Source organism: Pseudomonas persica, from assembly GCF_900291015.1.
In the GTDB taxonomy this organism is placed as follows: Bacteria; Pseudomonadota; Gammaproteobacteria; order Pseudomonadales; family Pseudomonadaceae; genus Aquipseudomonas.
The window spans coordinates 57,067-113,895 of sequence record NZ_OLKL01000020.1; the positions used below are offsets into that span (position 1 = coordinate 57,067).

46 protein-coding genes, 1 tRNA gene and 1 pseudogene (1 of these 48 only partly in view) are annotated in these 56,829 nt (G+C 64.3%); 23 read left to right on the plus strand and 25 right to left on the minus strand.

Going from position 1 to position 56,829, the window contains the following annotated elements:
• From FQ664_RS10535 to FQ664_RS10550, 4 genes are all read right to left on the minus strand, one after another.
• A protein-coding gene (locus FQ664_RS10535; RefSeq protein ID WP_144171864.1) for a bifunctional protein-serine/threonine kinase/phosphatase crosses the window boundary here: on the minus strand, positions 1-1,278 show its 5' portion. It extends 393 nt beyond the left edge of the window; 1,278 of the gene's 1,671 nt are visible here — the first part of the coding sequence; its start codon is at positions 1,276-1,278; the stop codon falls past the left edge of the window.
• A 9-nt stretch (positions 1,279-1,287) separates the two neighbouring features.
• The gene (locus FQ664_RS10540; protein ID WP_144171865.1) at positions 1,288-2,499 is read right to left on the minus strand and encodes a nitrate/nitrite transporter; all 1,212 of its coding nucleotides are present in this window, start codon (positions 2,497-2,499) and stop codon (positions 1,288-1,290) included.
• A 183-nt stretch (positions 2,500-2,682) separates the two neighbouring features.
• Positions 2,683-3,258: an ANTAR domain-containing response regulator gene (locus FQ664_RS10545; RefSeq protein WP_144171866.1), complete on the minus strand. Its 576-nt coding sequence runs from the start codon at positions 3,256-3,258 to the stop codon at positions 2,683-2,685.
• 12 nt (positions 3,259-3,270) lie between these two features.
• Positions 3,271-4,485 (minus strand): CmpA/NrtA family ABC transporter substrate-binding protein, encoded by a 1,215-nt coding sequence (locus FQ664_RS10550; protein ID WP_144171867.1) that lies wholly within the window; start codon positions 4,483-4,485, stop codon positions 3,271-3,273.
• Between the two features lie 248 nt (positions 4,486-4,733).
• Here FQ664_RS10550 and FQ664_RS10560 point away from each other — a divergent pair, with 248 nt between their 5' ends.
• The gene (locus FQ664_RS10560; protein WP_144171868.1) at positions 4,734-5,756 is read left to right on the plus strand and encodes a quinone-dependent dihydroorotate dehydrogenase; all 1,023 of its coding nucleotides are present in this window, start codon (positions 4,734-4,736) and stop codon (positions 5,754-5,756) included.
• A 212-nt stretch (positions 5,757-5,968) separates the two neighbouring features.
• Here FQ664_RS10560 and rmf read toward each other — a convergent pair whose 3' ends face one another.
• Positions 5,969-6,184, minus strand: a complete 216-nt coding sequence (gene rmf / locus FQ664_RS10565; protein WP_003248687.1) for a ribosome modulation factor — start codon at positions 6,182-6,184, stop codon at positions 5,969-5,971.
• A gap of 560 nt (positions 6,185-6,744) precedes the next feature.
• Between rmf and rlmKL the strand changes: the two genes are divergently transcribed.
• Complete coding sequence (rlmKL, locus tag FQ664_RS10570) at positions 6,745-8,937, plus strand: bifunctional 23S rRNA (guanine(2069)-N(7))-methyltransferase RlmK/23S rRNA (guanine(2445)-N(2))-methyltransferase RlmL (protein ID WP_144171869.1); 2,193 nt, start codon at positions 6,745-6,747, stop codon at positions 8,935-8,937.
• A gap of 94 nt (positions 8,938-9,031) precedes the next feature.
• Positions 9,032-11,422, plus strand: coding sequence for a sensor domain-containing diguanylate cyclase (locus FQ664_RS10575; RefSeq protein WP_144171870.1), 2,391 nt, complete (start codon positions 9,032-9,034; stop codon positions 11,420-11,422).
• A 130-nt stretch (positions 11,423-11,552) separates the two neighbouring features.
• Here the strand turns inward: FQ664_RS10575 and dacB are convergent, their stop codons facing one another.
• The 8 genes from dacB to FQ664_RS10615 form a co-directional block, all read right to left on the minus strand.
• Entirely contained in the window at positions 11,553-13,010 is a 1,458-nt protein-coding gene (dacB, locus tag FQ664_RS10580) for a D-alanyl-D-alanine carboxypeptidase/D-alanyl-D-alanine endopeptidase (RefSeq protein ID WP_144171871.1), read from the minus strand.
• Positions 13,011-13,195: 185 nt separating this feature from the next.
• On the minus strand, positions 13,196-13,540 hold the full coding sequence (locus FQ664_RS10585) for a YggL family protein (RefSeq protein ID WP_004376110.1): 345 nt from the start codon (positions 13,538-13,540) through the stop codon (positions 13,196-13,198).
• Positions 13,541-13,581: 41 nt separating this feature from the next.
• Positions 13,582-17,214 carry an ATP-binding protein gene (locus FQ664_RS10590; protein WP_144171872.1) on the minus strand — a complete coding sequence of 1,211 codons (3,633 nt, stop codon included), beginning with the start codon at positions 17,212-17,214 and terminating at the stop codon, positions 13,582-13,584.
• An 8-nt stretch (positions 17,215-17,222) separates the two neighbouring features.
• Positions 17,223-17,840 carry a response regulator transcription factor gene (locus FQ664_RS10595; protein ID WP_144171873.1) on the minus strand — a complete coding sequence of 206 codons (618 nt, stop codon included), beginning with the start codon at positions 17,838-17,840 and terminating at the stop codon, positions 17,223-17,225.
• 284 nt (positions 17,841-18,124) lie between these two features.
• Positions 18,125-19,456: a deoxyguanosinetriphosphate triphosphohydrolase gene (locus tag FQ664_RS10600; RefSeq protein ID WP_144171874.1), complete on the minus strand. Its 1,332-nt coding sequence runs from the start codon at positions 19,454-19,456 to the stop codon at positions 18,125-18,127.
• Between the two features lie 189 nt (positions 19,457-19,645).
• Positions 19,646-19,972, minus strand: a complete 327-nt coding sequence (locus FQ664_RS10605; RefSeq protein ID WP_144171875.1) for a hypothetical protein — start codon at positions 19,970-19,972, stop codon at positions 19,646-19,648.
• Positions 19,969-20,343 carry a phage holin family protein gene (locus tag FQ664_RS10610; protein ID WP_144171876.1) on the minus strand — a complete coding sequence of 125 codons (375 nt, stop codon included), beginning with the start codon at positions 20,341-20,343 and terminating at the stop codon, positions 19,969-19,971. Before FQ664_RS10610 ends, FQ664_RS10605 begins: the two co-directional genes overlap by 4 nt.
• 9 nt (positions 20,344-20,352) lie before the next feature.
• Complete coding sequence (locus FQ664_RS10615; protein WP_144171877.1) at positions 20,353-20,667, minus strand: ElaB/YgaM/YqjD family protein; 315 nt, start codon at positions 20,665-20,667, stop codon at positions 20,353-20,355.
• 313 nt (positions 20,668-20,980) lie between these two features.
• On the opposite strand from FQ664_RS10615, the gene FQ664_RS10620 reads away from it, so the two are divergent.
• The 5 genes from FQ664_RS10620 to FQ664_RS10640 all read left to right on the plus strand — a co-directional run bounded on the left by FQ664_RS10620 (position 20,981) and on the right by FQ664_RS10640 (position 24,329).
• Entirely contained in the window at positions 20,981-22,189 is a 1,209-nt protein-coding gene (locus FQ664_RS10620; protein WP_144171878.1) for an ammonium transporter, read from the plus strand.
• A gap of 71 nt (positions 22,190-22,260) precedes the next feature.
• Positions 22,261-22,500 carry a glutaredoxin family protein gene (locus FQ664_RS10625; protein WP_144171879.1) on the plus strand — a complete coding sequence of 80 codons (240 nt, stop codon included), beginning with the start codon at positions 22,261-22,263 and terminating at the stop codon, positions 22,498-22,500.
• Between the two features lie 87 nt (positions 22,501-22,587).
• Entirely contained in the window at positions 22,588-23,019 is a 432-nt protein-coding gene (locus FQ664_RS10630) for a D-Ala-D-Ala carboxypeptidase family metallohydrolase (protein WP_144171880.1), read from the plus strand.
• 65 nt (positions 23,020-23,084) lie between these two features.
• On the plus strand, positions 23,085-23,393 hold the full coding sequence (locus FQ664_RS10635; RefSeq protein WP_144171881.1) for a transcriptional regulator: 309 nt from the start codon (positions 23,085-23,087) through the stop codon (positions 23,391-23,393).
• 51 nt (positions 23,394-23,444) lie between these two features.
• Complete coding sequence (locus FQ664_RS10640) at positions 23,445-24,329, plus strand: pseudouridine synthase (RefSeq protein ID WP_144171882.1); 885 nt, start codon at positions 23,445-23,447, stop codon at positions 24,327-24,329.
• A 240-nt stretch (positions 24,330-24,569) separates the two neighbouring features.
• On the opposite strand, the gene FQ664_RS10650 is transcribed toward FQ664_RS10640, so the two are convergent.
• The 3 genes from FQ664_RS10650 to acnA all read right to left on the minus strand — a co-directional run bounded on the left by FQ664_RS10650 (position 24,570) and on the right by acnA (position 30,010).
• On the minus strand, positions 24,570-26,135 hold the full coding sequence (locus tag FQ664_RS10650; RefSeq protein WP_144171883.1) for a methyl-accepting chemotaxis protein: 1,566 nt from the start codon (positions 26,133-26,135) through the stop codon (positions 24,570-24,572).
• Positions 26,136-26,333: 198 nt separating this feature from the next.
• A complete protein-coding gene (locus FQ664_RS10655) occupies positions 26,334-27,062 on the minus strand; it encodes a CPBP family intramembrane glutamic endopeptidase (RefSeq protein ID WP_144171996.1) in 729 nt (242 codons plus the stop codon).
• Positions 27,063-27,268: 206 nt separating this feature from the next.
• Positions 27,269-30,010 carry an aconitate hydratase AcnA gene (gene acnA / locus FQ664_RS10660; RefSeq protein ID WP_144171884.1) on the minus strand — a complete coding sequence of 914 codons (2,742 nt, stop codon included), beginning with the start codon at positions 30,008-30,010 and terminating at the stop codon, positions 27,269-27,271.
• 216 nt (positions 30,011-30,226) lie between these two features.
• Between acnA and rlmM the strand changes: the two genes are divergently transcribed.
• The 3 genes from rlmM (at position 30,227) to pdxB (ending at position 33,560) form a co-directional block, all read left to right on the plus strand.
• The gene (gene rlmM / locus FQ664_RS10665; protein WP_144171885.1) at positions 30,227-31,291 is read left to right on the plus strand and encodes a 23S rRNA (cytidine(2498)-2'-O)-methyltransferase RlmM; all 1,065 of its coding nucleotides are present in this window, start codon (positions 30,227-30,229) and stop codon (positions 31,289-31,291) included.
• Positions 31,292-32,114: 823 nt separating this feature from the next.
• On the plus strand, positions 32,115-32,357 hold the full coding sequence (gene tusA / locus FQ664_RS10680; RefSeq protein WP_016500764.1) for a sulfurtransferase TusA: 243 nt from the start codon (positions 32,115-32,117) through the stop codon (positions 32,355-32,357).
• Positions 32,358-32,417: 60 nt separating this feature from the next.
• Positions 32,418-33,560, plus strand: coding sequence for a 4-phosphoerythronate dehydrogenase PdxB (pdxB, locus tag FQ664_RS10685; protein WP_144171887.1), 1,143 nt, complete (start codon positions 32,418-32,420; stop codon positions 33,558-33,560).
• A gap of 158 nt (positions 33,561-33,718) precedes the next feature.
• Here pdxB and FQ664_RS27215 read toward each other — a convergent pair whose 3' ends face one another.
• Positions 33,719-33,892: a PA1571 family protein gene (locus FQ664_RS27215; RefSeq protein ID WP_170929323.1), complete on the minus strand. Its 174-nt coding sequence runs from the start codon at positions 33,890-33,892 to the stop codon at positions 33,719-33,721.
• A gap of 213 nt (positions 33,893-34,105) precedes the next feature.
• Between FQ664_RS27215 and FQ664_RS10690 the strand changes: the two genes are divergently transcribed.
• The 4 genes and pseudogenes from FQ664_RS10690 (at position 34,106) to mqo (ending at position 39,442) form a co-directional block, all read left to right on the plus strand.
• A complete protein-coding gene (locus FQ664_RS10690; RefSeq protein ID WP_144171888.1) occupies positions 34,106-35,869 on the plus strand; it encodes an ABC transporter transmembrane domain-containing protein in 1,764 nt (587 codons plus the stop codon).
• Between the two features lie 781 nt (positions 35,870-36,650).
• Positions 36,651-36,794: pseudogene (locus FQ664_RS28235) on the plus strand (HAMP domain-containing protein); the annotation flags it as partial.
• Positions 36,795-36,965: 171 nt separating this feature from the next.
• Positions 36,966-37,679, plus strand: a complete 714-nt coding sequence (locus FQ664_RS28240) for a methyl-accepting chemotaxis protein (protein WP_474707142.1) — start codon at positions 36,966-36,968, stop codon at positions 37,677-37,679.
• 188 nt (positions 37,680-37,867) lie between these two features.
• A complete protein-coding gene (gene mqo, locus FQ664_RS10700; RefSeq protein ID WP_144171890.1) occupies positions 37,868-39,442 on the plus strand; it encodes a malate dehydrogenase (quinone) in 1,575 nt (524 codons plus the stop codon).
• Between the two features lie 107 nt (positions 39,443-39,549).
• Here the strand turns inward: mqo and FQ664_RS10705 are convergent.
• Both FQ664_RS10705 and FQ664_RS10710 read right to left on the minus strand, forming a co-directional pair.
• Positions 39,550-39,626: transfer RNA gene (locus tag FQ664_RS10705), tRNA-Pro, on the minus strand.
• Between the two features lie 81 nt (positions 39,627-39,707).
• Entirely contained in the window at positions 39,708-39,929 is a 222-nt protein-coding gene (locus FQ664_RS10710; protein ID WP_013971697.1) for a YgdI/YgdR family lipoprotein, read from the minus strand.
• A gap of 188 nt (positions 39,930-40,117) precedes the next feature.
• Here FQ664_RS10710 and moaB point away from each other — a divergent pair, with 188 nt between their 5' ends.
• On the plus strand, positions 40,118-40,657 hold the full coding sequence (gene moaB, locus FQ664_RS10715; RefSeq protein ID WP_144171891.1) for a molybdenum cofactor biosynthesis protein B: 540 nt from the start codon (positions 40,118-40,120) through the stop codon (positions 40,655-40,657).
• Positions 40,641-41,867: a molybdopterin molybdotransferase MoeA gene (locus FQ664_RS10720; protein ID WP_144171892.1), complete on the plus strand. Its 1,227-nt coding sequence runs from the start codon at positions 40,641-40,643 to the stop codon at positions 41,865-41,867. Before moaB ends, FQ664_RS10720 begins: the two co-directional genes overlap by 17 nt.
• Here FQ664_RS10720 and FQ664_RS10725 read toward each other — a convergent pair.
• Positions 41,856-43,103 (minus strand): glycosyltransferase family 4 protein, encoded by a 1,248-nt coding sequence (locus tag FQ664_RS10725; protein ID WP_144171893.1) that lies wholly within the window; start codon positions 43,101-43,103, stop codon positions 41,856-41,858. The two genes, FQ664_RS10720 and FQ664_RS10725, sit on opposite strands and share 12 nt — an antisense overlap.
• 256 nt (positions 43,104-43,359) lie before the next feature.
• Here FQ664_RS10725 and yegS point away from each other — a divergent pair, with 256 nt between their 5' ends.
• A complete protein-coding gene (gene yegS, locus FQ664_RS10730; RefSeq protein WP_144171894.1) occupies positions 43,360-44,247 on the plus strand; it encodes a lipid kinase YegS in 888 nt (295 codons plus the stop codon).
• Here the strand turns inward: yegS and FQ664_RS10735 are convergent.
• The 3 genes from FQ664_RS10735 to FQ664_RS10745 form a co-directional block, all read right to left on the minus strand.
• Positions 44,231-44,890, minus strand: a complete 660-nt coding sequence (locus FQ664_RS10735; RefSeq protein WP_144171895.1) for a response regulator — start codon at positions 44,888-44,890, stop codon at positions 44,231-44,233. The genes yegS and FQ664_RS10735 overlap by 17 nt on opposite strands.
• Positions 44,880-45,776 carry a sensor histidine kinase gene (locus tag FQ664_RS10740; protein ID WP_144171896.1) on the minus strand — a complete coding sequence of 299 codons (897 nt, stop codon included), beginning with the start codon at positions 45,774-45,776 and terminating at the stop codon, positions 44,880-44,882. Before FQ664_RS10740 ends, FQ664_RS10735 begins: the two co-directional genes overlap by 11 nt.
• Before the next feature lie 376 nt (positions 45,777-46,152).
• Complete coding sequence (locus tag FQ664_RS10745) at positions 46,153-46,662, minus strand: histidine kinase (protein ID WP_144171897.1); 510 nt, start codon at positions 46,660-46,662, stop codon at positions 46,153-46,155.
• Between the two features lie 350 nt (positions 46,663-47,012).
• On the opposite strand from FQ664_RS10745, the gene FQ664_RS10750 reads away from it, so the two are divergent.
• Both FQ664_RS10750 and FQ664_RS10755 read left to right on the plus strand, forming a co-directional pair.
• The gene (locus FQ664_RS10750; protein WP_144171898.1) at positions 47,013-47,948 is read left to right on the plus strand and encodes a chemotaxis protein CheV; all 936 of its coding nucleotides are present in this window, start codon (positions 47,013-47,015) and stop codon (positions 47,946-47,948) included.
• Positions 47,949-48,004: 56 nt separating this feature from the next.
• Positions 48,005-48,808, plus strand: a complete 804-nt coding sequence (locus tag FQ664_RS10755; RefSeq protein ID WP_144171899.1) for an MOSC domain-containing protein — start codon at positions 48,005-48,007, stop codon at positions 48,806-48,808.
• 122 nt (positions 48,809-48,930) lie between these two features.
• Here the strand turns inward: FQ664_RS10755 and FQ664_RS10760 are convergent, their stop codons facing one another.
• Positions 48,931-50,856, minus strand: coding sequence for a transglycosylase SLT domain-containing protein (locus FQ664_RS10760; RefSeq protein WP_144171900.1), 1,926 nt, complete (start codon positions 50,854-50,856; stop codon positions 48,931-48,933).
• Positions 50,857-51,077: 221 nt separating this feature from the next.
• Between FQ664_RS10760 and FQ664_RS10765 the strand changes: the two genes are divergently transcribed.
• A complete protein-coding gene (locus FQ664_RS10765; protein WP_144171901.1) occupies positions 51,078-53,006 on the plus strand; it encodes an ATP-binding cassette domain-containing protein in 1,929 nt (642 codons plus the stop codon).
• Positions 53,007-53,131: 125 nt separating this feature from the next.
• Here FQ664_RS10765 and FQ664_RS10770 read toward each other — a convergent pair whose 3' ends face one another.
• Positions 53,132-53,572, minus strand: coding sequence for a universal stress protein (locus FQ664_RS10770; protein ID WP_144171902.1), 441 nt, complete (start codon positions 53,570-53,572; stop codon positions 53,132-53,134).
• 110 nt (positions 53,573-53,682) lie between these two features.
• Here FQ664_RS10770 and FQ664_RS10775 point away from each other — a divergent pair, with 110 nt between their 5' ends.
• Positions 53,683-54,120 carry a hypothetical protein gene (locus tag FQ664_RS10775; protein WP_144171903.1) on the plus strand — a complete coding sequence of 146 codons (438 nt, stop codon included), beginning with the start codon at positions 53,683-53,685 and terminating at the stop codon, positions 54,118-54,120.
• Between the two features lie 538 nt (positions 54,121-54,658).
• Positions 54,659-56,806, plus strand: a complete 2,148-nt coding sequence (gene fadB, locus FQ664_RS10780; protein ID WP_144171904.1) for a fatty acid oxidation complex subunit alpha FadB — start codon at positions 54,659-54,661, stop codon at positions 56,804-56,806.
• The last annotated feature ends 23 nt before the right edge of the window (positions 56,807-56,829 follow it).

Genomic DNA, 56,829 nt, shown 5'->3' on the forward strand with positions numbered 1-56,829 from the left:
CGGGGCAATGTATGACGGTGTGCCCGGCAACTCGTGCAGCGGGTCTTCGGACAGGCCCGGGCAGTAGGCCAGGCCAAAGTCCAGCAGGCGCAGCTGGCCATCGCTGCCCAGGTGCAGGTTCTCTGGCTTGATGTCGCGGTGCAGCAGGTTGCGCCGATGCAGTACACCGACCGCCTGCAGCAGTTGCCGGGCCAGCTCCAGCCACTGCGGCATGGGCAGCGGGCCGTGTTCGGCCAGCAGCGCCGCCAGGCTCTGGCCGGGGTATTCGCGCATCACGTAGTACAGGTGCTGGCGCTGGCTGGCGGCGTGCAGCTCGGGGAAGTGCCGGCCAGCGACCCGGCGCAGGAACCACTCTTCCAGCAACAGCCCTTGTGCTGCGCCGGGCTCCTGCTCGCGTGCGGCGGGCAGGGTCTTCAGCAGCCAGGCTTGGCCCTGAGCATCGCGCACCCGGTACAGCAGTGACTGGCGGCTGTGCGAAAGCAGCTTTTCGGCTTGCCAGCCATCGATGACCTGGCCCTCGCGCAGCGGGCCGGGCACCGGCCATTGCTGCAGCTGCGCCAGGGTGTCGCCCAGGTTGGCCGTGCCCAGTTGCTCGACCTGCACCAGCAAGGCACTGGCGTTGTCCTGGCTACCGTTGAGGTGCGCGCTGGCAACCAGGGTGTCGACGGCCAGTTGCAGGTCGGGTTGCTCGCGCAGCACCGCCTGGATGTGCTGGTCGCCCAGGCTGGCCCATACGCCATCGCTCAGCAGCAGGAAGCTCTCGCCCGGCTGCAGCTCGCCTTCCAGATAATCCACCAGCAGGTGCTGGTCCAGGCCCAGCGCGCGTTTCAGCACATGCTGCATGCCGGGCTGGTCCCATACATGGTCTTCGCTCAGGCACTGCAGGCACCCGGCGTGCCAGCGGTAGACGCGGCAGTCGCCTACGTGTGCCAGGGTAAAGCGCCGGCCACGCAGCACCAGCGCGCTGAGGGTGGTCAGCAATGGTTGGCCGCTGCCTTGGGCTCGCAGCCAGCGGTTCTGCGCCAGCAGCAGGCGGTCCAGGGCCTGGGCCACGCTCCAGGTCGCAGGGGTGGCGTAGTAGTCCAGGGCCAGCGCCTGCAGGCTGGCACGGGCTGCCAGGCCGCCATCGGCACATTGGCTGACGCCGTCGGCGAGGGCGAACAGGTAGCCCTTGCTGGCGGCCAGCTCCGGCGCTGGGGTAACCAGGCGCAGGGCGTCCTGGTTTTCCTCGCGCGGCCCGGTGGCGCTGGCCTGGGCAAAGCTCAGTTGCAGGCTCATGGCTGTGTCTCAGACCCGCGCCGCGGTAACCGCAGCCGAGCCCCAGGTGGTGCGCCAGCGCTGTTTCACGCCGTGCAGGCCAAACCAGGCCAGCAAGCCCAGGCTGGCGAACAGCCACAGCCCCAGCTGGTAGTCGCCGGTGTGCTGCTTGATGGTGCCAAGCCCGGCCGCCAGCAGGAAACCTCCGATACCGCCGGCCATGCCGATCAGCCCGGTCATAACGCCGATCTCCTGGCGGAAGCGTTGCGGCACCAGCTGGAACACCGCGCCGTTGCCGGCGCCCAGGCCGAGCATGGCGCTGACGAACAGTGCCAGTGCGGCGGTTGCGCTGGGCAGGTTGAAACCGACCGCAGCGATACAGATGGCCGCCACACTGTACATGCCCAGCAGGGTGCGGATACCGCCGAAGCGGTCGGCCAAGGCGCCGCCGAGTGGGCGCATCAGGCTACCGGCGAACACGCAGGCGGCGGTGTAGTAGCCGGCGGTGACCGGGCTCAGGCCATATTGGTCGCTGAAGTAGCCGGGCAGGGCGCTGGCCAGGCCGATGAAGCCGCCGAAGGTGACACTGTAGAAGAACATGAACCACCAGCTGTCACGGTCGCCCAGGGCCTTGAGGTAGTCGGCCATGGCTTTTGGCTTGGGCCGCTGCGGAGCATTGCGTGCCAGCAGGGCAAACACCACCAGCGTCAGCGACAGCGGGATCAGTGCGAAGCCGAACACATTGTTCCAGCCAAAACCCGCGGCCAGCGCCGGGGCCAGCAGGGCGGCGAACACCGTGCCGGAGTTGCCGGCACCGGCAATGCCCATGGCTTTGCCTTGGTGCTGCGGCGGGTACCATTGCGAGGCCAGCGGCAGCGATACGGCAAACGAGGCGCCGGCAAAGCCGAGGAACACTCCCAGCAGCAGCGCCTGCTCATAGCTGTGCACGCCCAGGTGCCAGGCGGCTGCGAGAGCAACGATCACCACCACTTGGCCGATCAGCCCGGCAGTCTTGGGTGACAGGCGGTCGACCAGCACGCCCATGGCGAAGCGCAGGATCGCCCCGGCCAGGATCGGTGTGGCCACCATCAGGCCCCGTTGTTGTGCACTCAGCTGCAGGTCGGCGGCAATTTGCACCGCCAGTGGGCCAAGCAGGTACCAGACCATGAAGCTGAGATCGAAGTACAGGAACGCGGCGAACAGCGTGGGCACATGCCCGGATTTCCAGAAGCTGGTACTCATCGAACACCTCACTCGGCAATGCAACGGAACGAAAAAGACGCCGCTACCCGCTCCATGGGGGTGGAGGGGAGAGCGACGTCTTTGTCGGGGATTAAGTGGGGCAACCGCCGTTGGCTACCGGTGATATTTGTTCAGCAAGAGATGGGCCAACTGGTGGCAGGGGTCATGAGATTTTCAGCCCCATCACCCCAACATCTCGTGCATGGCGATGATCTGCTCGGCCACCTGGATCAGCTTCTGCTGCCGGCTCATGGCCTGGCGGCGCATCAGCGTGTAGGCCTGTTCTTCGTTGCAGTCCTTCATCTTCATCAGCAAACCCTTGGCCTGCTCGATGCGCTTGCGCTCGGCCAGTTGCTGGTCGCGCGCAAGCAACTGCGCCTTCAGCGCCTGGTCACTTTCGAAACGGGCCATGGCCACGTCCATTATCGGCTGCAGCCGCGCGGCATGGATGCCTTCGACGATGTAGGCGCTTACCCCCGCCTGGATCGCCTGGCGCATCACCACGGGGTCGTGTTCGTCGGTAAACAGCACGATGGGCCGCGGCTGGTCACGGCTGACCAGCACCACCTGTTCCATCACATCGCGGTCCGGTGAGTCGGTATCGATCAGCACCACGTCCGGGCGCACCGTTTCGACGCAGGCCGGCAGGTCGATGGTCAGGCCTGGGGCTTCGATGACCTCGAAGCCGGCCTCGCTCAAGGCCGCCTTGAGGCGGCCGAGTTTGCTCTGGGTGTCGTCGATCAGCAGGATGCGCAACATGGTTGTCCCCCCTTACGCGCCGACACGGGCATCGGGCAGGTCGCCCAGGGCATGCAGGCTGAAACTGCGGGCATATCCGTAGGGGTCGCTGCCATCCCAGCGGCTGCCGTCGATCAACAGGCTGCTGCGCATCGGCTGCTCGGGGCAGGCCACGCCCAGGCTTTGTGCCGCCTCGCTATAGAGTGCCAGCTGCTGGACCTGGCGGGCCACGCCGAGGTAGTCGGGGTCTTCGCGCAGCAGGCCCCAGCGGCGAAACTGGGTCATGAACCACATGCCATCGGACAGGTACGGCAGGTTGGCCCGGCCATGGTCGTGCAGGCGCAGGGCGTGCGGGTCTTGCCAGTAGTTGCCCAAGCCATCGTGGTAGCTGCCGAGCAAGCGCGGTTCGACACTTGCCAGCGGGGTGTCCAGGTAGGCGCTGTTGCTGAGCAGTTGCGCAGTGCTGCGGCGGTTTTCCGGGCTTTGCTCAATGAAGCGGCTGGCTGCGAGGACCGCCTTGATCAGCGCACGGGCGCTGTTGGGGTATTGTTCGGCGAAGGCGCGGGCGCAGGCCAGGACCTTTTCCGGGTGGTCTGGCCAGATCGCCTGGCTGGTGGCCAGGGTGAAGCCTTGGCCCGTGGCCACTGCATCGGCAGACCAGGGTTCGCCCACACAGAAACCGTCGATACGCCCGGCCTGGATATGTGCGGCCATTTGCGCCGGCGGCACCACCACGCTGTCGACGTCGCGCAGCGGGTGGATGCCCTGGCTGGCCAGCCAGTAATACAGCCACATGGCGTGGGTGCCGGTGGGGAAGGTCTGGGCAAAGGTGAGGCGTGCGCCATGCTGGTGCACCAAGCGCGCCAATGCTTCAGGGTTGGTCACGCCTTTGCGTTGCAGGGCCGGGGACAGGTTTATGGCCTGGGCATTCTGGTTCAGCCCCATGAGCACGGCCATGGCACTGGCCGGTACACCGCCGATGCCCAGGTGCACGGCGTAGGCCAGGCCATACAGGCAGTGCGCGGCATCCAGCTCGCCGCTGACCAGCTTGTCGCGTAGCCCGGCCCAGGAGCCCTGGCGCTTGAGGTTGAGGGTAAGGCCGTGCTGCTGGGCGAAGCCCTGGGTGGCGGCGACTACCACCGAGGCGCAGTCGGTCAGGGCCATGTAGCCGATGTTCAGACTGGGCTTTTCCGGCGCGTCGCTGCCGTTGACCCAGGCCAGGGGCGTTGCTCGGGGTGCAGTGTTCACAAGGTTCCTCGCCCGTATTTATAAAGCTGTGGGCTGAACTGGTGCAACCGATGTGCCAAAGGGAATTGGCACCATTTTGCGGCCCTGTGGGAGCGGGTTCATCCGCGAAGCAGGCCGCGCGGTGGATGGCATCGGCTTCGCCGGTGTTCGCGGGTGAACCCGCTCCCACAGAACCCCACGATTTGCTGTCATGCCAGCCTTACGCTGGCTATAATCGCCCCCTCACTCACCCCGAGCCTTGCCCGCCCATGTATACCCTGGCCCGCCAGTTGCTGTTCAAGCTTTCCCCGGAAACCTCCCACGACCTGTCCCTGGACCTGATCGGCGCCGGTGGCCGTCTCGGCCTCAACGGTATGCTGTGCAAGCAGCCGGCGGCTTTGCCGGTTACGGTCATGGGCTTGAACTTCGCCAACCCGGTGGGCCTGGCGGCCGGCCTGGACAAGAACGGCGCTGCCATCGACGGTTTCGCCCAGCTGGGCTTCGGCTTCGTCGAAATCGGCACCGTCACCCCGCGCCCGCAGTCGGGCAACCCCAAGCCGCGGTTGTTCCGCCTGCCGGAGGCTACGGCCATCATCAACCGCATGGGTTTCAACAACCTGGGCGTCGATCACCTGCTCGGCCGGGTGCGGGCTGCGCGTTACAACGGCGTGCTGGGCATCAACATCGGCAAGAATTTCGACACCCCGGTGGAGCGCGCCGTCGATGACTACCTGATCTGCCTGGACAAGGTGTACGCCGACGCCAGTTACATCACGGTCAACGTCAGTTCGCCAAACACCCCGGGCCTGCGCAGCTTGCAGTTCGGCGATTCGCTCAAGCAACTGCTCGATGCCCTGGCCGAGCGCCGCGAGCAACTGGCCGGCACGCATGGCAAGCGCGTGCCGCTGGCAATCAAGATCGCCCCGGACATGAGCGACGAAGAAACCGCCCTGGTAGCCGCCGCGCTGATGGAGTCGGGCATGGATGCAGTGATCGCCACCAACACCACGCTGGGCCGTGAAGGTGTCGAAGGGCTGCCGTATGGTGGCGAGGCTGGCGGCCTGTCGGGTGCGCCGGTGCTGGAGAAGAGCACCCATATTGTCAAGGTGCTGGCGGGTGAGCTGGGTGGCAAGCTGCCGGTCATTGCCGCCGGTGGCATTACCGAAGGCCGCCATGCCGCCGAGAAGATCGCTGCCGGGGCGAGCCTGGTGCAGATCTACTCGGGCTTCATTTACAAGGGGCCGGCGCTGATTCGCGAAGCGGTTGACGCTATCGCTGCGATGCCGCGCTGACCTGACCGGCCTATTCGCGGGTAAACCCGCTCCCCCAGGTGCCCCACAGCTATCAACACCTGTGCGGTCCCTGTGGGAGCGGGTTTACCCGCGAAAAAGCCAGCGCGGATATGGATTCGAAGCCATAAAAAAGGGCCCCGTCAAGGGGCCCCTGGGCCTTCGCCCGCCGCCCGGATAGGGCGTGCATGGTGAATCGAATTCAGTGTCCTCGTTCAGCCAACGGCGTGATTTTCGTTGAGTCTATGGATGCCAGCGGTGCCAGTCATTCCGTCCCAGTTATCACCGCGACCTTCGCGCCAGCCGTTGATCCAGGCTTGGCGAACAGAAGGAAGATTGAAGGGGCAAAGTTCGCGGGATTTGCCGGTGACCCCGTATTGGTAGCCACGTGAATATGCTCTTTCCAACGGATCACGCTTAAGTCTTCTCATAGGGTGTTGCCCTCACTTGTTGACTGTAATGTCCCGTCGGCCTCTCCGAGGCCGGGCAGAGTCTTTCTGCCGGTGTGCGCTCGCTGCCGGCGTGGCGAGCTGAAAGTGCCACCTCGTTGCGAAGCGGCCTGAGACCAGTTCTATCGAATGCGAGTCACGCTGTGAATGATCGATTTGTCATAAGCACGTAACCTTTCCAAGGGTCAGGAGATAAGTAAGTAAATGCGACTCAACCTTGTTTGGCGTTGAGCCCGCTATGATCAGGGTTTGCCGATCATTGACGTCATTTCGCCAGCGTTGCTTGCGGATGACAGAAATAATTTGAAATGCGACGAAGGGTCACATCGGCCCTGGTATCGCCAGAATTTTTCGTACTGCCTGATGATCTAAGCTGTCTTTGCCACCGGGCCAAGCGCAGATCGGTCAGGCGGCCCGGCCTTTCATCGCACGCTGCGTGGCGGGAAAGGCCACCCGCACGCCTGCTGGAAAGGTATGCGGGCAAACATCGCGGGGCGATGCGTCGCCCCGTCAGTCAAATAGCCCAAGGCGCTGGATTACTCATGTCGGACCGTTTCGAACTTTATCTCACTTGCCCCAAAGGCCTGGAAGGCCTGCTTGCCGAAGAGGCCCGCAGCCTCGGCCTGGATGACGTGCGCGAGCACACCTCGGCCATTCGCGGCGCCGCCGACATGGAAACCGCCTACCGCCTGTGCCTGTGGTCACGCCTGGCCAATCGGGTGCTGCTGGTACTCAAGCGCTTCTCCATGAAGAACGCCGACGACCTCTACGACGGCGTGCACGCAGTTGACTGGGCCGATCATCTGGCAGCCGACGGCACCCTGGCGGTGGAGTTCAGCGGCCATGGCTCGGGCATCGACAACACCCACTTCGGTGCGCTGAAGGTCAAGGATGCGATTGTCGACAAGCTGCGCAACCGCGAAGGCCTGCGCCCGTCGGTGGAGAAGATCGACCCGGATGTGCGCGTGCACCTGCGCCTGGACCGTGGCGAAGCCATTCTCTCCCTCGACCTCTCCGGGCACAGCCTGCACCAGCGTGGCTACCGCCTGCAGCAAGGCGCCGCGCCACTGAAGGAAAACCTGGCGGCGGCGGTGCTGATCCGCGCCGGCTGGCCGCGCATTGCCGGCGAAGGCGGCGCGCTGGCCGACCCGATGTGCGGTGTGGGTACCTTCCTGGTCGAAGCGGCGATGATCGCCGCCGATATCGCGCCCAACCTCAAGCGTGAACGCTGGGGCTTCAGTGCCTGGCTCGGCCATGTGCCGGCGTTGTGGCGCAAGGTGCATGACGAGGCGCAGGCGCGGGCACAGGCCGGCCTGGCCAAGCCACCGCTGTGGATCCGTGGCTACGAGGCCGACCCGCGGCTGATCCAGCCAGGGCGCAACAACGTCGAGCGTGCCGGCCTGGGCGACTGGGTGAAGATCTACCAGGGTGAAGTCAGCACCTTCGAGCCGCGTCCGGACCAGAACCAGAAAGGCCTGGTCATCAGCAACCCGCCCTATGGCGAGCGCCTGGGTGACGAAGCCAGCCTGCTGTACCTCTACCAGAACCTCGGTGAGCGCCTGCGCCAGGCCTGCATGGGCTGGGAGGCAGCGGTGTTCACCGGCGCGCCGCAGCTGGGCAAGCGCATGGGCATTCGCAGCCACAAGCAGTACGCGTTCTGGAACGGCGCCTTGCCGTGCAAGCTGCTGCTGTTCAAGGTGCAGCCTGACCAGTTCGTCACCGGCGAGCGCCGCGAGGCGCAGCCTGAAGGCGCGGAAAGCCGCCAGCAGGCTGCGCTGGCCAGCGAGCCAGCGCGTCTGTCGGAAGGGGCGCAAATGTTCGCCAACCGCCTGCAGAAAAACCTCAAGCAACTGGGCAAGTGGGCGCGCCGCGAGCAGGTCGATTGCTACCGCCTGTACGATGCCGACATGCCTGAATATGCCTTGGCGGTCGACCTGTACCAGGATTGGGTGCACGTGCAGGAATACGCCGCGCCACGTTCGGTCGACCCGGACAAGGCCCAGGCGCGCCTGCTCGACGCGCTGGCAGCCATCCCGCAGGCCCTGGGCATTTCACCACAGCGGGTGGTGCTCAAGCGGCGCGAGCGGCAGAGCGGCACGCGCCAGTACGAGCGCCAGGCTACCGAAGGCCGCTTCCAGGAAGTGAACGAAGGTGGCGTCAAGCTGCTGGTCAACCTCACCGACTACCTCGACACCGGCCTGTTCCTTGACCATCGCCCGATGCGCATGCGCATCCAGCGCGAGGCCGCAGGCAAGCGCTTCCTCAACCTGTTCTGCTACACCGCCACGGCCACCGTGCATGCGGCCAAGGGCGGCGCCCGCAGCACCACCAGCGTCGACCTGTCGAAAACCTACCTGGACTGGGCGCGGCGCAACCTGGCGCTCAATGGCTTCTCCGAGCGCAACCGTCTGGAGCAGGGCGATGTGATGGCCTGGCTGGAAGGCAACCGCGACAGCTACGACCTGATCTTCATCGACCCACCGACCTTCTCCAACTCCAAGCGCATGGAAGGCGTGTTCGACGTGCAGCGTGACCACGTGCAACTGCTGGACCTGGCCATGGCCCGCCTGGCGCCGGGTGGCGTGCTGTACTTCTCCAACAACTTCCGCAAGTTCCAGCTGGACGAGCACCTGATGGCGCGTTACGCGGTGGAGGAAATCACGGCCCAGACCCTGGACCCGGACTTCGCCCGCAATAACCGTATCCATCGTGCCTGGCGTTTACAGCTTCGTTAAGGCGACGAGGTACGTTGCGCGGCTAATGGCCAATAGCTATAACTGAGGGCAGGGCAAGATAATCCGCAGGACGCTGACGTGACGAGATGGGTGTATGTCAAAGGGTGGCGTGCGTGCGCGGTTGCTTGGCCTGTGCACAGAGGCGGTGTCCGCCTGGGCGGTCGCGCTGGTCGCCCTGGTCGCGGGCGGCCTGCTGACGGCCTTTCTGGCGCTTGCCGCGCAAACCTTCTACAAGCAGCAGTTGCGCCAGCGCTTCGAGCTGCTGGCCAGCGAGCGTTTCAGCCGTATCGCCGAGCGATTTGACGAACAGCAGCAGCGCCTGGACGGGCTGCGGCGGTTTTTCAGCTTTTCCAACGAAATCACCCCCCACGAGTTCGACGGCTACGCCCGGCCATTGCTGCAGCGGACCCTGGCCTACGCCTGGGCGCCGCGTGTCGAAGCCGCGCAACGCGCCGAGTTCGAGCGCCAGGCCAGTGCACATTCTGGCCCGGGCTATGTGATCCGCGACCAGAATGCGCAAGGCCAGTGGCGCCCATCCCCCCAGCGCGACCATTACTTCCCGGTACTCTATACCCAGTCGGGTGAATTGCCCGGGCTGCCCTATGGGCTGGACCTCGCCGGCCAGGATGTGCCCCTGGCGGCCTTGGCGCGGGCGCTGGGGCCGGGCAGCATGGCGGTGTCCGAGCCACTGGCCATGTTCGATACCAGCTCGGATGCGCGTGGCCTGCTGATGGTGGCGCCGGTGTTTTCCGATGCCAACCCCCGCGGCGCGGCAGTGGGCTATGTGATGGCCTTGCTGAGCATGCGTGAGCTGGTCAGTGACGGACAACCGGTGGCGGCAGACGACAATCTGGTCGTGCGCATCGTCGACCCCACCGGGCTGCATGGCCCCGAAGTGATGTTCGCTTCGCAGAACCCGGTCGCACCCCTGCCGCTGGTCAGCAACCAGCTGTTGCACCTGGCTGACCGCCACTTCCAGCTGAGTATCCGGCCGAGCCTGGCCTTCGTGCGGGCCAATCGTTCCTCCGCGGTGCTGGCGGTGAGCCTGCTGGGCGGTTTGTTGAGCCTGCTGCTCAGCGTTTTGCTCTACAGCCTGTTCAGCCAGCGCCAGCGCGCCTTGGCCATGGTCGAGCAGCGCACCGCCGAGCTGCGGGTCAGCGAGCAGTCCCTGCGTGGCACCCATAACCAGCTGCGTAGCGTGCTGGATGCCGCAACCCAGGTGGCGATCATCGCCACCAACCTCAAGGGCGTGGTCAGCACTTTCAACGCCGGCGCCGAGCGCATGCTCGGGTACCCGGCCAGCGAGGCGATCGGCCAGCTGCGCCTTGAGGATCTGGTGCTGCCCGAAGAGTTGAGCCTGCGTGCCCATGCCTTGAGCCTGCGTTACGGCCGGCCGATTGCAGGTGGCCAGGCCATGTTCGCCGAAACGGTGCAGGAGCATGGCGCCGAGCCGGGGGAGTGGACCTTGTTGCGCGCCGATGGCAGCCAACTGGTGGCCAATATGCTGGTTACCGCCATGCTCGATGAACAGGGGTTGTGGATTGGTTACCTGGCGATCTGCATTGATGTCACTGAACGGCGTCGGGTGCATGAGGCGCTGGCGGCACGTGACCGCCTGCTGGAAAAGCTCAGTGCCGAGGTACCGGGGGGCATCTACCAGTACCGCCTGGATGGTAACGGCCATTCCTGTTTTCCGTACGCCAGCAAGGGCCTGTACGACATCTACGAAGTCGACCTGCAGCAGTTGCGCGAGGATGCCTCGGTGGTGTTCGAGCGCATCCACCCGGATGACCTGGAGCGCGTGCGCCGGTCGGTGCGTGACTCGGCCGAACACCTGTCGCCCTGGCGCGAAGAATACCGGGTCTGCCTGCCGCGTGCCGGGCTGCGCTGGGTGCGTGGCGAGGCGACCCCGGAAGTAGGCGAGCAGGGCTGTACCTTGTGGCATGGCTACCTGACGGACATCTCCGATCTCAAGGGTGTGGAGGAAGAGTTGCGTGCGCTGTCGGTGACCGACTCGCTGACCGGCATCCATAACCGCCGCTACTTCCAGCAGCGGCTCAAGGTCGAACTGGAACGGGCTCAGCGCGACGGCCTGGCCCTGGCGGTGATCATGCTCGACATCGATCACTTCAAACGCATCAACGACCGCTTCGGCCATGCCGTCGGTGACCGCGTGCTGCGCAGCCTGTGCCTGCGGATTGGCCAGCGTTTGCGGCGTACCGATGTGTTCTGCCGGCTGGGTGGCGAGGAATTCATGGTGCTGTGCCCGGGCAGCGATGCCAGGCAGGCACGGCTGCTGGCGCTGGAGCTGTGGCAAGGGGTGCGCGATGTTCCAGTGGAAGGTGTGGGCAAGGTGACCGCGAGTTTTGGGGTGGCGGGCTGGCGACCGGGGGAAGGGGCCGATGCCTTGTTGTTGCGGGCTGATGCAGGGGTGTATGCGGCCAAGCAGGGCGGGCGGGACCGGGTGGAGGGGGGGGTGGCTTGAGCGTTCGCGATTGTCGGTACCGGCCCTTTCGCGGCTAAAGCCGCTCCCACAGGTACATCACAGGTCTTGAACCCTGCGCTGTACCTGTGGGAGCGGCTTTAGCCGCGAAAGGGCCGGGACTGGCTGACGATCAGTTGGCTGCCGTGCTGCCGGCCAGTTTCGGCTGGCGGTACAGGTCCAGCAGTACCTGGTCGAGCACCTGCGAGGCGCCCCACGGTTTCGGGTCGTTGAGGATCGCCGCCACCGCCCAGGTATGGCCGTTGCTGTCACGGCTGAAGCCGGCAATCGCCCGCACGGTGTTCAGCGTGCCGGTCTTGATGTGCCCTTCACCGGTCATGGCGGTGCGCTTGAGGCGCTTGCGCATGGTGCCGTCCATGCCCACCAGCGGCATCGAGCTCATGAATTCGGCAGCATAGGGGCTCTTCCAGGCGGCCTGCAGCATCGCGGCCATTTCCCGGGTGCTTACCCGTTCGGCGCGGGACAGGCCGGAGCCGTTTTCCATCACCAGGTGCGGCGCGGTAATACCCTTCTTCGCCAGCCACTGGCGCACCACGCGCTGGGCGGCGCGGGCATCGTCACCATCGGCATCGGTGCGGAACTGCGCGCCAAGGCTCAGGAACAGCTGCTGGGCCATGGTGTTGTTGCTGTATTTGTTGATATCGCGGATCACTTCCACCAGGTCTGGCGAGAAGGCGCGGGCCAGCAGGCGTGCGCCCTTGGGCACGTTCTCGAAGCGGTCGCCACCCTGGATGCTGCCACCCAGCTCGTTCCAGATCGCGCGCACGGCACCGGCAGCGTAGGTTGGGTGGTCGAGCAGCGACAGATAAGTCTGCGAGTTGCAGCCGTCACCCAACTGGCCGCTGACCGTTACGCTGATGCCATCGGCCTGCTGCACCGGGTTGTAGCGCACATCACCCGCGCACTGTTTGGAGGCCACGGCCTTGACCTGGTTGTCGATACGGATGCTGGCAATCGGTGGCTCGACCGCGATGGTGACCTTGCCGCCATCGTTGCGGGCCACGAAGCGCAGGGCCTTGAGGTTGACCAGCAGCGAGTCGGGCTTGACCAGGAACGGCTTGTTCTCATCGCCGCCGTCGTCGTTGAACTGCGGCAGGTTGGGCTGCACGAAGTGACTGCGGTCCAGTACCAGGTCGCCGGTGATGGTGCGCACGCCATTGGCGCGCAGGTCACGCATCAGCAGCCACAGCTTTTCCATGTTCAGTTTCGGGTCGCCGCCACCTTTGAGGTACAGGTTGCCGTTGAGTACACCGTTGCTCAGGGTGCCGTCGGTGTAGAACTCGGTCTTCCACTGGAAGGTCGGGCCGAGCAGTTCGAGGGCGGCGTAGGTGGTGACCAGTTTCATGGTCGAGGCCGGGTTCACCGAGACGTCGGCATTGAATACGGTCGGTGTGCCGGGGCCGTCCAACGGCAGCATCACCAGCGACAGGGCAGAGTCCTGCAGCTTGTTGGCCTTGAGGGCCTGCTGCACTTTGGCAGGCAGTGTGGTATTGACGGCGGCGGCCTGGCTGGGCAGGGCGAGTGGCAACAGCAGGCCGGCAAGAACGAGGGGACGAAGCGTTTTGATCATAATGAATAAATACCCTACGGCGAGGGAAAAGGGCATTGGGGCTGTAAGGGATGATGGCCCCAGGATGAAAGAATACGCATTATGCCCCAAGCGCAGCGACGATGCGCCACGTTCGACGGAAAAGCACGCCAATGAAAAAGGCCACCCATAGGGGTGGCCTTTTCAGCGATCGAGCCGGGCCGGTATTACTCGGCCTTGTTGATCGGTTTTTCCGGGTACCAGGCGTCCAGCAACGGGCTGACTTCGATCTTGGTCAGTTCGCTGCGGCCTTTGAGCCAGGCTTCAACGGCTGCACGCTGTTCTTCGCTGACCGAGCCGCGTTTGACCGAGCACACCAGGCCGAAATCGTCACCGCCTACATAGTCCAGGCCGTTGGCGTCCATGGCTTCTGCCAGGAACGCGTCGAGGAAAGCATCGATTGCCTGGTCATCCAGATCTTCCTTGAATTCCAGGTTCAGCTCGAAGCCCAATTCCTGAAACTCGTCGACACACAGCTTCTTGCGCAGACGACGGGAGCGGTTTGTGGCCATGAAACAATCCTCTTAGGTAATAACGCCGCGCAGTCTACCAGTTAACACGCCTGGCTGCCTGTCTGTGTGCAGGAACCTGTGGCCAGCTCCTTGGCCAGGGCACGTTCTACCCGGCACATATGCCGCGCCAGTGCCTGGCGTCGCAGGCGCAACTGGGCAGTGGGCAAGTCGCTGGCCTCCAGGGCCTCGCAGGCCGCCATCAGCTTGGGGGCTTCCAGCATCCGCGCGGCGCTGAGCACCTTGTGCGCCTGTTCGGCAATGGCGCCGCTGTCGTGCTGCGGATGCAGCGCCATCAAGGTGGCGAGGTCGGCCTGCAGGCTCTGCTGCAAGGCCTGCAGGAACCGCTGGCGGTCGTTCGGGTCATGCCCGACCACTGCGGCAAGGCCGTCCAGGTGGTACAGCTTGCGCCGCCGTTTTTGCTGGCGGCGCGGGTGGATGTTGGCCAGGCGTTGGCTGAGAGTGCCCAGGCTGATGGGCTTGAGCAGGCAGTCGTCCATGCCGGCGCTCAGGCACTTGCGGCGTACCTCCGGCTGCGCGTTGGCGGTGTAGCCGAGAATGGTGCAGCGCGGCCGATTGCCATGGCGTTCTTCGGTACGCACGGCGGTGGCCAGCTGGTAGCCGTTCATGTGCGGCATATTGCAGTCGAGCACCAGCACATCGAAATCGCCCGCCCGCCAGGTAGCCAAACCTTCGCGTCCGTCGCGGGCGCTGGCGTGCTCCAGGCCCAGGTAGCCGAGCTGCTGTGCCATCAGTTGCAGGTTGGCCGGGTGGTCGTCGATCACCAGCACGTTCAGCCGTGGGTCGGGTACGTCGAGGTTCTCGATCAGCGGGGCTGGCTGCGTTGCGGCATCAACCCGCTGCAGCGGCATCTTGAGACGCACCTGGGTGCCGACATCTTCCAGGCTCTTGATGGTCAGGCTGCCGCCCATCATTTCGCACAGGTTGCGGCAGATCGCCAGGCCCAGCCCGGTACCCGCGCGGGCGCCCTGGCTATGCGGGTTGGCCTGGATGAACGGGTTGAACAGGCGTTGCAGGTCGTCGGCGGGGATGCCGATGCCACTGTCGCGCACTTCCAGCTCCAGCACTGCCGGGGTACTGGTGCCGTCCTCTACCAGGTTGACGCAGATGCGCACCTGGCCATGCTCGGTGAACTTGATGGCGTTGCTCACCAGGTTGGACAGGACCTGTTTGAAACGCAGGGGGTCGAGCAGGGCGTGGCAGCGTGCGGCCGGCGCGATCATCACCTCCAGGGCCAGGCCTTTCTGCCGCGCCTGACCCTCGAAAATGCGCCCCACCGATTCGACCAGGGCCGCCAGGTCGACGGCCTCCGGGGCGAGGGACAAGTGCCCGGACTCGATGCGCACGATGTCGAGGATATCGCCAATCAGGCCCAGCAGGTCCTTGGCCGAATGGTGGGCCAGCTCCAGTGCGTTGCGATCTACCCGGCCCTGGTCGGCACGCTTGACTGCCAGCTCGAGCATGCCGATGACCGCATTCATCGGGGTGCGGATTTCGTGGCTGATGGTAGCCAGGAACGTGCTTTTGGCGCGGTTGGCATCGTCGGCCTGCTGCTTGGCCTGGCGCAGCTCCATGACCAGCTGCCGGCGATCGCTGATGTCGATCCAGCCGCCGATGATGCCCTGCACCTCACCCAGTGAGTCGCGGTACGGCAGAATCCAGTGGTAGATGGTCATCTCGCGGCCCTTGATCCGTAGCGGCCGGTCCATGATCAGCGGCGAACCCTCGGCCATCACCTTCAGATAATCGGCGTGGATCTGCCGGGTCTGCTCGCAATCGGCGAACAGGCTACCCGCCAGGTGTTTGCCGATGACCTCGTCGGAGCGGGCCTGCACGGCTTCCAGGTAGCTGTAGTTGCAGCTTTGCAGGCGGCCCTCGCGGTCTCGCACGTACATGGGGTGGGGGGTGCCATTGAGCAGGGCGCGCATGAACGCCAACTGGTCGTTCAGCGCCCGTTCGGCGCGTTGCCGCTGGCGAATCTGCAGGCGCAGGCGAGCGTTCCATAGCAAGGCCAGCAGCAACAGCACGGCGGTGCCCAGTACCACCTGGATCGCCAGCCGACGGTAGCCCTGGTCGTTGCCATCCTCGTGCAGGCTGAAACCACGCCAGCGGTTGTTGATTACCCCCAGTTCTTCAGGCGAAATGCTCAGCAGCGCCTTGTCGAGGATCGACACCAGCGCCTGTGACGAGGCGCTGGTGGCCATGGCGAAGTCGGCAGGTTCGCTGCCGACGGTGGCCCGGATGACCAGTTCGGGGTTGCCGGCCAGGGCGTGGTTGGCGTCGATCAAGGTGGTGATCACCGCATCGACGGCACCGCTGTTGAGCAACGCGATGGAATAGAACGCGCTTTCGGTCTCGACCCAGCCGATTTGCGGATGGTGCCGCGACAGCATGGCGTCCATGGCACTGTAGCGGGTAATGGCGATGCGATGCCCCTGCAGTTGCTCCAGCGAGGTGAAGGGCTTTTTGTCCTTGCGGCTAACCAGCACATAGGCACTTTCCAGGTAGGGCCGGCTGATTCGCAGGTCGTCTTCGCTCACCCCGCCGGTGGCCAGTGCGGCGATGACATCGGCGCGGCCATCCTTGAGGCGGGCAATCATGTCGGCGAGGCCGCTGGCGCGCTGCACTTCGAAACGCAAGCCGGTGCGCAGGCGAATGAGCTCGAGCAGGTCGGCGGTGATACCGCGAAAGTGCCCCGAACTATCGAAATAGGAGACCGGTGCAGCGGTGTCATCGATCGCCACGCGCATCACCGGGTGGTCCTGCAGCCATTGTTCTTCGGCGTCGGTCAGTTGCAGCCTGCGGTCGGTCAGCAGCAGATCGCTACCGGCGCTCCAGCGCTTGAAGATACTGGCGCGTATGGCCGGGGTCTGGCTGTCCAGGATGGTGTTCACCAGCTCCATCAGCAGCTTGTCCTGGTGGCGCAGGGCAAAACCGAAGCCGATCGCTTCGTGCTTGCCGAAGCTGGCCATGCGCAGGCGCGGCAGGTGGCTGCGATTGAGCTGGTAGTGGGTGGAAATGGTATCGCCGATGAATACGTCGGCCTGGCCGAACGCCACGGCATTCAGGGCCTGGCTGGACGAGCCGAAAGCCAGCAGCTCGGCCTTGGGGTAGGCGCTGTTCACCTCCTGGCGGGGCAGGTAGTGGTAGAGCATGCCCAGGCGCATGTCGGTCAGGCCCATGTCCAGCGCCCGGCTTTCGTCCTCGCGCGTTACCAGCACCGGTTGGTCGATGGCATAGGGATGCGACAGCGCCAGGCCATCGCTGGCCGCTTCGTAGCCATTGGCGCTGCCAAGCAGGTCGATATCACCGTGCCGGAGCGCCTCCACCGCCGCTTGCCGGCTGGAAAAGCGCAGCACCCGCACGGGCAACTGCAGGGCCTTGCCGATCAGGCTCGCGTACTCGGCGGTAAGGCCCTGGTAGTCGCGGCCGCCACTGGTGATGTCGAAGGGCGGGTAGTCCGGTGCCGAGGTCCCCAGCACCAGTTCCTGACGGCTTTCGAGCCATTGCCGTTGTTCGTCCGTGAGCGCAGGCGGTGTTGGCCTGGCCGATGACCGCGCCAGCAAGGCATAGGACGAGGCCTCGTGAGGGGTAGCCTGTGCCACGCCACTGAACAGGAGCAGAGGGAGCAGCAGGCGAACGAAAGGACGGGCCATGACTACCCTCAGACCAGCGCGTTGCGTTTGGCCATTTCGATCAGGTCGACCAGCGTATTGACCTGAAGTTTGTGCATGAGGCGCTTCTTGTAGGTACTGACGGTCTTGCTGCTGAGGAACATGCCCTTGGCAATTTCCTTGTTGCTGCGGCCTTGGGCGAAGAGTTGCAATACCATCAGTTCGCGGTCATTCACCTGGCGGAAAAGTTGCGAGTCGGCATCTTCCGCCTGGTTATGCTTTATTGCCTGGCTGGGAAAGTAGTTGTAACCGGCCAGTACGGCCTTGATTGCACTGAGCAGTTCGCTCAGATCTTCCTGCTTGCACACGTAGCCCGCAGCACCGGAGTGCATGCAGCGCACGGCAAACAATGCGGGAGACTGCGCGGTCAGTACCAGCACCTTCAGGGGCAGGGCCATGGCCTGGAAGCGGGCAAGCACCTCCAGCCCGTCTAGCTTGGGTATGCTGATGTCGAGGATGACGAGGTCGGGGGCGGTTTCGCGAATCATCTGCATGGCGTCCACGCCGTTGTCCGACTCGCCGACAACCTTGTAATTCTGATTTTCCAGCAACATACGGACGGCCAGGCGGATGACGGGATGGTCGTCGACAATAAATATGGAATGCATGTTCAACTTCCCTGCGGGCGATTGAGGGTGACAGGCAAAACCTTATCGCAGTTGGAAGTCATCGGGCATGCGAGGAAGGGCTATTAGCCCTATATGGGAAATGGCTTACAAGATAAAACAAAACGGGCTACGAAACAGGCGTGTTTAACTCGATGTCAAAGCGTGATTGGTAACTTTTCATTTGTTTTTATTCGCGCTGTTTAACTTGCCGTCAGTATATGTAGGAAGTTTCCCACAGTGCGCGGTGCAGCTCCGGGCGATGCCCCGGGCAGCACCGGCAGGGCTCAGGTCGGGCTGGAGCGCCCGGTCATTTCCCGGGCCATTTCGCTGGCATAGCTGTCGGTCATCCCGGCGATGAAGTCGATCATGCGCAGGAACGCACTGTGCAGCGAACCGTGCGGGTCGGGAGCATTGTTGCCGATCAGGTCCAGTACCCGGCGGCTCTTGAACGAGGGCGTGCGCCCACCGTGCTGTTCCAGGGCGGCACCACAGAAGGTGTTCAGCAGAATCTCCAGGGTGGTGTAGGCGCCGATCTCGTGCAGGGTCTTGCGCTTGTCCTGGAAGATCTTGTTGCGTGCCATGTCCTTGGCCTGCAGCACGCAGCGTTTGGCCGGGCCGTGCATGTGTTCGACCAGGTCGCCCGCCAGTTGCCCGGCCAGCAAGGCCTGCTGCTGCTCGACGAAGGCGTGGGCGGCAGCGTTGGTCAGGTGCTCGATGGCCTTGCCGCGCAGGATCGCCAGTTTGCGCCGCCGGGAGTCGCCAGGGCCGAGCTGGCGGTAGGTTTCCGGCAGGTCATCGCCGACCAGGTCGAGCAGCAGCGCTTCGACTTCGGCATATTGCAGCAGCTCCATTTCCAGGCCGTCTTCCAGGTCGATCAGCGCGTAGCAGATGTCATCTGCGGCTTCCATCAGGTAGACCAGCGGGTGGCGCGCCCAGCGCTGGTGTTCCAGTTGCGGCAGGCCGAGCTTGCGGGCGATCTGCTCGAGCAGCGGCAGCTCGCTCTGGTAACTGCCGAACTTGTGCTTCTTGTAGCCCAGGGCGTCGGCGTGGCGTGCGCTCCACGGGTACTTCAGGTAGGTGCCGAGGGTGGCATAGGTCAGCCGGGTACCGCCGTCGAACTGGTGGTACTCCAGCTGGGTGAGTACGCGAAAGCCCTGGGCGTTGCCTTCGAAGTTGAGGAAGTCGGCGCGCTCGTCGCCGCTCATGTCGTCCAGCCAGCCACGCCCGGCGGCCTGCTGGAACCAGTGGCGGATGGCGTCTTCGCCAGAGTGGCCGAACGGTGGGTTACCGATGTCGTGGGCCAGGCAGGCCGACTGCACGATCATCCCCAGGTCGCTGGGGGCGCACCAGTCCGGCAGGCTGTCGCGCAGGGTTTCGCCGACGCGCATGCCTAGCGAGCGGCCGACGCAGCTGACTTCCAGCGAGTGGGTCAGGCGTGTGTGGATATGGTCGTTGCTGGAAACCGGGTGCACCTGGGTCTTGCGCCCGAGGCGGCGGAAGGCACCGGAGAAGATGATGCGGTCGTGGTCTTTGTGGAAGGGGCTGCGTCCGAGTTCATCGGCGCTGTACAGGGCTTTGCCCAGGCGTTCGCGGGTAAGCAGGGTGTGCCAGTCCAAGGCGCGGTCTCCTGTGGATCGAGGGGTATAGCTTCCGGTGTCGGGAAGGGCGGCGCAAGGGGGACGCCTGCAATGGCCCTATCGCCGGCAAGCCGGTTCCCACCTCGATCGCATCGGCCTCAAGCCATGTGCAATTTCTGTGGGCGCCGGCTTGCCGGCGATAGGGCCGGTGCAGTCGACAGAAAACGTTCAGGGGCGGCGGCCTTGCAAGTACAGGCGCAGCAGCGGCAGCAGGCTGCTGCCCAGGCGCAACAGCCGCGCCAGGTTGCCGCTGCGCACGCCCTTGCCGGTGAAGAACCCCAGCGCTACCACGGCGCCAATCCCCCACAGCGGCGCATGCTTGATGCCCAGCCCGTCGTGCAGCGAGCTGCCCATGCCGCGCACGCGACGCAGCGGCTCCAGCAGTTGCGCGGACTCATGGCGGATTTCCTGGCGGTGCATTTCCATGCGCAGGCGCAGCAGCGCCTTGCGCAGTTCGCGCGGGTTACGGGTGTTTGGCAGTTCAGGCAGGCTCATGGCAACAGGCCCTCCCGGTCCTTGGCGAGTTCCTCGAGGGTGGCGCCGAACGGCGACGATTCGTCGAACACCGCTGCCTTCAGGCGCAACCCGCAGTACAGCGCGGCGATGCCGTAGAACACGCACAGGCCGATGATGCCGGCCAGGCGATAGCTGTCCCACAGCAGCACCAGCAACAGCCCGGACAGTGCCGTCAGCAGCAGCAGGGCGAAGACCAGGGCCAGGCCGGCGAACAGCAGCAGGCTCAAGGTGCGGCCCTTCTGCTCCTGCAACTCGATACCGAACAGTTCGATATGGCTGTGCAGCAGGCCCAGCGCAGCCGCGCCCAGGCGCTTGCCCGAGGCGCTGGCGCCGTTGGCGTCATTCTCCATGGGAACCCCTTAGCGCCGGTTGGCCAGCAGGCCGATCAACAGGCCGACGCCAGCGGCAATGCCGATCGCCTGCCATGGGTTTTCCTGCACGTACTGCTCGGCACTGCCCAGTGCGGCCTGGCCGCGTTCACGCACCGAGTCCTGGGTCAGCTGCAGGGTTTCGCGGGCCTGGGCCAGGCGCTCGTGGATCTGTTCACGCAACTCGTCAGCCTGGTCGCCGGCCAGGTTGGCGGTGTCGGCCAGCAGCTTCTCGGTGTCGCGGACCAGTGCCTGGAAGTCAGCCATCAATACCTCTTGTGCAGTCTTTGCCGATTTGCTGGCCATGGGTGTCTCCCTGTCGATGAGTGTTGGTAGTTCGAGTGATAGCACGCACGGAAGGTTCAAGTGCCGGCGCTGGTATGAGCCTTGCTAAAGCTTTGCCACGTTGCGGGGCGCCCCATACGGGTATTGCGCCGATTCAGGGCGCCAAAGCAGCGGATACCGATAAACCTTAACCCAATCCACGACAAACCCAAGAAAAAACCACGCAGGCTCCGCCCGGCTCACCGAAACAGGGCAGGTGGCTGGCACCGATTCGGTGCATGGATGCAGGTTCTTGAACTGTCCTGGTGCCTTTTTCAGCAGGTCTGCCTATTTCATGGAAAACATGCACAGCGCGATGGACTCCCTGGTCCATGGTTCCAACACCCTGTTCATTCTCATGGGCGCCATCCTGGTGCTGGCCATGCATGCCGGCTTCGCGTTTCTCGAAGTGGGCACGGTGCGCTACAAGAACCAGGTCAACGCCTTGTCGAAGATCCTCAGCGATTTCGCCATCTCGGCGTTGGTGTATTTCTTCATCGGCTATTGGATCGCCTACGGGGTCAGCTTCTTCCAGCCAGCGGCGGCGCTGGCGGCCGACCATGGCTATGCGCTGGTCAAGTGCTTCTTCCTGCTGACCTTCGCCGCGGCGATCCCGGCGATCATCTCCGGGGGCATTGCCGAGCGGGCACGTTTCGTACCGCAACTGTGTGCCACGGCGTTGATCGTGGCGTTCATCTACCCGTTCTTCGAGGGCGTGGTGTGGAACGGCAACCTGGGCGTGCAGGCCTGGTTGCAGGCACGCTTCGGCGCGCCGTTCCATGATTTTGCCGGCTCGGTGGTGGTGCATGCCATGGGCGGCTGGCTGGCGCTGGCGGCGGTGCTGCTGCTGGGCGCGCGTCGAGGCCGCTACCGCGATGGCCGGCTGGTGGCGTTTGCGCCGTCGAGCATTCCCTTCCTGGCATTGGGGTCGTGGATCCTGATCATCGGCTGGTTCGGCTTCAACGTCATGAGTGCCCAGACCCTGCAGGGTGTCAGCGGCCTGGTGGCGATCAACTCGCTGATGGCCATGGTCGGAGGCACCCTGTCGGCCTTGCTGGCCGGGCGCAACGACCCGGGCTTTCTGCATAACGGGCCGCTGGCCGGGCTGGTGGCAGTTTGTGCCGGCTCCGACCTGATGCACCCGATCGGTGCGCTGGCCACCGGCCTGGTGGCGGGCGGGCTGTTCGTCTGGACCTTCACTGCGGCGCAGAACCGCTGGAAGATCGACGATGTGCTGGGCGTGTGGCCGTTGCATGGCCTGTGCGGTGCATGGGGTGGCATTGCCTGCGGTATCTTCGGCCAGGCGGCCTTGGGCGGTATGGGCGGTGTCAGCCTGGGCAGCCAGTTGCTGGGCAGCCTGATGGGCATACTGGTGGCATTGGCCGGTGGCTTCGCCGTCTACGGTGCGATCCGCGCGCTGCATGGGCTGCGCTTGAGCCATGAGCAGGAGTTCCAGGGCGCGGACCTGTCTCTGCACCGTATCGGCGCCACCAGCCAGGATTGAGCCAGGTCAGGTGCACGGAGGGCAGGACGGACCTAGAATAGGCTTTCTCCCTGCCAAACCGGACTTGCCCCATGCTGCCTGAATGCCAACTGTTCGGCACCCTCGGCTGCCACCTGTGTGAAGTGGCCGAGGCCGTGCTGATGCCCTTCGTCGATCATGGCCTGCTGGTGGAACTGGTCGATATTGCCGAGAACGAAACCCTGTTCGAGCGCTATGGCCTGATCATTCCGGTGCTGCGGCGCTGTGACAGTGGCGCCGAACTGCACTGGCCGTTCGATGCCGAACAGGTGGTGGCATTTCTCGCGCAGTGATGGCTCCAGGGGAGCTACAACCCTGCTCCAAGGTGATGGATGTGAGCTGATGATCCACTGCCACATTTAGTCATCGGGAGCCCCGCCATGTTGATTACCCCGCATTTCACGCTTGATGAAATGACCGTTTCCCAACTCGCCGCCAGGGACGGGTTCGATAACACACCGCCCCCTGAAGTCAGGGCCAACCTGCAACTGCTGTGTTGTGTACTGGAACAGGTACGCGCACTGTTCGACGCGCCAATAATCGTTAGCAGCGGTTACCGCAGTGAGCGGGTCAACCGGGCGATTGGCGGTGCTTCGAATAGCCAGCATATCCAGGGACTGGCGGCGGACTTCACGGTGATCGAAGTCAGCCCGCGGGAAGCCGTGCGACGGATCAGTGAAAGTGCCTTGCCCTTCGATCAACTCATCCTGGAATTCGACAGATGGGTGCACCTGTCGGTAACGCGCGACACGCCGCGGCGGCGGGTGTTGACCATTCGCAAAGGCAGCGGCTACCTGCCAGGGCTGCAATGAAGCACATTGACGCCGGCAAGGGGATGTTCGTATGCTGTATATAAATACAGTATCAGGGTGAAGCCATGCTCAATGTCGAGCAACTCAAGTACAGCGTCAACCGCATGCCCGTCGAGCGGGTGGCCGACGCCGTTCTGGAACTGCGCCTCGAAGGCCTGGTGACCGATGACCGCACGCCGTTCGGCAAGGTCCACTTCAATACCTGCTTCGCCGAGATCGAGGCCTTGTTCCAGCGTGCCGGCTACCATCGCGGGCTGGATGTGGTGGGTTACCAAGGGTTGCTGTATGCCCTCTACGACCCAGGCCGCTGGGAGCCCGTGCAGGTACTGCGCTGGCTCAAGGAGCGCAGCGAGGCGATGGCCCAGGCTGGTTGAGGGCGCGGGCTTGGGGGATAATGCGCGCCCGTGAATGTTTCGAGCCTTGTCATGACCGCGCCTTTCGACCCCGCCCGCCAGCAAGCCAGCACGGTGTGCCTGCCACCCGGTAACTGGACCACGGTGCTCGACTGCCTGTGTGATCATTTCAAGGCCATCGACCGGGCCCAATGGCTCGACCGCTTTGCCCGTGGCCGCGTGCTGGATGCCGAGGGACGGGCGATTGCGGCCGAGCTGCCTTACAAGCGCGGCATGCGTTTGCACTACTTCCGTGAAGTGCCGAACGAGCGGCCGATCCCGGTACAGGAGGAGGTGCTGCATGTGGATGAGCACCTGGTGGTAGCTGACAAGCCGCATTTCCTGCCAGTGACGCCGACCGGTGAATACGTCGAGCAGACCTTGCTGCGCCGCCTGATCCGCCGCCTGGATAACCCGCATCTGGTGCCATTGCACCGTATTGACCGGCATACCGCCGGGCTTGTGCTGTTTTCTGCCAACCCGCACAGCCGCAGTGCCTACCAACGGCTGTTCCCCGAACGACGCATCGACAAGCGCTACCAGGCCATTGCCGCGGCCATGCCGCAGCATGCATTTCCGCTGGTGCACAAAAGCCGTCTGGTACATGGCGAGCCGTTTTTCCGCATGCATGAGGTTGAGGGAGATGCCAACAGCGAAACCCTGGCCGAAGTGCTGGAGAAGAATGGCGAGCTGTGGCGTTACGGGCTGTCGCCGGTGACTGGCAAGACCCATCAGTTGCGCGTGCACATGGCGGCATTGGGGGCGGGGATCAGCAATGACCCGTTCTATCCGCAGTTGGTCAACGAAGAGGATGACTACCAGCGGCCGCTGAAGTTGCTGGCGCAGAGCCTGCGCTTTGCAGACCCGCTGAGCGGGGAAGCGCGCTACTTCGAGAGCCGCTTGCGGCTGGACTGGTAATGCTCACACGCTCATCGCAGGAACAACTGCTGTAAATGCACTTTGAAAGCTTGCGCGGTCCCCTGTGGGAGCGGGTTCACCCGCGAAGAAGCCTGCGCGGTGGATGGCACCGGCTTCGCCGGTGTTCGCGGGTGAACCCGCTCCCACAGTGACCACGCAATCTTTTAGATCTTGAGCAAGACATTTCTCCCACAAGTACGGCGCACGTAAAAAGTGCATGCCGTACCTTTGGAAGCTGCCCTAGCGGTTGAACCGCTCCACCAGCGAGTACTGGCTACCCGCCGTGCTGGTCAGCTCTTCGCTGAGCAGCGCCGAGTGCTGCGCCTGTTCTGCGGTCTGGTCGGCCAGTTCGGCAATGGTGCTGATGTTGCGGCTGATCTCGTCAGCCACTGCAGTCTGCTCCTCGGTTGCCGCAGCAATCTGGGTGGCCATGTCGGTGATGTTGGCCACCGCTTCGCTGATGCCTACCAGTGCCTCGTCGGCCTGCATCACCCGGTTGACGCCTTCCTGCGCCTGGCGATGGCCGGTTTCCATGGTCAGCACGGCATTGCTCGCGGTTTGTTGCAGCTTGGCGATCAGGCCGTGGATCTGCCCGGTGGACTCGGCGGTGCGCTGGGCCAGCTGGCGTACTTCGTCGGCCACCACGGCAAAGCCACGGCCCATTTCACCGGCACGTGCCGCTTCAATGGCCGCGTTCAGCGCCAGCAGGTTGGTCTGGTCGGCGATGCCCTTGATCACATCGACCACGCCACCAATCTCGTCGCTGTCCTTGGCCAGTTGCGTCACTGTCTGGCCGGTCTCGCCCACCGCCGCCGACAGGCGTTCGATAGCCTCGCGGGTTTCACCGGCAATCTGCCGGCCCTGGCTGGTCAGGCGGTTGGCTTCCTGGGTGGCATCGGCGGTGCGCTGCACGTGGTTGGCCACTTCCTGGGTGGTGGCGGCCATCTGGTTGACCGCAGCGGCGACCTGCTCGGTCTCCACCCGCTGCCGTTCCAGGCCCGAAGAGCTCTTGTGCGCCAGGGCGTCGGACTGACGCGCCTGTTCGCTGAGGTGTTCGGCGCTGTCCTGCAGGCGGGTCAGGCAGGTTTTCATGCGCGCGTCCTGGCTGAGCATGGCCATTTCCAGGCGCGCCTGCACGCCACGGCTGTCGGTGTACATCTGCGCGATCAGCGGGTCGGAGGTGGTCTGTTCGGCCAGGCGCAGCAGGCGCTTGAGGCCGCGCTGCTGCCAGCTCAGGCCCAGCAGGCCCAGCGGTACGGAAAGCCCGGCGGCCAGGGCGAAGCCCCAGGAATGGCCCAGCCAGTTGCCGATCAGGAAGCCCACCTGGCTGATCAGGATGAACGGCAGCCAGTCCTGCAGTACCGGCAGCCACTTGTCCCTGCGCGGTACCGGCGGCTTGCCCTGGTTGATGCGCTGGTATAGCGCCTCGGCACGGCGGACCTGTTCGGCGGTGGGTTTGACCCGCACCGACTCGAAGCCGACTACCTGATTATTGTCGAAGATCGGCGTGACATAGGCGTTGACCCAGTAGTGGTCGCCGGACTTGCAGCGGTTCTTGACGATGCCCATCCACGGCTGCCCTTGCTTGAGGGTTTGCCACATATGGGCGAACACGGCAGACGGTACGTCGGGGTGGCGCACCAGGTTGTGCGGCGCACCGGTCAGCTCCTCGCGGGTGAAACCACTGATCTCGATGAAGGCATCGTTGCAGTAAGTGATCACACCTTTGGCGTTGGTGGTGGAGATCAACCGCTGCTGGGCAGGGAAAGTCCGTTCTCTCTGGGTAATCGGCTGGTTGTTACGCATGGGTTGATAGTCCGCAGGGCTTTCGACAGGTATCGGCAAGCCGCTGGTTTTATTGAATGAATATTTAATGTGCCTGACCTGTAGCAATAAGCCATCATTTAATATGGGTTAGTCGGCGAGCACGTTCAAGCAAGTTGGCGTCATTATTGCGTTTTTACTGCTGTTTAATGACGAATAAGTCGAATGATGACCGATTGGCTAGGCAAGAGCCAACATCGGATAACTGAACAGGGTGAAGTGCACCAGGTTCAGGCCGAAATGGCAGAGCACCGCAGCCGCCACGCCGCCCCAGCGGTACGCCAGGCCGTAGCCGATACCAGCAAGGGTGGCCAGGTACACCCATTGCCAGCCGGCCCCCAGGTGGGCCAGGCCGAACAGCAAGGCGGCGGCGAACAACGCCAGCCCTTGGTGGCGCAGCAGCCGTTGCAGGCCGGCCTGGAGATAACCGCGGAACAACAGTTCTTCGGTCAGGCTTACCAGCAGCAGGTTGTTCAGCAGCCAGAGCCAGGCCTGGTCGGGCCATTTCGGGGCCCAGGCCAGCATGCCCAGTGCCCAGGCGCCGCCCAGGCAGGCAAGCAGGGTCAGGGGCAGGGCACACAGCATACTGGCCGGCAGGCCCTGGCTGCGCCACAGGATCAGCCAAGGGCAGGCCAGCAGCAGCCAGGCGCCGATCAGCGGTTTGTCCAGGTTCAGGTACATCGTGAAGGGCAGAGCGCCGGGGCTGAAAATGACGCCGTCGATGACCCTGGCTGCGTTGAAACCGGGCAGCCAGTGCAGTGCCAGGGCGATGGCCAGCAGCATGAACAACGCATGGCCCAGGGCTTTTAGCCAGCGCTGCGGGCGACGAGCGAGCAGGGCGCTGGTGAGCAGGGCGAGGAAGGTGGGCAGGGTGGCGATACCGAGGTTGCCGTGGCTCAGGGCGAGCATGTAACCGAGGGCCAGGAGTAGGCGTGCGATCAGGTGGAGGGGAGGCACGAGTGGTCCTTCTCGTTGAACAAATTCGGGTCCGCTGCGCGGCCCTTCGCCGGCAAGCCAGCTCCCACAGGTAACGCACTGCCCTCAGGCTTGATGCTATTGCTGTGGGAGCTGGCTTGCAGGCGAAGGGCTGCACAGCAGCCCCAAGCATACCCGCTTCAACCAGCAATCAGCTGGCGCAACACATAATGCAATATCCCCCCCGCCTTGAAGTACTCCACCTCGTTCACGGTATCGATCCGGCACAGCACCTCGATCTGCTCCTGCTGCCCATCCTCGCGGGTGATGCGCAAGGGCAGGCTCATGCCCGGGCGGATTTGCGCGCCGTTCAAGCCCAGCACATCAATCCGCTCCTTGCCGCTCAGCCCCAGTTGCTTGCGGTTGTGCCCGGCCTTGAACTGCAGCGGCAGCACGCCCATGCCCACCAGGTTGGAGCGGTGGATGCGCTCGAAACTTTCCGCCAGCACTGCCTTGACCCCCAGCAGGCTGGTGCCCTTGGCCGCCCAGTCGCGGCTCGAACCGGTGCCATACTCCTGGCCGGCGATCACCACCAACGGGGTGCCTGCCTGCTGGTAGCGCATGGCCGCGTCGTAGATCGACAGCTTTTCGCCGCTAGGAACGTGCAAGGTGTTGCCACCTTCTTCGCCCGCCAGCATTTCGTTGCGGATGCGGATGTTGGCGAAGGTGCCGCGCATCATCACTTCATGGTTGCCACGCCGTGAGCCGTAGGAGTTGAAGTCGCGGGGCTCCACGCCCTGTTCACGCAGGTAGCGTCCGGCCGGGCTGTCAGCCTTGATGTTGCCGGCCGGGGAAATATGGTCGGTGGTCACCGAGTCACCCAGCAGCGCCAGGACCCGTGCACCCTGGATGTCGGTAATTTGCGGGGGGGGGCCGCCGATGTCGTCGAAGAACGGCGGATGCTGGATATAGGTGGAGTCGGTCTGCCACACGTAGGTGGCCGCCTGCGGTACCTCGATGGCCTGCCACTGTGCATCGCCGGCGAACACTTCGGCGTATTCCTTGTGGAACATCGCCGTGTCGACCTTGGCCACGGCGGCGGCGATTTCCTGCTGGCTGGGCCAGATGTCGCGCAGGTACACCGGCTGGCCATCCTTGCCGGTGCCCAGCGGCTCGCAGGTCAGGTCCAGACGCACGCTGCCGGCCAAGGCATAGGCCACCACCAGTGGCGGCGAGGCCAGCCAGTTGGTCTTGACCAGCGGGTGCACGCGGCCTTCGAAGTTGCGGTTGCCCGACAACACCGAGGCCACGGTGAGGTCGGCGCTGACGATGGCTTTTTCGATTGCTTCATCCAGCGGGCCGGAGTTGCCGATGCAGGTGGTGCAGCCATAGCCGACCAGGTCGAACCCCAATTGGTCCAGATAGGTGGTGAGCCCGGCGGCCTTGAAGTAGTCGGTGACCACCTTGGAGCCCGGCGCCAGCGAGCTCTTGACCCAGGGTTTGCGTTGCAGGCCTTTTTCCAGGGCTTTTTTTGCCACCAGCCCGGCGGCCATCATCACGCTGGGGTTGGAGGTGTTGGTACACGAGGTGATCGCGGCAATCACCACGGCGCCATCGCGCAGCGTATGGGTCTGGCCTTGATGGCTGTAGGCGATCTCCCCGGCCTGGTCGGCGTTGCCCACCGCCACGCCGCCGCCACCCTCGCTTTCCAGGCGGCTGACCTCTCTGGCCAGCGGTTTGGGTTGCAGTTCGATGAAGTGGTCGAAGGACTGGCTGACCTGGCCCAGGGCCACCCGGTCCTGCGGCCGCTTGGGCCCGGCCAGGCTGGCCTCGACCTCTTGCATGTCCAGCGCCAGGCTGTCACTGAACAGTGGCTCCTGGCCCGGCAGCCGCCACAGGCCCTGGGCTTTGCAGTACTGCTCGACCAGTTGCACGGTCGCCTCGGGGCGGCCTGACAGGCGCAGGTAATCCAGGGTCACCTGGTCGACCGGGAAGAAGCCACAGGTGGCGCCGTATTCCGGGGCCATGTTGGCGATGGTCGCACGGTCGGCCAAGGGCAGTTCGGCCAGGCCATCACCATAGAACTCGACGAACTTGCCCACCACGCCCTTCTTGCGCAGCATCTGCGTTACCGTCAGTACCAGGTCGGTGGCGGTGATGCCTTCGCGCAGCTTGCCGGTCAACTTGAAGCCGATCACTTCGGGGATCAGCATCGACACCGGCTGACCGAGCATGGCCGCCTCCGCTTCGATGCCGCCCACGCCCCAGCCGAGCACACCCAGGCCATTGATCATGGTGGTGTGCGAATCGGTCCCGACCAAGGTGTCGGGGAAGGCGTAGGTGCGGCCATCGGCCTCACGGGTCCAGACGGTGCGGCCCAGGTATTCCAGGTTGACCTGGTGGCAGATACCGGTGCCCGGCGGTACCACGCGGAAGTTGTCGAAGGCATTCTGCCCCCAACGCAGGAAGGCGTAGCGCTCGCCGTTGCGCTGCATCTCGATGTCGACGTTCTCGCTGAAGGCCTGTGGCGTGCCGTAGCGGTCGACCATCACCGAGTGGTCGATCACCAGGTCCACCGGTGACAGCGGGTTGATCCGCTGCGGGTCGCCACCGGCCTTGGCCATGGCTGCGCGCATGGCGGCCAGATCGACCACGGCCGGCACACCGGTGAAGTCCTGCATCAGCACCCGCGCCGGGCGGTACTGGATCTCGCGGTCGGAGCGCCGCTCGCCCAGCCACTGGGCGAGGGCGCGCAGGTCGTCGCCGGTGACGGTCTTGCCGTCCTCCCAGCGCAGCAGGTTTTCCAGCAACACCTTCAGCGACATGGGCAGGCGCTGCAGGTCGCCCAGCTGGCGGGCGGCCTCGGTGAGGCTGAAGTAGTGGTAGGTCTGCTCGCCGACTGTGAGCGGTTTGAGGGTGTTCAGGCTATCGAGCGAGGGCATTGCCAACTCCTTCTGCACCGGTGCCTGGCAAGGTTTGCCGATGGCACCGCTCTGTATCGGTCCGCACGGCACGGACCTGGCTGAAAGGTCAGGTTAGACCGCTTTGCGTCATCTGACCCTTTTCTGGACCGGCGGGACGTGTCGCAGGTTCCGATCTTCCTTTATCATCGCCGCCCTGCCGGCGCCTGTGGCGCGCCAGCCGTAGTGGAGTGAGAGATGAATACCCTGTTCATGCATTGCCGGCCCGGTTTCGAGGGCGAGGTGTGCGCCGAAATCAGCGAACATGCCGCCCGCCTGGGTGTTGCCGGCTATGCCAAAAGCAAGCCGCAAAGTGCCAGTGCCGAGTTTGTCTGTAGCGAGGAGGGCGGTGCCGAGCGCTTGATGGGGGAACTGCGCTTCAACCAGCTGATTTTCCCGCGGCAGTGGGCTCGTGGCGGTTATGTCGAACTGCCGGAAAGCGACCGTATCAGTGTGCTGCTGGCGCACCTGGCCGACTTCCCTGCGTTCGGCAGCCTGTGGCTGGAAGTGCTGGACAGCAACGAAGGCAAGGAACTGTCCACGTTCTGCCGCAAGTTCGAGGTGCCGCTGCGCAAGGCCCTGGAAAAGGCCGGCCGCCTGGTCGACGATGCCAGCCGCCCACGCCTGCTGCTCACCTTCATCAGCGGCCGGCGGGTATTCGCCGGCGTTGCTCCGGCCAACAACAGTGCGCTGTGGCCCATGGGCATCCCGCGCCTGAAATTCCCCCGCGAGGCACCCAGCCGCTCGACCCTCAAGCTGGAAGAGGCCTGGCACCAGTTCATCCCGCGTGAGCAGTGGGAGCAGCGCCTGGGCGATGACATGACCGGTGTCGACCTGGGGGCCTCGCCGGGTGGCTGGACCTACCAGCTGGTGCGCCGGGGCATGCTGGTGACTGCCATCGACAACGGGCCGATGGCCGAAAGCCTGATGGACACCGGGTTGGTTCAGCACCTGATGGCCGATGGTTTCACCTGGCAACCGAAGCAACCGGTGGACTGGATGGTTTGTGACATCGTCGAGAAGCCGGCGCGTACCACTTCGCTGATCGAAACCTGGCTGGGCGAGGGGCTGTGCCGCGAGGCAGTGGTCAACCTGAAACTGCCGATGAAGCAGCGTTATGCCGAGGTGCGCCGGCTGCTCGACCGCATGGAGACGACGTTCAAGTCGCGCAAGATCAGGGTGTCGATTGCCTGCAAGCAGCTGTATCACGACCGTGAGGAAGTGACCTGCCATCTGCGCCGGATGGACTTGAAACCGCGCTAGCACAGCGAACCGCTTTGCTCTTGCTCTTGCTCTTGCTCTTGCTTCGGCTTTTGCTTCTAAGCGCGCGATAGTTCAGGCGCCGCCGATTGCGACTTCAGGAGGCCGAGCGAAGGGACTGCGGAGGGAGGTGACGGGCATGGATGCCCGTCAAGCGCTGAGGCCCCATGGATGGGGCCTGCAGCGCGTACTCCCGGGAGCAGGCCCGTAGCGAGGGGACCCCGGAGCGAAGCGGAGGGGCCGGATGATGGGAGCCGACGGTTTTTGGTTCCTTTTTGCCACGACAAAAAGGGACCCGCCGTAAGGGCGGAAAGGTGAATAAGCGCCACCTTCGAAAATGAATGTTGACCTTGTTGTTGATGCCCACGCTTGAAAGCGAAGAGCGGAAAAGTACCGGTCTTGATCTCGCGCATAGTCCATTTACGATGGCGACGCTTACTCACCTTTTCGCCCTTACGGCGAGTCACTTTTTGTCAAACGCGACAAAAAGTAACCAAAAAACGCTGCGCTCCCATCATCCGGCCCCTCCGCTGCGCTCCGGGGTTCCCTCGCGCCGGTCTTGCTCCCGGGAGTACGCGCTGCAGGCCCCATCCATGGGGCCTCAGCGCTTGACGGGCATCCATGCCCGTCACCTCCCTCCGCAAGCCCTCTGCTCGGCCTCCTGAAGTCGCGAAGATCAAGATCAAGATCAAGAGCAAGAGCAAGAGCAAGAGCAAGATCAAGATCAAGAGCAAGAGCAAGAGCAAGAGCAGGGCGCGTCTTCACAGGCGGTGCTTGGACCACGTCGCGCGATGCGCGACAATAGCGATCATTTGCGGAGCCCCCCATGACCGATTTCACCCCCGACGCGATCCTCGACGCCACCGGCCTGAACTGCCCGGAACCGGTGATGATGCTGCACCAGCACGTGCGTGACCTGGCCGCTGGCGGCCTGCTCAAGGTCATCGCCACCGACCCCTCGACCCGCCGCGACATCCCCAAGTTCTGCAACTTCCTCGGCCACGAACTGCTGCAGCAACAGGAGGACGCCGGTACCTTCCTGTACTGGATCCGCAAGAAAGCCGACTGAGCCGCTCTGGAACACGCCCGGCGTTGCGCCTACACTGCGCTCCCCAGACAGGAGAGCGCCATGCTGATAGTTGCCGACGAGAACATCCCGCTGCTCGATGCCTTCTTCCAGGGTTTCGGCGAAATCCGCCGTTACCCGGGCCGAAGCCTCGATGCCGCCAGCGTCAAGGACGCCGACATTCTGCTGGTGCGCTCGGTGACCAAGGTCGATCGCCAGTTGCTCGAAGGCAGCCGCGTGCGCTTTGTCGGCACCTGCACCATCGGTACCGACCACCTCGACCTGAACTACTTTGCCGAGGCCGGTATCCGCTGGAGCAGCGCGCCGGGCTGCAATGCCCGCGGTGTGGTCGATTACGTGCTGGGCAGCCTGCTGACCCTGGCCGAGCTGGATGGCGTGGCACTGCCCGAGCGCGTGTATGGCGTGGTGGGCGCGGGTGAGGTGGGTGGCCGCCTGGTGCGGGTACTGCACGGCCTGGGCTGGAAGGTACTGGTATGCGACCCGCTGCGCCAGGCCGCCGAGGGCGGCGATTACGTCAGCCTCGAGACCCTCCTGCAACAGTGCGATGTGATCAGCCTGCACACCCCCTTGCAGCGTGGCGGCGAACATCCGACCTGGCACCTGCTGGGTCAGGCGCAGCTGGCGCAGTTGCGCCCGGGTGCCTGGCTGGTCAACGCCAGCCGTGGCCCGGTGGTGGACAACGCCGCCCTGCGCGAACTGCTGCTGGACCGCGAAGACGTGCATGCGGTGCTGGATGTTTGGGAGGGTGAGCCGCAGGTCGACCTGGAGCTGGCCGACCTGTGCACGCTGGCTTCACCACACATTGCCGGCTACAGCCTTGACGGCCGCCAGCGTGGTACGGCGCAGATCTACCAGGCGCTGTGCCGCTTCCTCGGTGTGGATGAACAGGTGCGACTGGCCGACCTGCTGCCTCGGCCGCCGCTGGCGCAGATCGAGCTGGATGCCAGCACCGACCCGGCCTGGGCCTTGGCCACTCTGTGCCGCGCGGTGTACGACCCACGCCGCGACGATGCCGATTTCCGCCGCAGCCTCAGCGACGACCCGCAGCAGCAGCGTGCAGCGTTCGACCAGTTGCGCAAGCAGTACCCGCCACGGCGCGAGATCGAGGGGCTGGCGGTGCGCTTGCGCGGGGAGTCGCCGCAGTTGGCGCAGTTGGTCAGTGCCTTGGGTGGGGTGCTGGTCTGACAGCCTTTTGAAAACTCTACCGGCCTCTTCGCGGGTACGCCGCTGACCTCTGGGTTTGTGTGGTCCCTGTGGGAGCGGGTTTACCCGCGAAAGGGCCGGCACAGGATTCAGGCAAATAAAAACCCGGCGCAAGCACCGGGTTGCAAGAAATTTGCCGATCAACCTTTGCGTACGCGCTCGACCCGGCTTTCTTCCAGGGCCTTGCAGGCCTGCTGGATCATCTGCTCGGTGATCGGTACTTCGCGCCCCTGGGCGTCGATGATCGAACCGCATACCTGCGGTTGCGGGGTGGTCCGGGGCTTCTGGTTGTCGCTGCCATGCTGCAAGCTCATGTATTGTCTCCTCATCAGGTTCAAGCGCAGGGTAACCCTGTGCCGTGACTGGCCTGTGACAGTGCCTGCAGGGTCACGGCAGACACAGTCCAACAGAAACGGTAATAAAGCTCCATAGCCTGGTTAGACCGATAGGCTATAGCAACCTTGCAAGGGTTCCCCAGGTCTGGATGAGTGGTAGGCTGCAGTATCCCCGCCATTGTGGTCAGCACCATGCCTGAATCGGTTTCCCCGCGCCAACGCCGCGCCTTGCGCCTGGGTTGGCAGTTCGTTCGTCCGTACCGTCGCCAGGTGTTGCTGGCCTTGCTGGCCCTGGTAGTCACCGCGGCCATCACCCTGTCCATGGGCCAGGGCATCCGCCTGTTGGTGGACCAGGGCTTCATGACCCGCTCTGCGCATCAGCTCAACCAGACCATCGGGCTGTTCCTGCTGCTGGTATTGGCCCTGGCGGTGGGTACCTTCAGCCGCTTCTACCTGGTGTCGTGGATCGGCGAGCGCTGCGTGGCCGATATACGTCGGGCCGTGTTCGACCACCTGGTCGGCTTGCATCCTGGGTTTTTCGAAGACAACCGCAGCTCCGAGATCCAGTCGCGGCTGACCGCCGACACCACCTTGCTGCAATCGGTAATCGGTTCATCGCTGTCGATGTTTCTGCGCAACGCGCTGATGGTCATCGGTGGCGTGGTGTTGCTGTTCATCACCAACCCCAAGCTCACCAGTATCGTGGTAGTGGCCCTGCCGCTGGTGCTGGCGCCGATCCTGCTGTTCGGCCGCCGGGTACGCAGCCTGTCGCGGCAGAGCCAGGACCGGGTGGCCGATGTGGGCAGTTATGTGGCCGAGACCCTCGGGCAGATCAAGACCGTGCAGGCCTACAACCATCAGGCGCATGACCGCGAGCTGTTCGCCGGCACGGTCGAAGCGGCGTTTGCCGTGGCCCGGCAGCGGATTGCCCAGCGCGCCTGGCTTATCACCCTGGTGATCGTGCTGGTGCTGGGAGCGGTGGGGGTGATGTTGTGGGTTGGCGGCATGGACGTGATCGCCGGGCGTATTTCCGCGGGCGAACTGGTCGCCTTCGTGTTCTACAGCCTGATCGTCGGCAGCGCCTTCGGTACTCTCAGCGAAGTGATCGGCGAGCTGCAGCGGGCGGCGGGTGCGGCCGAGCGCATTGCCGAACTGTTGGCGGCGCGCAGTGCAATCCTGCCGCCCGCCGTGGCGCAGGTGCTGCCGCAGCCGCGGGCCAGTGGGCGTATCGAACTGCAGCAGTTGGTGTTCGCTTATCCGTCACGGCCCTCGGTGGCGGCTGTCGATGGCCTGAGTCTGGCCATCGAGCCGGGGCAGACCGTGGCGCTGGTAGGGCCCTCGGGGGCGGGCAAGTCGACCTTGTTCGATTTGTTGCTGCGCTTCTACGACCCCCAGCAAGGGCGCATCCTGCTCGATGGCCGGGCGATTGCCGAACTCGACCCCGATCAACTGCGCCAGCAGTTCGCCCTGGTGGCACAAAACCCTTCGCTGTTTCGCGGCACGGTCGAGGCCAACATCCGCTATGGCCGGCCCGAGGCGACCCTGGCCGAGGTCGAGGCAGCGGCCCGTGGTGCCCACGCCGACGCATTCATCCGGCAATTGCCGCAGGGCTACCAGACACCGCTGGGCGAGGGCGGCATCGGCCTGTCCGGCGGGCAGCGGCAACGCCTGGCCATTGCCCGTGCGTTGCTGGTCGATGCACCGATCCTGTTGCTGGATGAAGCCACCAGCGCCCTCGACGCGCAAAGCGAACACCTGATCCAGCAGGCGCTGCCCCGCCTGATGGCCGGGCGCACCACCCTGGTGATCGCCCATCGCCTGGCGACGGTACAGCATGCCGACCGTATCGCGGTCATTGACAAGGGTCGGCTGGTGGCGGTGGGCACGCATCGCCAGTTGATCGAAGAGAGCCCGCTGTATGCGCGGCTGGCGGCCTTGCAGTTCACCACGGGGTAGCTTGTCGTGGCTCTGTAACATTTCTGTAGTATTTGCCTGAGAGTATCTAACTCAACTGTTGCGTAAGTGCTCGACCTGGCTGCCATTGCTTGATGGCAGCCTTTTTTTGGCCTGCCAGTAACCGGGCTGCGTTGCACCTCCTTGCGCAGCTTGCGCGGCCCCCCGGTCTTCCTCCTGTTTTCCGAGATCCAAGATGTTGCGTAAATCCCTCAGAGTGCAAATTCTCTCCCTGCTCGGCGGCAGCCTGGTGGCGATGTTGCTGATCGCCCTGGTGTGTTTCCAGTTTCTCTCGTCCAGCGTGCGCGGCTACGCCGAGCTGGTCGATGGGCCGCTGCGGGCTTCGCAATTGATCGACGAAGCCAACCTGCAGTTCAAGATCCAGGTGCAGGAATGGAAGAACGTGCTGTTGCGTGGGCGCCAGCCAGCTGACATGGACAAGTACTGGCAGCAGTTCCAGGCCCGCGAGCAGCAGGTGCAGCAACTGCTCGGGCAATTGATCGACAGCAGCGACGTCAGGCTCAAGGCGTCGCTGCAACAACTGCGTGACAGCCACCGGCAACTGGGCCTGGCCTATGCGCAGGGGCGCCAGGCATTCCTGGCGGCGGGTGGCGACCCCGTGGCCGGCGACCAGGCGGTCAAGGGCGTGGACCGCGCCGCCAGCGAGCAGATGAGCGTACTGGTCGAGCAACTGCGTACCGATGCCCGGCAGCACGCTGCCAGCCTCAGTGCCGGTGCCGAGCGCACGGTATGGCTGGGCCTGCTGGTGATGTTGGCCTCGGCCATGTTGGTGGGGCTGCTCAGCCTGTGGCTGGTCAACCGCAGCCTGATCGAGCCGATCCGCCAGTTGATCGAGTATGTCGCGCAGCTCAGTCAGGGCCGCTTTGCCGCCCGGGTAGACAGCCGCCGCGAGGACGAACTGGGCCGTCTGGCGCGGGCCGCCAACACCCTGCGCGATTTCCTTGCCGACACGGTCGGCCGGCTGCAGGACAACGCCCAGGAACTGGAAGGCGCCAGCGGCCGGTTGCGCAGCATCGCAGCCGACATGGCCCGTGGCACCCACGACCAGTTCCAGCGCACCGATCAGGTCGCCACGGCCATGCACGAGATGTCCGCCACCGCCCAGGAAGTCGCGCGCCACGCCGCCGAGGCCGCCCGCGCGGCGGACGACGCCGACCACAGTGCCCAGGCGGGCGAGCAGGTGATGCAACAGACCATCGATATCATCGGCGTGGTCAACCGCGAAATTGCCGGCACGGCGGCGGTGATTCGTGACCTGGAGCATGACAGCACGCGCATTGGCAAAGTCCTCGAAGTGATCCGCGGTATTGCCGAGCAGACCAACCTGCTGGCGCTCAACGCGGCCATCGAAGCGGCCCGTGCCGGCGAGGCCGGGCGTGGATTTGCGGTAGTCGCCGATGAGGTGCGCAGCCTGGCCCAGCGCACGGCGGCGTCGATTGCCGAGATCCACCAGATCATCGAAGCGGTGCAGTTGGGCGCGGTGGAAGCGGTCAAGGCCATCGAAAGCGGCCAGCTGCGCAGCGAGGAGGGGGCCGAACAGGTGCAGCAGGCCGGGCAGATGCTGCAGCGCATCACCCTGGCGGTGGAGGCGATCCGCGACATGAACCGGCAGATCGCCACGGCGGCCGAAGAACAGACCAGCGTGGCCGAGGACATCTCGCGTAACCTGATCGAAATCACTCGCATCGCCACGGCCAACCAGGAGGCGGTGCAGCATACCGAACAGGCGGGGCAGCGCCTGCATGGGTTGTCGGGGCAGCTGGGTGAGGTCACCTCCCGTCTCACCGCCTGATCGTCCAAGGGGGGCGCGTAGCGGCCCTTAGGGGGAAACCCGCCATCTGACAGGGGCAAACTGCTCCCCTGTGGCGGATTGTCGCCATGCTCCCCGCCGCCTGCCCCCCGTATCCACGGCTCCAGACTCCGGTTGGCACGTTCCCTGCTCTAGGCGGCGCGCGTGTACACAACAACTGGATAACATCAATGAAGAAATTCCTGCTGACGTTCCTCTGCCTGGGCGTCATCGGCTGCTCCAAACCTGCGGAGCCGGAAAAGACCGTCGACGTGCTGCTGATCGGCGGTGGCATCATGAGTGCCAGCCTGGGCACCTACCTCACCGAGCTGGAGCCGTCCTGGAAGGTCGACGTCTACGAACGCCTGGACCAGGTGGCTGAAGAAAGCTCCAATGCCTGGAACAACGCCGGGACCGGGCACTCCGCGTTCTGCGAGCTGAACTACACCAGCGTCGGCAAGGACGGCAGCATCGACATCAGCAAGGCCGTGGGGGTCAACGAGCAGTTCGAAGTGTCCAAGCAGTTCTGGGCCTACCAGGTCGAGCAGGGCGTGCTGAGCAACCCGAAGTCGTTCATCAACAACGTGCCGCACATGAGCTTTGTCTGGGGTGACGACAACGTCGCCTTCCTGCACAAGCGCGTCGACGCCCTGCAGCACAGTTCGCTGTTCCGCGGCATGGAAATCTCCGAAGACCACGAGCAGATCCGCAAGTGGGCGCCGCTGGTAATGGAAGGCCGTGACCCGGGGCAGAAAGTCGCCGCCACGCGCATGGCCATCGGCACCGACGTGAACTTTGGCGAAATCACCCGTCAGTTGTTCGCCGCAATGACCCGCAACCCCAATGTGTCGCTGAACCTGCGCCATGAAGTGCGCGACATCGTGCGCAACGACGACGGCACCTGGCATGTGCGGGTGGCCGACCTTGCCAACGGCGGCAAGGAAAAGGCCGTCAACGCCCGCTTCGTGTTCATCGGTGCCGGTGGTGGCGCGCTGAAGTTGCTGCAGAAGTCGGGCATTCCCGAAGCCGAAGGCTATGCCGGCTTCCCGGTCGGTGGCCAGTTCCTGATGACCGACAACCCTGACCTGGTCGCCCGCCACCAGGCCAAGTTGTACGGCAAAGCCTCGGTCGGCGCGCCGCCGATGTCGGTACCGCACCTGGATACACGAATGATCGATGGCAAGCAGGTGCTGCTGTTCGGTCCGTTCGCCACCTTCTCCACCAAGTACCTCAAGCACGGCTCGCTGCTGGACATGTTCGCCTCGCTGAACAGCCACAATGTGTTGCCGATGGTCAATGCCGGTATCGACAACATCGACCTCAGCACCTACCTGATGGGGCAGTTGATGCTCAGTTTCGATGACCGCATGAACGCACTGCGCGAGTACTTCCCCAACGCCAAGAACGAAGACTGGAAGCTGCTGCAGGCCGGCCAGCGGGTGCAGGTGATCAAGAAGGACCCGGTACTGGGCGGTGTGCTGCAGTTCGGTACAGAAGTGGTGGCGGCGCAGGACGGCAGCATCGCCGCGTTGCTGGGAGCTTCGCCGGGCGCCTCGACTGCGGCGCCGATCATGCTGACCGTGCTGGAAAAGACCTTCAAGGACCGTATCCAGTCGCCAGCCTGGCAGGCCAGGCTCAAGGAAATCGTGCCGAGCTATGGGCAGAAGCTGAACAACAACCTGGCGCTGACCAACCAGACCCGGGCATGGAGCAGCGAGCGCCTACAGTTGCTGTACGTGCCGGTGCAGGCTGAGGCGGCGCACTAACGCATGCGGAAGCGGCCTTGTGTCGCGAAAGGGCCGCAACGCGGCCCCAGGATGTTTTCCCGGCACAACAAAAAGCCCGCACAAGGCGGGCTTTTTTGATCAGGATTTGGTCGGAGAGACAGGATTCGAACCTGCGGCCTTCTCGTCCCGAACGAGACGCGCTACCTGGCTGCGCTACACTCCGATGAAGGAAATCCTACTGCATCCTTTTTTTGCACGCAAGCCCTTGTTGTTGAAAGGGCCTTTGCAAAAATGCGGGCTGCGATCAGAGCTCTTTGACGGTGCGGATCTGGTCCTTGTTCAGGCGCGTGCGCTTGCCGTCCAGTTGCTCGAATTCGTAGAAGCCCGAGTCTTCATCGTACTTCGGTGTGTCGGTGGCCTGGATTTCGCGACCGTCGTTCAGGGTAATGACGGTCGGCGATGCGCAGCCAGCGAGGGCGCCCAGGCCCAAGGCGAGCAGGAAGGCGGGTAGGGTCCGTTGAATCATCGTGTTTCTCCAGTGCGATGGTGCTAGATGACATTAAGACGCAGGGCGTCCACGCAAGTTCCGTCTACAGTGCAGCATAGCGGCAAAACCGGGGCATTGATCGAGGGCAAGGGCCGCGGGCGTCACGCTGTGATGTGTGCGTGCTGTGTTATAACTGCGGCCATCCTATCTTCTTGTGACGGACCCCCATGAAAGCCAAGGCAGATACCCCCTTCGTGCCGCTGAACATCGCTGTGCTCACGGTCAGCGACACCCGCACCTTCGACACCGATACCTCCGGCCAGCTGTTCGTTGACCGGCTGAGCGCGGCCGGTCATCGCCTGGCAGAGCGCGTGCTGCTGAAAGATGACCTGTACAAGATTCGCGCCCAGGTCGCCACCTGGATTGCCGATGACCGCGTGCAGGTGGTGCTGATCACCGGCGGCACCGGCTTTACCGGTCGCGACAGCACACCCGAGGCCGTGGCCTGCCTGCTGGACAAGCAGGTTGAAGGCTTTGGTGAGCTGTTTCGGCAGATTTCCGTGGCCGACATTGGCACCTCCACCGTGCAGTCCCGCGCCCTGGCCGGGCTGGCCAACGGCACTCTGGTGTGCTGCCTGCCAGGTTCGACCAACGCGGTGCGCACCGGTTGGGACGGTATCCTCGCCGAGCAGCTGGATGCCCGCCATCGCCCGTGCAACTTCGTGCCGCACCTGAAGCAGGCGGCGGCCTGTGACAGCCGTGGCTGAGGTCAGCCAGAGCCGGCCGTTGATGCCGGTGGAACAGGCCCTGGAGCAGCTGCTGGCATTAGCCGAAGCGGCACCGATCGGCGACACCGAGACCCTGCCATTGGCTGAGGCCGAGGGCCGTGTGCTGGCCACCGACCTGGTGGCCTCGCTCGACCTGCCGCCTTGGCCGAACAGCGCCATGGACGGTTACGCCCTGCGCCTGGCCGACTGGCAGGGCGAACCACTGCCGGTCAGCCAGCGGATTTTCGCCGGCCATGTGCCGCAGCCGCTGCAACCGGGCACCTGCGCGCGCATCTTCACCGGGGCACCGCTGCCCGAAGGTGCCGACTGCGTCGAGATGCAGGAAAACACCGAAGTGGCAGAGGATGGCCGGGTACGCTTTCTCGAACCGTTGAAAACCGGGCAGAACATTCGTCCCCAGGGCCAGGAAACCCGCAAGGGCGAACAAGTGATGAGCGCCGGCACCCGGTTGGGGCCGATTGAGCTGGGCCTGGCTGCGACCTTGGGCCACGGCCGCCTGGACGTGGTACGCAAGGTGCGGGTGGCGGTGCTGTCCACCGGTGACGAACTGGTCGAACCCGGCCTGCCGCTGGGGCCGGGGCAAATCTACAACAGCAACCGCCGGCTGCTGGTCAGCTGGTTGCAGCGGCTGGGCTGCGAGGTGGTCGATGCGGGCATCCTGCCGGATGACCTGGCACGCACCCGCAGCTGCCTGGCCGAGCTGGGCGATGTCGACCTGATCCTGTCCACCGGCGGTGTCTCGGTGGGCGAAGCCGACTACCTTGGCGCCGCCCTGCGCGAAGCCGGCGAGCTGGCCTTGTGGAAGCTGGCGATCAAACCGGGCAAGCCGCTGACCTTCGGCCACTTCCAGGGCGTGCCGGTCATCGGCCTGCCGGGTAACCCGGCTTCGACCCTGGTCACCTTCGGCCTGCTGACCCGGCCCTACCTGTTGCGGCGTCAGGGTGTGGTCGATGTCACGCCGCTGCGTTTCGACATGCCGGCCGGCTTTGACTGGCCCAAGCCCGGCACGCGCCGCGAGTACCTGCGGGCCCGCATCGAGCAGGGCCAGGTGCGTATCTACAAAAACCAGAGCTCTGGCGTGCTGCGCAGCGCGGCCTGGGCCGAGGGGCTGGTGGAAGTACGCGAAGGCAGTACGCCGAAGCAGGGTGACAGCGTGCCGTTCATTCCCTTCAGCGAGCTACTTGGCTGAGCGGCCCAGCCAGGCGCTGCCCAGCGGCGCTGCCTCGGCTGGTGCCGCCTGGGCCAGGCGCATGTGCACGTTCTCCAGTTGTTGGGCGGCCACGCTCCAGTCGTGGCGCTGGCGGGCGAACTGGCGCCCGGCATCGCTCAACTGGCTCATGCGCCAGGGCTGGTTGAGCAGCTGGGTGATCAGCAGGGCCAGCAGGTCGCCATCCTCACTGCCCAGGTAGTGCTCACCGTTGTTCGCGGCCAGGCCTGAAACGCCTTTGCCGGTGGTGATCACCGGCAAGCCGGCGGCCATCGCTTCGAGGATTTTCACCTTGGAGCCACCGGCATAGCGCAGCGGTGCGAAGAACAGTGCCGAACGCCGCTGCAGTTCGCGCAGGTCGGGGCGGTAGCCGAACCATTCGATACGCGGGTCGTTCCAGTGCAGTTTCCAGCTGGCCGGCATGGCATGCCCGGCAATCGCCAGGCGTACTGCCGGGTTGCTCAGCCACACCTGCGGTATGATGTCTTCCAGCGCCCATTCGATGGCCTCCAGGTTGGCGCCATACTCGAAGTTGCCAACGAACAGCAGGCGCTGGCTGTGCAGCGCGGGTTGCACGTGCTGGTAGAAATCACAGTCCACGCCATTGACCACCACGTTCACCGGGCGCCCGCTGATCTGCGCGATCAGCTCGGCATCGTGGGCGCTGACCGCCACCAGTTCGGTGGGCTGGCGCAATACCCGCTGTTCCCAGCGTCGATAGCGCCAGCGGTCGAAGGCGTTGAGCGGGCGCAGCCACAGCGGCAGGCGATCGTGGCTGGCGCCACCCATCACCGACTCCAGGGTGTGCTCGCTGAGCATGTACGGCAATCCGCGTGCCTGCAGGGCTTTTTCGAAGGGCTGGAAGCTGTAGCTGTGCTCGATCTGGATCACGTCCCACGGCTCGTCCAGCAGTTGCTCGAAGCGGTGCCGCAGGCAAGGGGCCAGGCCATTGATGATTGCCCGCATGGGGTAGTCGATGATCGGTGAGGCCAGCAGGTTGAGCGGGCTGTGCAGGGGGCGGCGGGGCAGCACTATCAGGCGGTCGAGCAGCGGTTCCAGAGCCTCGCGGGCGGCATCGCCGAGGGGGATCTTCGATTGCACCAGCAGGGTAATCCGGTGGCCCCGCTGTGCCAGTGCGCGTATCAGGTGGTATTGCCGGGTCTTGCTGCCGCTGGTGGTCGGCCAGGGCAGGTACGGCAGTGTCCAGAGAATGCGCATGACCCGGAATCCTCGCTAAAGGCTGCGGACAGCAAGACGCGCCCGTTGGCGGCAGTAGTGAAACCACTGCCGGGGGCGCGTCCATGGCAAGAAAATGTATCTGCTGAGCATAGCTGTGCATTGCCAGGCGTGGGGAAATTGACCGGCCCAGGCGATTAAAAAAGTGGGAGCGGCCTGCTATTTTTCTGGGGGCATGCAACGATCCGCGATTGCAGAGGGTCGAGATCTGCGTTGATCACTTTACGGAGGCGCGCAAATGCGAGGTCGCAAGGCAATGCTGATCCTGCACGGCAAGCAGGCCATGAACGAGGACTTGCGCAATGCCGTGCATGGCCTGCGCGACAGCGGCTGGGTGCTGGATGTGCGGGTCACCTGGGAGGCCGGTGACGCCCAGCGCCTGGTCGCCGAGGCGCTGGCTGCCGGTTACGGCCATATCGTCGCCGGAGGCGGGGATGGCACGCTGCGCGATGTCGCCGAGGCCATGGGGCTGGCGGGTACCGCGGCCAGTCTGGCGTTGTTGCCGCTGGGCACGGCCAACGATTTTGCCAGGGCAGCCGGCATCCCTCTGGAGCCTGCTACGGCGCTGGCCTTGCTGAACATACCTGCACAGCCAATAGACCTGGGCCAGGCCGGTGACCAGTTGTTCCTCAACATGGCCACGGGCGGTTTTGGCAGCCAGGTCACGGCCAGCACCTCTGAAGACCTGAAGAAAGTGCTGGGCGCCGCCGCCTACCTGTTCACCGGGTTGTCGCGCTTCAGCGAGCTGCAGGCGGCATCGGTAGCGCTGCAAGGGCCCGGTTTCCACTGGCAGGGTGACCTGCTGGCGCTGGGGATCGGTAACGGCCGCCAGGCCGGGGGTGGGCAGGTGCTGTGCCCGGAGGCCGTGGTGGACGATGGCTTGCTCGATATCGCCATCCTGCCGGCACCACAGGAGGTGGTCGGGGCGCTGCGTGACCTGTTGGCCGGTGACGGGCTGCTCGTCCGGGCCAGGTTGCCCTGGGTCGAGATCAAGTGCTCGCAAGGGCTGGACATCAATCTCGATGGCGAACCGGTGCAGGCCGACAAGTTGCGCTTCCAGGCCAGGCCCGCTGCACTGCGTCTGCACCTGCCGGCCGGGTCGCCGTTGCTCAGTCGTCCAGGCTGATGATTTTCTCGCGTACGGCGAACAGCACCAGGCCGGCCACGTCATGGATCTGCAAGCGTTTCATGATTTGCGAGCGGTGGGTCTCCACGGTCTTGATCGACAGACCCAGGCCGGTGGCGATTTCCCGGGTGGACTTGCCGCGCACGATCAGGCGCAGGATCTCCAGCTGTCGCGCGGTGAGGTTATGCCGCTCGCCAGCGGGTTGCTTGCACTGCCTGGTGCGCTGCAGCGCCTGGTCGATGACCGTATGGGCGATGGCTGGGCTGAGGTAGCGCTCGCCGTTGCGCACCGCGACCAGGGCCTGCTCCAGTTCGGTGGCGCTGGTGTCCTTGAGCAGGTAGCCGTGGGCGCCGCTTTCCAGGGCCCGCATGATCAGGTCCGGGTCGGTGTGCATCGACAGGATCAGCACCTTGCAGGTACTGCCGCTGGCGCGCAGTTGGGTGAGGGCATCCAGGCCGCTGGTCGAGCGCATGGAGATGTCCAGCAAGACTATGTCCGGCGCCAGCTTGCGTACCTGTTCGAGCAACTGGCTGCCGTCGTCGGCTTCACCGATTACTTCATAGCCGGGGATGTCGCAGACCAGTGCACGCACCCCGGCGCGAATCAGCGAGTGGTCGTCTACCAGTAGCAGTCTACAGGTCATCGGTGGCGGTGCTCCTGGCGCGTTGCTGGGTGCGCGGTGGCCACGGGAACACCGCCTCGATGCGCGTGCCCAGGCCGAGCTGACTGATGATGTCGAGGCTGCCCTGCAGCGCGGTTACCCGCTCCTGCATGCCGGCCAAGCCGCGCTGACCAGCTTCGGCCGGTTGCCTGGCGGGCACGAAGCCACGGCCATCGTCGTGGATCGACAACGCCAGCCCCTCGGGGGTGCGCTGCAGACGGACGACCAGGTTGTGTGCCTGGGCGTGGCGCAGCATGTTGGTCACGGCTTCCTGGGTAATGCGGAATACCGCCATGGCCACGGCCTCGTCGATGCCGCCCAGGCGCTGGTTGCACGCCAGGCTCCAGTGCACGCCACTGTTGCCCAAGGTACGCACCAGGTGCGCGCGCAGGCTGGCTTCCAGGCCAAGGCTGGCCAGCTGTCGCGGGTTGAGCAGGGCGGAGACATCGCGCACGTTGCCCAGGGTGTCATCCAGCGTGCTGCGCAGGGCGTCGCAGTGCCCTTGCAGCTCATCGGGCATGCGCCTTTGCAGCCACTGCAGTTGCAGCTTGGCGGCAGTGAGCAACTGGCCGATGTCGTCGTGCAATTCCCGGCTCAGGTGCTGGCGCTCGTCTTCCTGGACCTTGAGCATGCGCTCGGCCAGTTCCGCCGGACGCAGGCTGATCGACCTGGCGCCCAGGCCCAGATGCACGGCGGCGCCCAGCGTGGCGGCCAGCTGCAGCACCAGCAGGCTGGCCGGGATCACCTGGTCGGCCAGGTACAGCAACAGGTTGGCGACCAGCGAGGTCACGCACAGCCCGACCGTCGCCCAGCGCAGCAGGGTAGTGCGGGAGCCGCAACGCAAAGGAATCTTCAAGCGTGGAAACATAAGTAGGGAAGCCACTGAAGTATTGCTGATGGAGGCCTTGCACAATCCCTGTCAGAGGCTTTGGAGCAGTACTTTCGATTGTTTTTTTCGAACACGAGATCTTGCGACCTTGCTGCAGGTAGCAAGCGTTTGTGGGGGCGCATATTACCACCTTGCACTGCATCGGTCGCGGCTGGGTAACGCTTTGAAACGCCTGTCGGGCGGGTGCTGGCGGGTAGCAAAGTGCCACCCGGTTTGATCGCGCAATACGCACTTGCCGTGAAACTGGCGCGCAATTGATTCAACTTGCCCACCGGAAACTTGGAAACTTCGCGAACTTTCCAGGTGCGACCATGCTGGGCTTGAATAAACGTGCCTGGTTGCACTGTGCGCCGGGTCAATACGTGGGGGATGAGCGGCCGGGGGGCGTGCTGTCTGCCGTCTCGTTATGCGGGTGGATGCACACGCTGCCTTGCTCGCCGCAGGACGTGCAGGGTTCTGCAAAGGGTTGCTGCACGACCTTGGCCAGTTCACCCAGCAGCACCAGTTGCTCGCCGATGTCCAGGTTAAGACGCCCGGTACATGGATCGACCAGTTCCAGTTGCCAGGCCAGCAGGGTCAGGCAGGCCCCTACCGCGGGCAGGGCTTCGCGCTGCAGGCAACCGCCATGGCAGGCCGGGGCCAGCAACTGCTGCAGGGCGGTGGTGTAATGGGCGACTTCGCGCAGGCCCAGGTGTGTGGCCTGCCGGGCGAGGTTGTCGAGCGCATTGTCCAGGCAGTGGCAGGCATCCGGGTCGTTGTCGATCAGCTCCAGGTGCTGCAGGCATTCCTGGGCCTGGGTCAGCAACACCTGGGCATCCAGCAGGAAGCCCTGCAGGGCGTCATCGAACGATAAGGCGCTGTCCATCATGATGCCCCCGCGCGTGGCGCAGGCGCAGGGGGCGGGCACGCCAAAACGATAGCTAGCAAAAGCCTGACTCCATTCATGCAATGAGAATGGCGTCACATTAATGGCTAAAGGATATCGCGAACATCAGGTTGCGCCCGATTGTGGCTAAGGGTTTCCCTGATACCCGGCTCAGGTGGGGAACTTTTGCGTCCCGCTGGCTCACCACGGCTGCTCGCAGTAAAGCATGATGTCAAAGTGATATCAATTGCCTTCATGGCATTTTCCCGCAAGGGTCAAGGTGCGCGTGAAGCCGCCGATACAGGGTGGATGATTTCACTTTTTCCCGACTCAAGCCTGGGGGTTTTCCAATGGCTGGCATTCTCGACACGGTAGACCAACGTACGCAACTGGTGGGTGAGAACCGCCTGGAAATCCTGATGTTTCGACTGGCGGGCCGCCAGCTGTTCGCGATCAACGTGTTCAAGGTGCAGGAAGTGCTGCAGCTGCCCAAACTGACCCTGATGCCCCAGCGCCACGCTTTCGTCTGCGGTGTGGTCAACCTGCGCGGCCAGACCCTGCCGGTGATCGACCTGTCCCAGGCGATCGGCATGCGCCCGCTGCAGCCAGGGCCGGACAGCACCATCATCGTCACCGAATACAACCGCTCGGTGCAGGCCTTCCTGGTGGGCGGTGTCGACCGCATCGTCAACATGAACTGGGAGGCGATCATGCCACCGCCGTCCAGCGCCGGACGCCAGCATTACCTGACCGCCATCACCAAGGTCGATGAGAAGCTGGTGGAAGTGATCGATGTGGAGAAGGTGCTGGCCGAGATCGTGCCGTACAACGCCCGGGTTTCCGGTGACAAACTCGCCGACCCGGTGCTGGCCCGGGCCCGCGGCCGCGAAGTGCTGCTGGTGGACGACTCCAGCGTGGCCCTGGCGCAATTGCGCGACACCCTGTCCCAGCTGGGCGTGAAGCTGCACGTGGCCAGTGATGGCCTGAAGGCGCTGCGCATGCTCAAGGGCTGGGCCGACGCCGGTGAGGACGTGTGCGAGAAGCTGCTGATGGTGTTCACTGACGCCGAGATGCCGGAAATGGACGGCTACCGGTTGACCACCGAGATCCGTGGCGATGCCCGTTTGCGCAAGCTGTACGTGGTGCTGCACACCTCGCTGTCGGGTAGTTTCAACGAATCGATGGTAAAGAAGGTGGGCTGCGACAACTTCCTGTCCAAGTTCCAGCCTGATCGCCTGGTCGACGTGGTCAAGCAACGCCTGCTGCTGGATACCGCCACTGCGTGATCCCGGCCGCTGCCGGGTATAAGCTTGGGCGTTTGGCATGACGCGAGGCGGCAGGGATGTTTCTCAGTGAGCTGTATCGGTACCCGCTGAAGTCGGGGCAGGCGCAACGCCTGAGGGCTTCACCAGTGGGGTTGCTGGGGTTGCAGGGCGACCGGCGCTGGATGGTGGTGGAGGAAGAAAACGGACGCTTCCTGACCCAGCGCGCCTGGCCACAGCTAGGCCAGGTCAAGGCAAGCGATGATGCCAGCGGCCAGTTGCTGCTGGAAACACCTGGGCAGGCACCGTTGCGGGTGCCTGTGCCACCTGCCGATGACGCCCTGCGCGGCGTGACCATCTGGCGCGATACCCTGCGCGTGCCGGATGCAGGCGATGCGGCGGCGGCCTGGCTGAGCGAGCTGCTGGGCAAGGCCGTGCGCCTGGTGCATTGCCCGGAGCCGCGCGCGCGTTATCTGCCCAATGGCTACGGCTTCAACAGTGACCGGGCGGCGTTTCCGGACGGTTTCCCCTTGTTGCTGATCGGCCAGGGTTCGCTGGACGAGCTCAGCCGACGTATCGGCCGGCCCATGCAGATGTTGCGCTTTCGGCCCAACCTGGTGGTGCAGGGGGCCGAACCGTTTGCCGAGGATGGCTGGAAGCGTATTCGTATCGGCAGCCTGGAGTTTCGTGTGCTCAAGCCCAGTGTGCGCTGCATCTTTACCACCATCGACCCGGCTACCGGCGAGCGCAGCGAAGACCGCGAGCCGATGGCCACGCTCAGGACCTTCCGCGAGAAGGAGGGGGATGTGCTGTTCGGGCAGAACCTGGCGGTGGATGGCAGTGGGTGGTTGGAGGCAGGGATGGCGGTGGAAATCCTGGAATAGCTGTGTTGCCTGTGCCGGCCTCTTCGCGGGTGAACCGGCTCCCACGGGTACTCCACTTTCCTCAAGGAATGGGGACCCTGTAGGAGCGGGTTCACCCGCGAAGAGGCCAGGCTCAGCAATAATCACATGTCATCGAAGTACTGCTCATGCCAGTCCACCAGCGGCTGCGGCGAGTTCAGCTTCTGCCCGTAGATCACCGAATACGACAGCACGTTCTGTACGTACTGGCGCGTTTCGTCGAACGGGATCGACTCCACCCACACATCGAAGCTCAGGTGCTTGGCGCCTTTCAGCCACTGGCGCACACGCCCCGGCCCGGCGTTGTAGGCCGCCGAAGCCAGCACCCGGTTGCCGTTGAACTGGCTGTGCACCTGGCTCAGGTAGGCTGCGCCCAGCTGGATGTTCTTGTCCGGGTTGAGCACCTGAGCCGGTGACGCCAGCGGAATGCTGAACTTGCGTGCGGTTTCCTTGGCCGTGGCCGGCATCAGCTGCATCAGGCCGCTGGCGCCCACCGGCGAGCGGGCATCTTCCATGAAGGCACTTTCCTGGCGGGTGATGGCGAATACCCAGCTCGAATGCAGGCCGCGGACCTTGGCCTCGCGTACCAGGGTGTCGCGGTGGGCCATCGGGAAGCGAATGTCCAGGTCGTCCCAGTACTGCGCCTGGCTGATGGTGCGAATGGCCGGGAAGTACCAGCGCAGGTCGTAGCCAAGACGCGCCTGGGCGACCATTTCGTCGCGGTTGAAGTGGCGGCTGACGTGGTACCACTCGCGGCGGCCTTCGACGATCTGGCCACGGGCGTGGAACTCCAGGGCGCGGCGGATGCCCGGGGTGTTGCGCACCTTGTTGACCAGCTGCGGGCTCAGCACCAGCGGCTTGTTGTTCAGCTGGTAAGGCGTCTGTGCGCGGTCAGCGGCGAGGAAGCCGTAGAAGTCACGCTCACGCGCCACGGTCTTGTACAGCAGCGGGATCTGCGGGTTGTTCGGCTGCGCCAGCTCCAGGCTGCGGGCCTGCCAGTACTTCCAGCGGCTGCTGCTGGCCAGGTCCTGGGGCAGGCGGCGGGTCAGCTGGTAGGCGTCTTCCCAGCGGCCCAGGCGCAGCAGCAGGCGCAGGCGCCATTCGCTGACGGTGTTGTCACGTAGCTCGGGGTCGTAGCGGGTCATCAGGTCGAGCGCGCGCGGGTCGTAGCGGCGCGCCAGGGTCAGGCCGATTTCGCGGGCGATGGCCACCTTCTCGTCACGGGAAAAGTGCATGCGCTGGGCGTAGTCGTCGAGCAGCGCCATGGCCCGCTCCGGGTCCTGCCGGGCCAGGCGGCGCAGGCCGAGGCTGACCACGTCGGACATGGCTTCGTTGACCGGGGTGAAACGCGAAGGCTGGTTGAGCAGCTCGGGCTTCTGCGCCACATCGACCAGCAGGCGCCCCTGCGGGCCGAGAGTAGTCAGGGTCTTGACCAGGTTGTTGGCCAGGCCGTAGTTGCGCGCCTGGGCCGCCAGCTTGGTGCGTTGCCAGCGTTTGGCCTCGGTCAGCTGGCCTTCGGCCGCCCACATGCCGAACAGCGTGTCGCAGGTGGCCGGCTGCGACTTGCCGACATTCCACAATTTGTCAGCCGTGGCGTAGCCCTCGGCGCGCAGGCCGTGGCTGAGCTGGTACTGGCCGTTGAGGCAGTCCAGTTCGGTGAAATTGAGCTTGGGGTCGTAGTACTTGACGAAAGTATTCCATTCGCCGCGTTCGGCCAGCCAGCGCAACCAGCGCAGTTTCATCCAGTTGGCCTGGGGCAGGTCGCCATGCTTGGCGAGGAAGCTTTCGATTTCCTGGTTGCTGGCGGTTTTCAGGCGGGCGGTGAGCTCGTCGTAGGCCAGGTAGGGCGTCAGCGGGTAGTCGCTGAGGGCCTGGGCATAGCGCAGGTACGGGCCTTTGTCGCCTTTGGCCAGCGCGCGCTTGGCCTCGTCATAGTACTGGCGTTGCAGGGTAAGGTCGGCGGCCTGCGCCGCGCAGGTGGCGGCGGTGAGCAGCAGGCAGGATGCAATATGTAACAGGCGGCTGCGCATGATACGTCCGGGCAGTTGAACCATGGGGAAGTGACGGCGGAGCCAGCACTGTTGGAAGCTATTGCCTTAGCTTAGCTGTTTGCCGGCGGCGGGTGAAAGCGCTGTGCTTGTATCGGGATATTAAGTTCGACCAGATGTCGCAATGCCCTCGCCGGGTGGCCAGGCGGATGCCGTCGGGGGCCAAGTCAGGTAGAATGCGCGCCCGATTTATGGAGACCAACATGACCCTGCTCAAATTCAGCGATGTGTCCCTCGCATTCGGCGCCATGCCGCTGCTGGACAACGTGTCCTGGCAGATCGCTCGTGGCGAGCGGGTGTGCATCATCGGCCGCAACGGCACCGGCAAGTCGAGCATGCTGCGCCTGGTCAAGGGCGAGCAGAAGGGCGACGACGGCGAAATCTGGCGTGCCCCGGGCCTGAAGATCGGCGAGCTGCCGCAGGAGCTGCCGGTGGCCGACGAGCGCACGGTGTTCGACGTGGTGGCCGCAGGCCTGGATGGCGTGGGCGAGTTGCTGGCGCAGTTCCACCACCTGAGCCTGAACATCCAGGGCGATGAAGACCTGGAAAAACTCATGCACGTCCAGCACGAGCTGGAAGCCCGTGATGGCTGGCGCCTGCAGCAGGTGGTGGAAAGCACCCTCAGCCGCCTGCAGCTGCCGGCCGACAAGACCCTGGCCGAGCTGTCCGGTGGCTGGCGCCGCCGCGTGCTGCTGGCCCAGGCGCTGGTGTCGGAGCCCGACCTGCTGCTGCTCGACGAGCCGACCAACCACCTGGACATCGGTGCCATCGCCTGGCTCGAAGAGGCCCTGCGCGGCTTCAACGGTGCGGTGCTGTTCATTACCCACGACCGTTCCTTCCTGCAGAACCTGGCCACCCGCATCCTCGAACTGGACCGCGGTGGCCTGATCGACTGGAACGGCGACTATGCCAGCTTCCTGGTGCACAAGGAGGCCGCGCTGGCCGCCGAGGAGACCGCCAATGCGCTGTTCGACAAGCGCCTGGCCCAGGAAGAAGTGTGGATCCGCCAGGGCATCAAGGCCCGCCGTACCCGCAACGAAGGCCGCGTACGCGCGCTGAAGGCCCTGCGCGTGGAGCGCAGTGAACGTCGCGAGCGCCAGGGCAAGGCCAATATCCAGATCGAGGCGGCGGAAAAGTCCGGCAAGCAGGTGATGGTGCTGGAGAATGTCAGCTTCCATCACCCCGACGGGCCCGTGCTGGTCAAGGACTTCTCCATGGTCCTCCAGCGTCAGGACCGCATCGGTCTGCTGGGTGCCAACGGTACCGGCAAGACCACCCTGCTCAAGCTGATGCTCGGCGACCTGGAGCCGACCGCAGGCAAGGTCGAGCGTGGCACCAAGCTGGAAGTGGCCTATTTCGACCAGATGCGCCACCAGCTCGACCTGGAAAAGACCGTTATCGACAACCTGGCCGAAGGCCGCGACTTCATCGAGATCGACGGCCAGAACCGCCACGTGCTGAGCTACCTGGGCGACTTCCTGTTCAGCCCCCAGCGTGCCCGCACGCCGGTCAAGGCACTGTCGGGTGGCGAGCGCGCGCGCCTGTTGCTGGCCAAGCTGTTCAGCAAGCCGGCCAACCTGCTGGTGCTCGACGAACCGACCAACGATCTGGACGTGGAAACTCTCGAGCTGCTCGAGGAAGTGCTGTCCAACTACAAAGGCACCGTGCTGATGGTCAGCCACGACCGGGCCTTCCTCGACAACGTCGTCACCAGTACCTTGGTGTTCGAAGGCGAGGGCAAGGTGCGCGAGTACGTCGGTGGCTACGAGGACTGGATTCGCCAAGGTGGCTCGCCGAAGCTGCTGGGGGTGACCGAGAGCAAGGGCGGCAAGTCCGAGCTCAACAGCGCGGTGGTGGAGAAGGTCGAGGCCAAGCCAGCGCCTGAGCCTGTTGCAGTGGTGGCCGATGGTTCGAAGAAGAAGCTCAGCTACAAGCTGCAACGTGAGCTGGAAATGCTGCCGGGGCAGATCGATGAGCTGGAGCAGCGCATGGCCGAGGCCCAGGAAGAAGTGAATGCGGCGGGCTTCTATCAGCGGCCGATTGCGGAGACCTCGGCAGTGCTGGCCAAGATCGAGAAGCTGCAGGGCGAGCTGGATGTATTGGTAGAGCGCTGGGCCGAGCTGGAAGGCTGATCGGCGTTGGCCTGTACCGGCCTCTTCGCGGGTGAACCCGCTCCCACAGGTACTGCGCCGCGTTCAACAGCGGTGCGGTCCTTGTGGGAGCGGGTTCACCCGCGAAAGGGCCGGTACAGGTTGAATCATTCCTTCTTCAGCAACCGTACCGCCAACACGTCGCACGGCGCGCCATGCAGCACGTCATTGGCCGTGGAACCCAGCAGCAACGCCAGGCCGTGGCGGCCATGGCTACCGACCACGATCAGGTCGCACTTCTGGTCCTTGGCCAGCTGGTGGATTTCCTGGCGCGGCTGGCCATAGGTCAGGTGCGAGTCGCCGCGGTGGATGCCCGGGTATTTGTTGAACAGGCGGTCCATGCGCTCCTTGGCCTGGTCGAACTGCTGCTGTTGCAACTGTGACAGGTCCATCGGCACGTCACCGCCGAACGCCATGGCCATCGGCTCGACGATGTGTACCAGCGAAACCTTGGCATTCGACGGCTCGGCGAGTGCCATGGCACGTTTGATCACCGGGTCGCATTCTTCCGTCAGGTCGACGGCGACCAGAAGATGTTCGTAGGACATGAGCGGAACTCCTGACAATCGCGATAGAAGAAGTATGGTCGCTTTCGGGCGGGTCTTCCGTGAAAAATGGCTAACCAGCTCATTTGCAACGTTTTATGGGAACTACTGATATGACGGTATTGCTGGTGGTGTCAATCCTTGCGCTGATTCTCAGCCCGCTTTCCTGGCTGCGCACCTCGCGCAAGCAGAGCGAGCAGATGAAGCTGCGCCTGGAAGCGCGGCGCATGGGCCTGGCCATGCAGCTGGCGCCGCAGCAGTGGCCGCACTGGCTGGAAAAGGAGCCACCAAGCCCGTGCCCGCAATACCACCGGGCACGCCGCCGCGGGCATGAGGATAGCTTCAGCTTCTGGCAGGTCACCCCGGGGGTGTGGTGGAACCAGTGGCGTGAACCCTGTGAGGACCCGCGCTTCATGGAACCCCTGGCGCGCTTGCCGGCGAGTGTCTACAAGGTCGAGGCCGATGCCCGGATGATCGCGCTGTACTGGACCGAGCGGGGCGATACGGCTGTATTGCAGGATGTTGCCTACGTCCTCGAAACCTTGGCCTGAGGCCTGCCTTTGCGCTCCCACAGGGCCCCGCTAAGCCCTTCCATTGGAAGGCAAGCACAAAACGACAAAGCGGCGGCTTGGCAGAACCCTGAAGGGGTGGGGTACCAAGTCGCCGCTTTGCGTTCTGCTGCGCAGAAAAGGCCAGGCAGGCCGGATTGCATTCAAGCAAGTGCCAGTGTAGCCGTTCGAGGTCGCCGCGCAAGGCAAAAGCTGCAGCATTCTCCTGCGGTTCATGGTCAATCGCCGACATGAATGGCCAGCAATCACCGTCATCATGTTTAGTACCTGGACGCTACAAAATGACCGGAAAGTCGTGTTTTCACCTTGCTTGCGAGCATTTGACAACGCCGATCTTTTCGGAGAATGTGTGCACACCCAAATCAAACGGGCGTATGAATTGAGCGTTTGTATGTCATGACGCCAAGCCATACTTCCGACTAGCGCGCTGACGGGTGTGCCTGGGGCAGGGCAGCTAGGGCTGCTTTTGCTGCAGCGATCGGCGTGTACAGTTCAGCTTCCATATCGTGGAGATCAGTTGATGATTTACGAAGGTAAAGCCATCACGGTTAAGGCTCTTGAAAGTGGCATCGTCGAGCTCAAGTTCGACCTCAAGGGTGAGTCCGTCAACAAGTTCAACCGCCTGACCCTGAACGAGCTGCGCCAGGCCGTCGATGCCATCCAGGCCGACGCCTCGGTCAAGGGCGTGATCGTCAGCAGTGGCAAGGACGTGTTCATCGTCGGCGCCGACATCACCGAGTTCGTCGACAACTTCAAGCTGCCCGAGGCCGAACTGGTCGCCGGCAACCTGGAAGCCAACCGCATCTTCAACGCCTTCGAAGACCTCGAAGTGCCGACCGTCGCCGCCATCAACGGCATCGCCCTGGGCGGTGGCCTGGAAATGTGCCTGGCCGCCGACTACCGGGTCATGTCCACCAGCGCCAAGATCGGCCTGCCGGAAGTCAAGCTGGGTATCTACCCGGGCTTCGGCGGTACCGTGCGCCTGCCGCGCCTGATCGGTTCGGACAATGCCATCGAGTGGATTGCCTCCGGCAAGGAAAACCGTGCCGAAGACGCCCTGAAAGTGGGTGCCGTCGACGCCGTGGTCGCGCCTGAACTGCTGCTGGCCGGTGCCCTTGACCTGGTCAAGCGCGCCATCAGTGGCGAGCTGGACTACAAGGCCAAACGCCAGCCCAAGCTGGAAAAGCTCAAGCTCAACGCCATCGAGCAGATGATGGCCTTCGAGACTGCCAAGGGCTTCGTCGCCGGCCAGGCCGGCCCGAACTACCCGGCCCCGGTCGAAGCTATCAAGACCATCCAGAAGGCCGCCAACTTCGGCCGTGACAAGGCTCTGGAAGTCGAAGCGGCAGGCTTTGCCAAGCTGGCCAAAACCTCGGTTGCCGAGAGCCTGATCGGCCTGTTCCTCAATGACCAGGAACTCAAGCGCAAGGCCAAGGCGCATGACGAAATCGCCCACGACGTGAAGCAGGCCGCCGTGCTCGGCGCCGGCATCATGGGTGGCGGCATCGCCTACCAGTCGGCGGTCAAGGGCACTCCGATCCTGATGAAGGACATCCGCGAGGAAGCCATTCAGTTGGGCCTGAACGAGGCCTCCAAGCTGCTCGGCAACCGCGTCGAGAAGGGCCGCCTGACCCCGGCCAAGATGGCCGAGGCACTCAACGCCATTCGCCCGACCCTGTCCTATGGCGATTTCGCCAATGTCGACATCGTCGTCGAGGCCGTGGTCGAGAACCCGAAAGTCAAGCAGGCCGTGCTGGCCGAAGTGGAAGGCCAGGTGAAGGACGATGCGATCCTCGCTTCCAACACCTCGACCATCTCCATCAACCTGCTGGCCAGGGCGCTCAAGCGCCCGGAAAACTTCGTCGGCATGCACTTCTTCAACCCGGTGCACATGATGCCGCTGGTGGAAGTCATCCGTGGTGAGAAGTCCAGTGAAGTGGCGGTGGCCACCACCGTGGCCTACGCCAAGAAAATGGGCAAGAACCCGATCGTGGTCAACGACTGCCCGGGCTTCCTGGTCAACCGCGTGCTGTTCCCGTACTTTGGTGGTTTCGCCAAGCTGGTCAGCGCCGGTGTCGACTTCGTACGTATCGACAAGGTCATGGAAAAGTTCGGCTGGCCGATGGGCCCGGCGTACCTGATGGACGTGGTCGGCATCGACACCGGGCACCACGGCCGCGACGTGATGGCCGAGGGCTTCCCGGACCGCATGAAGGACGAGCGCCGCTCGGCCGTTGACGCCCTGTACGAGGCCAACCGCCTGGGCCAGAAGAACGGCAAGGGCTTCTACGCCTACGAAACCGACAAGCGTGGCAAGCCGAAGAAGGTCGCCGACGCCAGCGTGCTCGACGTACTCAAGCCGATCGTCTTCGAACAGCGCGAAGTTACTGACGAAGACATCATCAACTGGATGATGATCCCGCTGTGCCTGGAGACCGTGCGCTGCCTGGAAGACGGCATCGTCGAAACCGCCGCCGAAGCAGACATGGGCCTGGTCTACGGCATTGGCTTCCCTCCCTTCCGCGGTGGTGCGCTGCGCTACATCGACTCGATCGGTGTGGCCGAATTCGTGGCCCTGGCCGATCAGTACGCCGACCTGGGGCCGCTGTACCACCCGACCGCCAAGCTGCGTGAAATGGCCAAGAACGGCCAGCGCTTCTTCAACTGAGCGGTCAACGAGCTAGAGCGAGA

Bases quoted from the DNA above. Each gene is read 5' to 3' on its own strand.
- FQ664_RS10540 (WP_144171865.1), bottom strand. From the start codon at position 2,499: ATGAGTACCAGCTTCTGGAAATCCGGGCATGTGCCCACGCTGTTCGCC.
- FQ664_RS10545 (WP_144171866.1), bottom strand. From the start codon at position 3,258: ATGTTGCGCATCCTGCTGATCGACGACACCCAGAGCAAACTCGGCCGC.
- FQ664_RS10560 (WP_144171868.1), top strand. From the start codon at position 4,734: ATGTATACCCTGGCCCGCCAGTTGCTGTTCAAGCTTTCCCCGGAAACC.
- rmf (WP_003248687.1), bottom strand. From the start codon at position 6,184: ATGAGAAGACTTAAGCGTGATCCGTTGGAAAGAGCATATTCACGTGGC.
- rlmKL (WP_144171869.1), top strand. From the start codon at position 6,745: ATGTCGGACCGTTTCGAACTTTATCTCACTTGCCCCAAAGGCCTGGAA.
- FQ664_RS10575 (WP_144171870.1), top strand. From the start codon at position 9,032: ATGTCAAAGGGTGGCGTGCGTGCGCGGTTGCTTGGCCTGTGCACAGAG.
- dacB (WP_144171871.1), bottom strand. From the start codon at position 13,010: ATGATCAAAACGCTTCGTCCCCTCGTTCTTGCCGGCCTGCTGTTGCCA.
- FQ664_RS10585 (WP_004376110.1), bottom strand. From the start codon at position 13,540: ATGGCCACAAACCGCTCCCGTCGTCTGCGCAAGAAGCTGTGTGTCGAC.
- FQ664_RS10590 (WP_144171872.1), bottom strand. From the start codon at position 17,214: ATGGCCCGTCCTTTCGTTCGCCTGCTGCTCCCTCTGCTCCTGTTCAGT.
- FQ664_RS10595 (WP_144171873.1), bottom strand. From the start codon at position 17,840: ATGCATTCCATATTTATTGTCGACGACCATCCCGTCATCCGCCTGGCC.
- FQ664_RS10605 (WP_144171875.1), bottom strand. From the start codon at position 19,972: ATGAGCCTGCCTGAACTGCCAAACACCCGTAACCCGCGCGAACTGCGC.
- FQ664_RS10610 (WP_144171876.1), bottom strand. From the start codon at position 20,343: ATGGAGAATGACGCCAACGGCGCCAGCGCCTCGGGCAAGCGCCTGGGC.
- FQ664_RS10615 (WP_144171877.1), bottom strand. From the start codon at position 20,667: ATGGCCAGCAAATCGGCAAAGACTGCACAAGAGGTATTGATGGCTGAC.
- FQ664_RS10620 (WP_144171878.1), top strand. From the start codon at position 20,981: ATGGAAAACATGCACAGCGCGATGGACTCCCTGGTCCATGGTTCCAAC.
- FQ664_RS10625 (WP_144171879.1), top strand. From the start codon at position 22,261: ATGCTGCCTGAATGCCAACTGTTCGGCACCCTCGGCTGCCACCTGTGT.
- FQ664_RS10630 (WP_144171880.1), top strand. From the start codon at position 22,588: ATGTTGATTACCCCGCATTTCACGCTTGATGAAATGACCGTTTCCCAA.
- FQ664_RS10635 (WP_144171881.1), top strand. From the start codon at position 23,085: ATGCTCAATGTCGAGCAACTCAAGTACAGCGTCAACCGCATGCCCGTC.
- FQ664_RS10640 (WP_144171882.1), top strand. From the start codon at position 23,445: ATGACCGCGCCTTTCGACCCCGCCCGCCAGCAAGCCAGCACGGTGTGC.
- FQ664_RS10650 (WP_144171883.1), bottom strand. From the start codon at position 26,135: ATGCGTAACAACCAGCCGATTACCCAGAGAGAACGGACTTTCCCTGCC.
- FQ664_RS10655 (WP_144171996.1), bottom strand. From the start codon at position 27,062: ATGCTCGCCCTGAGCCACGGCAACCTCGGTATCGCCACCCTGCCCACC.
- acnA (WP_144171884.1), bottom strand. From the start codon at position 30,010: ATGCCCTCGCTCGATAGCCTGAACACCCTCAAACCGCTCACAGTCGGC.
- rlmM (WP_144171885.1), top strand. From the start codon at position 30,227: ATGAATACCCTGTTCATGCATTGCCGGCCCGGTTTCGAGGGCGAGGTG.
- tusA (WP_016500764.1), top strand. From the start codon at position 32,115: ATGACCGATTTCACCCCCGACGCGATCCTCGACGCCACCGGCCTGAAC.
- pdxB (WP_144171887.1), top strand. From the start codon at position 32,418: ATGCTGATAGTTGCCGACGAGAACATCCCGCTGCTCGATGCCTTCTTC.
- FQ664_RS27215 (WP_170929323.1), bottom strand. From the start codon at position 33,892: ATGAGCTTGCAGCATGGCAGCGACAACCAGAAGCCCCGGACCACCCCG.
- FQ664_RS10690 (WP_144171888.1), top strand. From the start codon at position 34,106: ATGCCTGAATCGGTTTCCCCGCGCCAACGCCGCGCCTTGCGCCTGGGT.
- FQ664_RS28240 (WP_474707142.1), top strand. From the start codon at position 36,966: ATGCACGAGATGTCCGCCACCGCCCAGGAAGTCGCGCGCCACGCCGCC.
- mqo (WP_144171890.1), top strand. From the start codon at position 37,868: ATGAAGAAATTCCTGCTGACGTTCCTCTGCCTGGGCGTCATCGGCTGC.
- FQ664_RS10710 (WP_013971697.1), bottom strand. From the start codon at position 39,929: ATGATTCAACGGACCCTACCCGCCTTCCTGCTCGCCTTGGGCCTGGGC.
- moaB (WP_144171891.1), top strand. From the start codon at position 40,118: ATGAAAGCCAAGGCAGATACCCCCTTCGTGCCGCTGAACATCGCTGTG.
- FQ664_RS10725 (WP_144171893.1), bottom strand. From the start codon at position 43,103: ATGCGCATTCTCTGGACACTGCCGTACCTGCCCTGGCCGACCACCAGC.
- yegS (WP_144171894.1), top strand. From the start codon at position 43,360: ATGCGAGGTCGCAAGGCAATGCTGATCCTGCACGGCAAGCAGGCCATG.
- FQ664_RS10735 (WP_144171895.1), bottom strand. From the start codon at position 44,890: ATGACCTGTAGACTGCTACTGGTAGACGACCACTCGCTGATTCGCGCC.
- FQ664_RS10740 (WP_144171896.1), bottom strand. From the start codon at position 45,776: ATGTTTCCACGCTTGAAGATTCCTTTGCGTTGCGGCTCCCGCACTACC.
- FQ664_RS10745 (WP_144171897.1), bottom strand. From the start codon at position 46,662: ATGGACAGCGCCTTATCGTTCGATGACGCCCTGCAGGGCTTCCTGCTG.
- FQ664_RS10750 (WP_144171898.1), top strand. From the start codon at position 47,013: ATGGCTGGCATTCTCGACACGGTAGACCAACGTACGCAACTGGTGGGT.
- FQ664_RS10755 (WP_144171899.1), top strand. From the start codon at position 48,005: ATGTTTCTCAGTGAGCTGTATCGGTACCCGCTGAAGTCGGGGCAGGCG.
- FQ664_RS10760 (WP_144171900.1), bottom strand. From the start codon at position 50,856: ATGCGCAGCCGCCTGTTACATATTGCATCCTGCCTGCTGCTCACCGCC.
- FQ664_RS10765 (WP_144171901.1), top strand. From the start codon at position 51,078: ATGACCCTGCTCAAATTCAGCGATGTGTCCCTCGCATTCGGCGCCATG.
- FQ664_RS10770 (WP_144171902.1), bottom strand. From the start codon at position 53,572: ATGTCCTACGAACATCTTCTGGTCGCCGTCGACCTGACGGAAGAATGC.
- FQ664_RS10775 (WP_144171903.1), top strand. From the start codon at position 53,683: ATGACGGTATTGCTGGTGGTGTCAATCCTTGCGCTGATTCTCAGCCCG.
- fadB (WP_144171904.1), top strand. From the start codon at position 54,659: ATGATTTACGAAGGTAAAGCCATCACGGTTAAGGCTCTTGAAAGTGGC.